This window comes from Chitinophaga solisilvae (assembly GCF_009928525.1).
GTDB classification, from domain to species: Bacteria; Bacteroidota; Bacteroidia; order Chitinophagales; family Chitinophagaceae; genus Chitinophaga; species Chitinophaga solisilvae.
In genome coordinates, this window is sequence record NZ_JAABOK010000010.1 from 115,343 (window position 1) to 173,013 (window position 57,671).

General features: G+C 46.7%; 55 protein-coding genes (1 of these 55 cut by a window edge). 38 read left to right on the forward strand and 17 right to left on the reverse strand.

Annotation, left to right across the window (positions count from 1 at the left end):
* A protein-coding gene (locus tag GWG06_RS20735; RefSeq protein ID WP_235938456.1) for a M23 family metallopeptidase crosses the window boundary here: on the forward strand, window positions 1-70 show its final stretch. It extends 839 nt beyond the left edge of the window; only the last 70 of its 909 coding nucleotides appear in the window; its start codon lies off the left edge, out of view; its stop codon occupies window positions 68-70.
* Here GWG06_RS20735 and GWG06_RS20740 read toward each other — a convergent pair whose 3' ends face one another.
* From GWG06_RS20740 to GWG06_RS20755, 4 genes are all read right to left on the reverse strand, one after another.
* Window positions 71-610, reverse strand: coding sequence for a DUF7935 family protein (locus GWG06_RS20740; protein ID WP_160715663.1), 540 nt, complete (start codon window positions 608-610; stop codon window positions 71-73).
* 219 nt (window positions 611-829) lie between these two features.
* Window positions 830-2,023 (reverse strand): pyridoxal phosphate-dependent aminotransferase, encoded by a 1,194-nt coding sequence (locus GWG06_RS20745; protein WP_127039275.1) that lies wholly within the window; start codon window positions 2,021-2,023, stop codon window positions 830-832.
* A 170-nt stretch (window positions 2,024-2,193) separates the two neighbouring features.
* Window positions 2,194-2,919, reverse strand: a complete 726-nt coding sequence (locus tag GWG06_RS20750) for a DUF4397 domain-containing protein (protein WP_127039272.1) — start codon at window positions 2,917-2,919, stop codon at window positions 2,194-2,196.
* A 32-nt stretch (window positions 2,920-2,951) separates the two neighbouring features.
* On the reverse strand, window positions 2,952-4,160 hold the full coding sequence (locus tag GWG06_RS20755) for a serine hydrolase (RefSeq protein ID WP_127039269.1): 1,209 nt from the start codon (window positions 4,158-4,160) through the stop codon (window positions 2,952-2,954).
* A 259-nt stretch (window positions 4,161-4,419) separates the two neighbouring features.
* Between GWG06_RS20755 and secDF the strand changes: the two genes are divergently transcribed.
* Window positions 4,420-7,587: a protein translocase subunit SecDF gene (secDF, locus tag GWG06_RS20760; RefSeq protein WP_160715665.1), complete on the forward strand. Its 3,168-nt coding sequence runs from the start codon at window positions 4,420-4,422 to the stop codon at window positions 7,585-7,587.
* 182 nt (window positions 7,588-7,769) lie between these two features.
* Here secDF and GWG06_RS20765 read toward each other — a convergent pair whose 3' ends face one another.
* Both GWG06_RS20765 and coaE read right to left on the reverse strand, forming a co-directional pair.
* The gene (locus tag GWG06_RS20765) at window positions 7,770-8,060 is read right to left on the reverse strand and encodes a HesB/IscA family protein (protein WP_127044233.1); all 291 of its coding nucleotides are present in this window, start codon (window positions 8,058-8,060) and stop codon (window positions 7,770-7,772) included.
* A 69-nt stretch (window positions 8,061-8,129) separates the two neighbouring features.
* On the reverse strand, window positions 8,130-8,726 hold the full coding sequence (gene coaE / locus GWG06_RS20770) for a dephospho-CoA kinase (protein WP_127044232.1): 597 nt from the start codon (window positions 8,724-8,726) through the stop codon (window positions 8,130-8,132).
* Window positions 8,727-9,135: 409 nt separating this feature from the next.
* Here coaE and GWG06_RS20775 point away from each other — a divergent pair, with 409 nt between their 5' ends.
* A complete protein-coding gene (locus GWG06_RS20775) occupies window positions 9,136-10,857 on the forward strand; it encodes an ATP-binding response regulator (RefSeq protein WP_160715667.1) in 1,722 nt (573 codons plus the stop codon).
* 136 nt (window positions 10,858-10,993) lie between these two features.
* Window positions 10,994-12,634 (forward strand): peptide MFS transporter, encoded by a 1,641-nt coding sequence (locus tag GWG06_RS20780; protein ID WP_160715669.1) that lies wholly within the window; start codon window positions 10,994-10,996, stop codon window positions 12,632-12,634.
* 55 nt (window positions 12,635-12,689) lie between these two features.
* Here the strand turns inward: GWG06_RS20780 and yajC are convergent, their stop codons facing one another.
* From yajC to nusB, 3 genes are read right to left on the reverse strand one after another with little or no spacing between them, the layout of a single operon-like run.
* Window positions 12,690-13,019, reverse strand: a complete 330-nt coding sequence (gene yajC, locus GWG06_RS20785; protein ID WP_127044229.1) for a preprotein translocase subunit YajC — start codon at window positions 13,017-13,019, stop codon at window positions 12,690-12,692.
* 30 nt (window positions 13,020-13,049) lie between these two features.
* Window positions 13,050-13,502 (reverse strand): DUF1573 domain-containing protein, encoded by a 453-nt coding sequence (locus GWG06_RS20790; protein ID WP_127044228.1) that lies wholly within the window; start codon window positions 13,500-13,502, stop codon window positions 13,050-13,052.
* Between the two features lie 36 nt (window positions 13,503-13,538).
* Window positions 13,539-14,435: a transcription antitermination factor NusB gene (gene nusB / locus GWG06_RS20795; RefSeq protein WP_235938458.1), complete on the reverse strand. Its 897-nt coding sequence runs from the start codon at window positions 14,433-14,435 to the stop codon at window positions 13,539-13,541.
* A gap of 441 nt (window positions 14,436-14,876) precedes the next feature.
* Here nusB and GWG06_RS20800 point away from each other — a divergent pair, with 441 nt between their 5' ends.
* The 6 genes from GWG06_RS20800 (at window position 14,877) to GWG06_RS20825 (ending at window position 22,549) form a co-directional block, all read left to right on the forward strand.
* A complete protein-coding gene (locus GWG06_RS20800; protein WP_127042951.1) occupies window positions 14,877-15,158 on the forward strand; it encodes a co-chaperone GroES in 282 nt (93 codons plus the stop codon).
* Window positions 15,159-15,211: 53 nt separating this feature from the next.
* On the forward strand, window positions 15,212-16,849 hold the full coding sequence (gene groL, locus GWG06_RS20805; protein WP_127042952.1) for a chaperonin GroEL: 1,638 nt from the start codon (window positions 15,212-15,214) through the stop codon (window positions 16,847-16,849).
* A 138-nt stretch (window positions 16,850-16,987) separates the two neighbouring features.
* Window positions 16,988-17,473: an FKBP-type peptidyl-prolyl cis-trans isomerase gene (locus GWG06_RS20810; protein WP_127042953.1), complete on the forward strand. Its 486-nt coding sequence runs from the start codon at window positions 16,988-16,990 to the stop codon at window positions 17,471-17,473.
* A gap of 37 nt (window positions 17,474-17,510) precedes the next feature.
* Complete coding sequence (locus tag GWG06_RS20815; protein WP_127042955.1) at window positions 17,511-17,990, forward strand: FKBP-type peptidyl-prolyl cis-trans isomerase; 480 nt, start codon at window positions 17,511-17,513, stop codon at window positions 17,988-17,990.
* A gap of 158 nt (window positions 17,991-18,148) precedes the next feature.
* Window positions 18,149-19,576, forward strand: coding sequence for an L-serine ammonia-lyase (locus GWG06_RS20820; RefSeq protein ID WP_127042957.1), 1,428 nt, complete (start codon window positions 18,149-18,151; stop codon window positions 19,574-19,576).
* 162 nt (window positions 19,577-19,738) lie between these two features.
* Window positions 19,739-22,549: a TolB-like translocation protein gene (locus GWG06_RS20825; RefSeq protein ID WP_160715673.1), complete on the forward strand. Its 2,811-nt coding sequence runs from the start codon at window positions 19,739-19,741 to the stop codon at window positions 22,547-22,549.
* A 1-nt stretch (window position 22,550) separates the two neighbouring features.
* Here the strand turns inward: GWG06_RS20825 and GWG06_RS20830 are convergent, their stop codons facing one another.
* The 3 genes from GWG06_RS20830 to GWG06_RS20840 form a co-directional block, all read right to left on the reverse strand.
* Complete coding sequence (locus GWG06_RS20830) at window positions 22,551-23,042, reverse strand: hypothetical protein (RefSeq protein WP_160715675.1); 492 nt, start codon at window positions 23,040-23,042, stop codon at window positions 22,551-22,553.
* A gap of 61 nt (window positions 23,043-23,103) precedes the next feature.
* Window positions 23,104-25,752, reverse strand: coding sequence for a valine--tRNA ligase (locus tag GWG06_RS20835; protein WP_160715677.1), 2,649 nt, complete (start codon window positions 25,750-25,752; stop codon window positions 23,104-23,106).
* A gap of 156 nt (window positions 25,753-25,908) precedes the next feature.
* Window positions 25,909-26,928, reverse strand: a complete 1,020-nt coding sequence (locus GWG06_RS20840; RefSeq protein ID WP_160715679.1) for a threonine aldolase family protein — start codon at window positions 26,926-26,928, stop codon at window positions 25,909-25,911.
* Window positions 26,929-27,257: 329 nt separating this feature from the next.
* On the opposite strand from GWG06_RS20840, the gene GWG06_RS20845 reads away from it, so the two are divergent.
* The 4 genes from GWG06_RS20845 (at window position 27,258) to GWG06_RS20860 (ending at window position 31,028) form a co-directional block, all read left to right on the forward strand.
* Window positions 27,258-28,115, forward strand: a complete 858-nt coding sequence (locus GWG06_RS20845) for a sigma-70 family RNA polymerase sigma factor (RefSeq protein WP_012793808.1) — start codon at window positions 27,258-27,260, stop codon at window positions 28,113-28,115.
* Between the two features lie 596 nt (window positions 28,116-28,711).
* The gene (gene trxB, locus GWG06_RS20850) at window positions 28,712-29,659 is read left to right on the forward strand and encodes a thioredoxin-disulfide reductase (RefSeq protein ID WP_160715681.1); all 948 of its coding nucleotides are present in this window, start codon (window positions 28,712-28,714) and stop codon (window positions 29,657-29,659) included.
* Between the two features lie 155 nt (window positions 29,660-29,814).
* On the forward strand, window positions 29,815-30,165 hold the full coding sequence (locus GWG06_RS20855; protein ID WP_160715683.1) for a dihydroneopterin aldolase: 351 nt from the start codon (window positions 29,815-29,817) through the stop codon (window positions 30,163-30,165).
* A gap of 107 nt (window positions 30,166-30,272) precedes the next feature.
* The gene (locus GWG06_RS20860) at window positions 30,273-31,028 is read left to right on the forward strand and encodes a hypothetical protein (protein WP_160715685.1); all 756 of its coding nucleotides are present in this window, start codon (window positions 30,273-30,275) and stop codon (window positions 31,026-31,028) included.
* Window positions 31,029-31,185: 157 nt separating this feature from the next.
* Here the strand turns inward: GWG06_RS20860 and GWG06_RS20865 are convergent, their stop codons facing one another.
* Entirely contained in the window at window positions 31,186-32,517 is a 1,332-nt protein-coding gene (locus tag GWG06_RS20865) for an MATE family efflux transporter (protein WP_127044244.1), read from the reverse strand.
* A gap of 141 nt (window positions 32,518-32,658) precedes the next feature.
* Between GWG06_RS20865 and GWG06_RS20870 the strand changes: the two genes are divergently transcribed.
* Genes GWG06_RS20870 through GWG06_RS20885 form a run of 4 tightly spaced genes read left to right on the forward strand, consistent with a single transcriptional unit; the run spans window position 32,659 to window position 35,027 of the window.
* Window positions 32,659-33,528, forward strand: coding sequence for a DUF3822 family protein (locus tag GWG06_RS20870; RefSeq protein WP_158631677.1), 870 nt, complete (start codon window positions 32,659-32,661; stop codon window positions 33,526-33,528).
* Between the two features lie 44 nt (window positions 33,529-33,572).
* Complete coding sequence (locus GWG06_RS20875; protein ID WP_235938460.1) at window positions 33,573-34,073, forward strand: RsmD family RNA methyltransferase; 501 nt, start codon at window positions 33,573-33,575, stop codon at window positions 34,071-34,073.
* Between the two features lie 28 nt (window positions 34,074-34,101).
* On the forward strand, window positions 34,102-34,578 hold the full coding sequence (gene coaD, locus GWG06_RS20880) for a pantetheine-phosphate adenylyltransferase (RefSeq protein WP_160715687.1): 477 nt from the start codon (window positions 34,102-34,104) through the stop codon (window positions 34,576-34,578).
* Window positions 34,579-34,595: 17 nt separating this feature from the next.
* Window positions 34,596-35,027: a hotdog fold thioesterase gene (locus tag GWG06_RS20885; RefSeq protein ID WP_127044248.1), complete on the forward strand. Its 432-nt coding sequence runs from the start codon at window positions 34,596-34,598 to the stop codon at window positions 35,025-35,027.
* Here GWG06_RS20885 and GWG06_RS20890 read toward each other — a convergent pair.
* The gene (locus GWG06_RS20890; protein WP_160715689.1) at window positions 35,008-35,643 is read right to left on the reverse strand and encodes an NUDIX hydrolase; all 636 of its coding nucleotides are present in this window, start codon (window positions 35,641-35,643) and stop codon (window positions 35,008-35,010) included. The genes GWG06_RS20885 and GWG06_RS20890 overlap by 20 nt on opposite strands.
* 80 nt (window positions 35,644-35,723) lie before the next feature.
* Between GWG06_RS20890 and pyrE the strand changes: the two genes are divergently transcribed.
* The 3 genes from pyrE (at window position 35,724) to GWG06_RS20905 (ending at window position 37,408) form a co-directional block, all read left to right on the forward strand.
* Entirely contained in the window at window positions 35,724-36,359 is a 636-nt protein-coding gene (gene pyrE / locus GWG06_RS20895) for an orotate phosphoribosyltransferase (RefSeq protein ID WP_127044250.1), read from the forward strand.
* A 50-nt stretch (window positions 36,360-36,409) separates the two neighbouring features.
* Window positions 36,410-36,787: a heavy-metal-associated domain-containing protein gene (locus tag GWG06_RS20900; RefSeq protein WP_160715691.1), complete on the forward strand. Its 378-nt coding sequence runs from the start codon at window positions 36,410-36,412 to the stop codon at window positions 36,785-36,787.
* Between the two features lie 141 nt (window positions 36,788-36,928).
* Window positions 36,929-37,408, forward strand: coding sequence for a hypothetical protein (locus tag GWG06_RS20905; RefSeq protein ID WP_160715693.1), 480 nt, complete (start codon window positions 36,929-36,931; stop codon window positions 37,406-37,408).
* Here GWG06_RS20905 and GWG06_RS20910 read toward each other — a convergent pair.
* On the reverse strand, window positions 37,394-37,849 hold the full coding sequence (locus tag GWG06_RS20910; RefSeq protein WP_160715695.1) for an LEA/WHy family protein: 456 nt from the start codon (window positions 37,847-37,849) through the stop codon (window positions 37,394-37,396). The genes GWG06_RS20905 and GWG06_RS20910 overlap by 15 nt on opposite strands.
* 397 nt (window positions 37,850-38,246) lie before the next feature.
* Between GWG06_RS20910 and GWG06_RS20915 the strand changes: the two genes are divergently transcribed.
* Together GWG06_RS20915 and GWG06_RS20920 are read left to right on the forward strand one after the other, a co-directional pair.
* On the forward strand, window positions 38,247-38,876 hold the full coding sequence (locus GWG06_RS20915) for a WbqC family protein (protein ID WP_160715697.1): 630 nt from the start codon (window positions 38,247-38,249) through the stop codon (window positions 38,874-38,876).
* Window positions 38,877-39,119: 243 nt separating this feature from the next.
* Complete coding sequence (locus GWG06_RS20920) at window positions 39,120-40,523, forward strand: type III PLP-dependent enzyme domain-containing protein (protein ID WP_160715699.1); 1,404 nt, start codon at window positions 39,120-39,122, stop codon at window positions 40,521-40,523.
* A 601-nt stretch (window positions 40,524-41,124) separates the two neighbouring features.
* Here the strand turns inward: GWG06_RS20920 and GWG06_RS20925 are convergent.
* Window positions 41,125-41,958, reverse strand: a complete 834-nt coding sequence (locus GWG06_RS20925; protein ID WP_127034529.1) for a hypothetical protein — start codon at window positions 41,956-41,958, stop codon at window positions 41,125-41,127.
* A gap of 150 nt (window positions 41,959-42,108) precedes the next feature.
* Window positions 42,109-42,561: an Hsp20/alpha crystallin family protein gene (locus GWG06_RS20930; protein WP_127034531.1), complete on the reverse strand. Its 453-nt coding sequence runs from the start codon at window positions 42,559-42,561 to the stop codon at window positions 42,109-42,111.
* Window positions 42,562-42,800: 239 nt separating this feature from the next.
* Here GWG06_RS20930 and GWG06_RS20935 point away from each other — a divergent pair, with 239 nt between their 5' ends.
* From GWG06_RS20935 to GWG06_RS21005, 15 genes are all read left to right on the forward strand, one after another.
* Window positions 42,801-43,214 (forward strand): BrxA/BrxB family bacilliredoxin, encoded by a 414-nt coding sequence (locus tag GWG06_RS20935; protein ID WP_160715701.1) that lies wholly within the window; start codon window positions 42,801-42,803, stop codon window positions 43,212-43,214.
* A gap of 128 nt (window positions 43,215-43,342) precedes the next feature.
* Window positions 43,343-44,635 carry a prolipoprotein diacylglyceryl transferase gene (locus GWG06_RS20940; RefSeq protein ID WP_160715703.1) on the forward strand — a complete coding sequence of 431 codons (1,293 nt, stop codon included), beginning with the start codon at window positions 43,343-43,345 and terminating at the stop codon, window positions 44,633-44,635.
* A 7-nt stretch (window positions 44,636-44,642) separates the two neighbouring features.
* Window positions 44,643-45,071, forward strand: a complete 429-nt coding sequence (locus GWG06_RS20945) for a hemerythrin domain-containing protein (RefSeq protein ID WP_127034536.1) — start codon at window positions 44,643-44,645, stop codon at window positions 45,069-45,071.
* A gap of 44 nt (window positions 45,072-45,115) precedes the next feature.
* A complete protein-coding gene (locus GWG06_RS20950) occupies window positions 45,116-46,636 on the forward strand; it encodes an arylsulfatase (RefSeq protein ID WP_235938461.1) in 1,521 nt (506 codons plus the stop codon).
* A gap of 158 nt (window positions 46,637-46,794) precedes the next feature.
* The gene (locus GWG06_RS20955) at window positions 46,795-47,712 is read left to right on the forward strand and encodes a DUF2167 domain-containing protein (RefSeq protein WP_160715705.1); all 918 of its coding nucleotides are present in this window, start codon (window positions 46,795-46,797) and stop codon (window positions 47,710-47,712) included.
* Between the two features lie 356 nt (window positions 47,713-48,068).
* The gene (locus GWG06_RS20960; RefSeq protein ID WP_160715707.1) at window positions 48,069-50,546 is read left to right on the forward strand and encodes a TonB-dependent receptor; all 2,478 of its coding nucleotides are present in this window, start codon (window positions 48,069-48,071) and stop codon (window positions 50,544-50,546) included.
* Between the two features lie 342 nt (window positions 50,547-50,888).
* Entirely contained in the window at window positions 50,889-51,455 is a 567-nt protein-coding gene (locus GWG06_RS20965) for an RNA polymerase sigma factor (protein WP_127034543.1), read from the forward strand.
* Window positions 51,455-52,009 (forward strand): hypothetical protein, encoded by a 555-nt coding sequence (locus GWG06_RS20970; RefSeq protein ID WP_127034545.1) that lies wholly within the window; start codon window positions 51,455-51,457, stop codon window positions 52,007-52,009. Before GWG06_RS20965 ends, GWG06_RS20970 begins: the two co-directional genes overlap by 1 nt.
* Window positions 51,993-53,078, forward strand: a complete 1,086-nt coding sequence (locus GWG06_RS20975) for a hypothetical protein (RefSeq protein ID WP_160715709.1) — start codon at window positions 51,993-51,995, stop codon at window positions 53,076-53,078. Before GWG06_RS20970 ends, GWG06_RS20975 begins: the two co-directional genes overlap by 17 nt.
* Before the next feature lie 51 nt (window positions 53,079-53,129).
* Entirely contained in the window at window positions 53,130-53,867 is a 738-nt protein-coding gene (locus GWG06_RS20980; protein ID WP_127034550.1) for a head GIN domain-containing protein, read from the forward strand.
* A 94-nt stretch (window positions 53,868-53,961) separates the two neighbouring features.
* Window positions 53,962-54,453 (forward strand): YajQ family cyclic di-GMP-binding protein, encoded by a 492-nt coding sequence (locus GWG06_RS20985; protein ID WP_160715711.1) that lies wholly within the window; start codon window positions 53,962-53,964, stop codon window positions 54,451-54,453.
* A 74-nt stretch (window positions 54,454-54,527) separates the two neighbouring features.
* Window positions 54,528-54,779: a type B 50S ribosomal protein L31 gene (locus tag GWG06_RS20990; RefSeq protein ID WP_127034554.1), complete on the forward strand. Its 252-nt coding sequence runs from the start codon at window positions 54,528-54,530 to the stop codon at window positions 54,777-54,779.
* 66 nt (window positions 54,780-54,845) lie between these two features.
* Window positions 54,846-56,027, forward strand: a complete 1,182-nt coding sequence (locus GWG06_RS20995) for a putative sugar nucleotidyl transferase (RefSeq protein WP_160715733.1) — start codon at window positions 54,846-54,848, stop codon at window positions 56,025-56,027.
* Between the two features lie 20 nt (window positions 56,028-56,047).
* Window positions 56,048-56,809: a triose-phosphate isomerase gene (gene tpiA / locus GWG06_RS21000; protein WP_160715735.1), complete on the forward strand. Its 762-nt coding sequence runs from the start codon at window positions 56,048-56,050 to the stop codon at window positions 56,807-56,809.
* A gap of 137 nt (window positions 56,810-56,946) precedes the next feature.
* Window positions 56,947-57,546: a 2'-5' RNA ligase family protein gene (locus GWG06_RS21005; RefSeq protein ID WP_127034560.1), complete on the forward strand. Its 600-nt coding sequence runs from the start codon at window positions 56,947-56,949 to the stop codon at window positions 57,544-57,546.
* Window positions 57,547-57,671: the final 125 nt, after the last annotated feature.

The following is a 57,671-nucleotide window of genomic DNA, read 5'->3' on the forward strand; positions in this document are numbered from 1 at the left end:
GGCAAAGCCGCTTTACATGCTGTTTAACGGTAAAGGCTATCTGTTGAATGAGGTGATTGATGCAAAATAATCAGCGCATCAGTCTTTTAGCTTCTGCGTTGATAATCTGAGCCGTCAGTTCTGCCGGCGATTCGCCCGCCTGCAGAAATACTTCCAGTATCTGTTTGTTCAGTTCCATTGCAGGAGCGTCCGGCGGGAGCTGAACTGCCACCTGGTTGATAACGGAGATCGTTTGTTCTTTCAATGTCTTCACAGCTTCCCAGGCCATGGAAGAAATATATATCTGCTGTGTGATGTTATGTTCAAATTCAGACTTAATACTCTGCACCATTGCTATCTGCATATCCACGGCAGTCAGTCCCGGCTGATAGATGCGCCCGATAAGGCTTTGCGGTGTAATCCTGTCAACATACAACGCCATTCTTTCGTATGCCTGCAACTGCAATGGTAAGATGGCCGGATTCACATTGCCGGCAGATTGCCCGTCATTACCACTGTTTGCCGGTGCGGCAGGCCTTTTCTTCAATACATCGCGGACAGTCATATACACCACTGCAATAGCTCCTATCGTTAACGCCAGATACAAAAGCTGTTGGGAATTGAAATTCATCTGATTGGAAAGGTTTAGAGCTACAAATATATAATAAAATAATTATGAATTAAGAGCTGTAAATAATCAATTACGAATTACTAATTGCGAATTACGAATGTAGAAGCGAAGATTAAACCGAAGATTTAAGGAGATAACTATGAAACATCTCCTTTAATCTTCTGTTTAATCTTCGCTTCTACATTCGTAATTCGCAATTAGTAATTCGTAATTGATTATTTATTTCAGCTTCCCCAACCATTCCTTCAGCCTCGCCGCGCCTTTTTCCAGGTTAGCCATACTGGTAGCGTATGACAGGCGGATGCAGTTGGGTTGGGCGAAGGCAGTGCCGGTAACTGCGGATACATGTGCTTTGTGAAGCAGGTACATGCAGAGGTCGTCGGCATTTTTGATGTGGGAGTCTTCGTATGATTTGTTGAAGAAGGCGCTGATGTCCGGGAACATATAGAAGGCGCCTTCCGGGTTGTTTACTTTGAGGCCGGGAATATCTTTCAGGGCGGCATGAATAAAGGCGCGACGTTTTTTGAATTCGGCTACCATTTCCTGGGCGGTGGTCAGTTCGCCGGTAAGGGCGGTGATGGCGGCGCGCTGGGTGATGGAGCAGGTGGCGGAGGTGAACTGCGCCTGGATTTTATCGCATGCTTTTGCCAGTTCCAGCGGGGCGGCCAGGTAACCCAGGCGCCAGCCGGTCATGGCGAAACCTTTACTCAGACCGTTGATAATGATGGTGCGGTTAATGAGGTCACCAAACTGCGCGATGCTTTCATGCTTTCCTTCGTAGTTAATGTATTCGTAAATCTCATCGGAGATAATAAATATCTGCGGATGTCTGGCGAATACGGCAGCAAGGGCTTCCAGCTCAGCTTTGGAATATACAGAGCCGGTAGGGTTGCAGGGAGAAGAGAACATGAACAGCCTGGTTTTGGGCGTGATGGCAGCTTCCAGCTGTTCGGGCGTAATTTTATAGTTACTTTCAATGGTGCTGGGAACAAATACCACTTCACCCTGGCAAAGGCTTACCTGTTCTGAATAGGTAACCCAGTAGGGAGTAGGGATAATGACTTCATCGCCGGGGTTGACGATACTCAGTACAGCGTTGGCCAGGCTTTGTTTGGCGCCGGTTGATACCACAATCTGTTCTGGCGTGTAGTCCAGACCGTTATCTCTTTTCAGTTTGTGCACAACGGCTTGTCTGACGTCGGCATAGCCGGCCACTGGGGTGTAGTGGGTAAAACCTTCGTCTATGGCCTTTTTGGCAGCTTCGCGGATATGCTCCGGCGTATCAAAATCAGGCTCTCCAATACTCAGGTCTACAATGTCTATTCCCTGTGCTTTCAGTTCACGGCCCAGTTTGGCCATTTTAATTGTTTGCGGCTCGGATATCCTTGACAGCCTATCTGCTAATTGATTCATATCTAATGTTGGGTTGACCGGAACAAACCTAAGAAAAAAAATTACGAATTACGAATTGCGAATTACGAATGAAAAGCGAAGACCGAAGCAAATATCCGCTTCAGTCTTCGCTTTTCATTCGTAATTCGTAATTCGTAATTCGTAATTACTATAAGTTATGCGCCTCTCTCCTAGTATCCTGACGTATGTGACAGGTAGTAGAGTTTCAGTTTATTATCACCGGTGCTGTCTTTGCGGCCGGAGAGGTAAATGGTGTAGGCGTAGCCCGTGTTGAACATTACTTCTGTATCGCTGGAGGAAACGCGGGAGGTGCCTTTGGCGATGATGGAGTCTTTACCGGCGAATGTTACGTGGTAATCAACCATATTATTGTAGGGCGCCAGGCTGAGCCAGTCGTTTACAGGGCTGAATGTCACGCTGGAAGCCACTTTCTTTTTATTGATGTAGAGATCTACTGCGCCTACGTTGGTGCTGAGGTTGAGGAAGCGCACGTTCACCTTGGCGTTGCTCAGCTGGGAGAAGTCTTCCTGCTGGTAGCGTACTGCAAAAGCGCCCGACAGATCGTTATAGCCGATCATGGTGTAGAACTTGGTAGAGTCGAACTGTCTGGAAACGGAGTCCAGGCCGATACCTTTGGTTGTTCTGAAGGAGAAGGTATACTTACCGGAATAATCCTGGAAAGGGGAAGATGCGCTCATCTGGTAAGGGTTGCTGTTCATCTTGCTGCCATTTTTGAAAATATCCAGGCTGGAGGGGTTCCAGGCGGCGTTGATGATGGCAGCAGTGTAAGGAATACGCGGAGGACCATAGTCTTTCTGTTTCAGACATGCTGAGAATCCGATTACTCCACCCAGGAGGGCTGCTATTGCCCAGACACGATTTTTCTTAGTTAGCATTTTGCACTCAGTTTTTAGTATATGTGTGTAATTTATTCAGTTGCTATCTGCGTAAAGAGGCTGCCCAGGTTGGGGGGATAGCGTTTTACGCGGTTACGTTCTTCTTCATAAATAATTTCGCCCAGCGTTTTGAGAAAGGGTTTCCCGGTTTCTTCAAAAGCTTGTTTGTCATCTCCCAGAATACCGTCAGTATTCACAAATATGCTGGCTGAAAGCAGGAATTCTGTATTGCTGGCCATGTCCGCTATGTAGGCGGTATCTGTCAAAAAACCGTAAGCCCATCCGGGCTTATTGAATATTCTGATATGGTCTGGTATCTGTGCTTCTGGCATTGAGCCGAAAAGCAAAAATTTCACATATGATTGATAATATTGTTGTTCATTGTATACCGGGTTGGTAGATTCTCCGGGATATTGTGACATGCAACGATACAAAAAATTATAATCCTTGCCAGTTAAACGGAAACGTTTCGCTTTTGTTACAGCTTCCGGAAAAAATAAGGCGCGCATCATATTATGGAGATCGGCCAGCGGCAGGCGGTTACGATGGGAGAAGTCCATCGGGTTGTTTTCCAGGACGCCGCGGTGGTTGTAGTGCATGCTGCCGGCGAAGTCGTGCCGTTCGCTGAAACGGAGCCGGCTGAGGCAATCCGGCTGCTCATACAGTATTTTACCGTTGTCCCTGAAATATACCCCGTTGGTATGCATATTGGCGGCAGCATGCAGGGGGAGGCCCACCCGGTGCCTGATTTCAGTGCCGGTATATCCCAGCTCCCACAGGCGCCGGTTCAGCGGCTCCTGGCCAATGAATTCATAGAGGCGGTTGAAGGCGTCGTTATCGCTGACCAGAAATATTTTTTTGATATAATGAGAGATAGATGGTAGCTTGCCAGCCGCAGAATGATCATGAAGCACTCCCGGGTTGATGCCGGGCAGGGGGCGGGTAAGCAGGGGAGTATCCCGGTGAATGCCGTCCGGCTGCAGGTTGTTGAGCTTTTCCAGTGCCAGGATGGCCGTAGGGAGCTTCACGGTGGAAGCAGGGTAGAAGTAGTAATTATTTCCCGTACCGTAATGAAAATCGGTGAAATGCGGCCGCTGCCGGGCGTCCCGGTCTATCCGGGTATAGATGATCTGCAGCCGGTGCGCAGCAGCATCCCGGAATACCTTACCCAGACTGGCTTTACGGCTTTTCAGCAAAGCCGCAGGGAAATTATCTGTTGCCTGATAATATTGGGTTTGCATATATTTGCCGGTATTACTGACTGTAAAGCAATGAAAATATAATCAAAACCAGGAAAAAGCCAGAATCGCAGATTTAATTATTTTGCCGGAACAGTACTGAATGAGTATCGCGGATTTAGAAAAAATGGATGCTGATAAGCCCTGAAAGTCAATCGTATATTGATTTTTAGCCACTTTTAAGTTGGGCTTTAATATATCAATTTAAATTCTATCTTTGCAACTCTTAAAATTTTTTTATTATAAACCCGAAACAAACAACATGCAACTTAAAGGACTGGTAAGATTTTTTGCCATCGCACTGATCCTTATCTCTTTGTACCAATTGTCCTTCACGTTTTTGGTAAGGAACTATGAGAAGAAGATAGAGCAGCAGGCTGAGAATGATGTAGCCAAGCAATTCCCTACCGCAGCACAGAAATATCCTGGTAGCACCGAGCAGCAGGCTTTCTACTCTGACACGCTGAAAGGATTCGTTAAACAAAGAAGACAAGCGATTGTGGACAGCACCAGCAATAAGCAGATTGCAGGTTTCCCATGGTACGTTACCTATAACAAGGCAAAGGAAAAAGAGTTGAATCTCGGTCTTGACCTCGTTGGTGGTATGAACGTAGTACTGGAAGTAAGCGTAGAAGACGTTATCCGCGCTTTATCCGGTCAATCCAAGGATCCTGCCTTTAACAAAGCGCTGGATCTGGCTGAAGAACGCAAAAAAACAAACCAGACTGACTTTGTTACGCTGTTCGGGCAAACATATGCGGAAGTGGCTCCCCAGGGTCGCCTGGCTACCATCTTCGCCAATGCTTATCAGAAAGACATCACTTTCAACTCCTCCAACGCGCAGGTACTGGACATGATCCGCAAGGAATCACGTGCAGCTATCAAAAACACCTACATCGTACTGCAGAAACGTATCGATAAATTCGGTGTGGCCCAGCCCAACATCAGCCTGGATGAAAATAAAGGTCTGATCTCCGTGGAACTGGCCGGCGTGGATAATGCTGAACGTGTACGCAAATACCTGCAGGCTACCGCCAACCTGGAATTCAGGGAAGTTTACAAAAACAGCCCGGAATTTTTCCAGAATGTGCTGACGCCAATGAACGAAGCCATCAAAAATTCCATCGGTGGTTCCAATACCGCAAAACCAGCTGCCGATACTGCAAAAGCTGCTGTAGCTGCTGCTGAAACAGCTGCCGATACCAGCAAAACCGGTAAACTGAGCGACTATCTGTCTAAAGACAGCGGTAAAGCTGCCAAGGCGGATACCGGTAAAAAAGCCCAGGAACTGCAGATCAAGGAAATGCAGAAACAGAACCCGCTGTTCACCATCATGTTCCCCATGATCGATCAGCAGTCCGGTTCCCTGATACCAAGCCCTTCTATCGGTCGTATCTTACCTAAAGACACTGCTACTTTCCGTTCCTATCTCAATTTACCTGCTGTACAGGCTATCCTGCCTAAAGATGCGGTATTTGCTTTCGGTCCGGAAAATAAAGAAGATAAATATGGCCCGCTGCCTGTTTACGTGCTGAAAGTAAATCCTGCCAACCCTGCGCCACGCGTAGGCGGCGAAAGGATCGTAGACGCCCGTCAGGATATGGACCAGAACAACCAGCCGGAAATCAGCATGACGATGGATAACATCGGTGCGCACGAGTGGAAAAAACTCACCGGCGAACTGGCTCCTGCCAACCCGAAAGATCCGTCTACCCTCAACTTTGTGGCAGTAGTACTGGATAACATCGTTTATTCCGCTCCTTCCATCCAGGGTGAAATTGCCGGCGGCCGTTCCTCTATCAGCGGTAGCTTTACCATCGAAGAAGCGAATGACCTGGCCAACATCCTGAAATCCGGTAAAATGCCTGCTCCTGCACGCATCGTACAGGAACAGATTGTAGGACCTACCCTCGGTGCTGAATCCATCGCCGCGGGCGCCAAATCCTTCATGATCTCCTTTGTGATCATCTTCGTACTCATGCTGGTGTATTACAACTCCGCCGGCTGGGTAGCCAATATCGCACTGGTTCTGAACCTGCTGTTTACCTTCGGTATCCTGGCATCACTCGGGGCCACCTTAACCATGGCTGGTATCGCTGGTCTGGTGCTGACCATCGGTATGGCGGTAGATACAAACGTAATCATCTTCGAAAGGATCAAGGATGAACTGACCCATGGCAACTCCTACCCGGATGCTATCTCCAAAGGTTACAGACGCTCCTATGCTCCTGTACTCGATGGTCACGTAACATCCCTGCTCACGGCCATCATCCTGTTCTACTTCGGTCTGGGTCCTGTACTGGGCTTCGCTACCACACAGATCATAGGTTTGCTCCTGTCCCTGTTCTGCGGTATCATGATCTCCCGTATGGTAACTGACTGGTGGACTAACAAGAAAAGACACTTCGAATACTTTACGCCTGTATCCCGCAGCATATTCAAACACGCCGCATTTGATTTCGTAGGTAAACGTAAATATGCCTACATCATCTCTGCCATCGTAATGGTAGCCGGTGTATCTTCCTTCTTCAACGGATTCGATCACGGTATCGACTTCTCCGGTGGCCGCAGCTTCACTGTTCGTTTCGAAAAACCAATGAACAGACAGGAAGTGGCCGACGTACTGAGGAAAGAATACGGTTCTGAAGTTTTCGTTAAAACTATCGGTAACACCAACCAGCTGAACATCACTACTGCCTATAAAATTGAACAGCAAAGCCTGGCAGTAGATAAAGAAGTAACAGATAAACTGTATAATGGTCTGAAGAAATACTATGACGCCAGCGTAACACCTGACGCATTTATGACCCGCTTTATTGTAGGTTCACAGACAGTTTCCCCGACCATTTCCGATGATCTCCGCGCAGGTGCGGTGAAGGCTACCATCCTGTCACTGGTGGTGATCTTCCTCTACATCCTGTTACGATTCAACAAATGGCAGTATTCTATCGGTACTATCTTCTCCCTGCTGCACGACGTACTGGTTACACTGGCAGTATTCTCCTGGTGCAGAAACATCGTTCCGTTCACACTGGAAATTGACCAGCACTTCATCGCTGCGATCCTGACAGTAATTGGTTTCTCCATGAACGATACGGTGATCGTATTCGACAGAATCCGTGAATACTTCAGAACAGGCGTACACGGCAAAAACAGGGATGTAGTGATCAACAAAGCGATCAACGATACCCTGAGCCGTACTATCATGACGTCTCTCACTGTATTCCTGACCATCCTGGTACTGTTCATCTTCGGTGGTGAAGTTACCCGCGGTTTCGCCTTCGCGATGCTGGTGGGTGTAATCACCGGTACTTACTCCTCTATCTTCGTTGCGGCGCCGGTACTGGTTGACTTCGACAAGAAAAACCAGCTTTCCAACGAAAGCGAGGCTGTAGCAGTAACTGAAAAGAAAGCAACTGCAGCAAAATAATTGAAGTGAGATAACTGAAATTATGTTTGATATAAAAAAGGGCTGACCACTGGTCAGCCCTTTTTATTTTATTATTTTGTTATTTGAGATGTTGAAGCCCATCCGGATTTTCTTTTGCACCTATAGGTACAAGGAAAGTCCGGATGGGCTTCAACATCTCAAATAACAAAATAATAAAATAACTACATAAAAGTGAAGCCTGCAGCCTCTTCGTTCTCCTGGTAATCTACTTTTTTTCCGGAGAGGTACATGCTGTGGGCTTTTTTGATGATGACGGGGATGCCATCTATTTCGAAAAGGTCGTCGTCTTCCAGGCGGGCATCGAAACCCAGCATAAAGGCCATACCGGAGCAACCGCCGCCTTTAACGCCTACACGAAGGAACGGTGTTTCACTTTCTGGCTGCAATAATTGTTTTACTACTGCTACAGCCCTGGATGTCAGGGTGATGGGAGCAGGGAGTGTTGTATCCATTTCCGGTGCTTTTGTGCAAAGTTAGCAAAATAGCAACGGAAGAATGACGCCGGTAACCGGGAGGTAACCTCAGGAGGCAGTGGCCATCTTCATAAAGGTTTCATGGAGGGCGAGCACCTGCGGAATAACCATTTGCTGTTCATCGTTCTGGATAACATAATCGCACAGGCGCATCTTTATTTTTTCATCTATCTGTTTATACATGCGTGCCAGCACCTCATCGCGGGTAACGTTATCGCGCTTCATGACCCGATGAATACGCAAAGGCTGCGGCGCATACACCCCGATGATTTTATCGAGATAGTGGAAGGATTCTGTTTCAAATAACAACGCGGCTTCCTTCAATACATAGGGAGTCGTCTGTTGATGTGCCCACTGGTCTGAATCCCTGATGGTAGCGGGATGCACGAGAGAATTAAGCAATGCCAGCTTATCTTTATCGTTGAATACGATATTACCTAAGTATTTGCGGTTGAGGGCGCCGCTTTCATCATACACTTCCGGTCCGAAATGTTCCCTGACAGCTGCTGCCAGGGCTTTATCCCTGACAAGAATATCTTTGGCGCGGTCATCTGCATAATATACAGGAACGCCCAGTAATTCAAATATCTTGCTGACGGTACTTTTGCCGGAGCCGATGCCTCCGGTGATTCCAATCTTTAACATACCCCAAGTTAAGGGTTTACCGTAAAACGGAGAAGAAATAAGATGACTATCTTAGTTGAGCATATTTGTGCCGGTGCAGTACTGCTTAACATGTATTTAACGGCAACTTTATCCGGGGATGCTGATGTTTGTGAATTGAAAAACCTGCATGCTGAATCTGACCGGAATCTGTTGCCTGCAAATTTTTGCAGATAATGATCCGTGCAACCGGCGTGAACTTTTAAATTACCTGAACGGGTGGCAGCATCAAAGGCAAAGCTCGTATATATCCTGAGCGGGACAATAAGCTGTAATTATCAGAAACCCTCATCAACAATTAACCAACCCCCGAGATTAAATGAAGCGCTTCATCAACATTATTTTACGGATCTGTGAGGGAACGAAAGATAGCATCAATACCCTTTTACGGATGGGGATTGATAAAGAAGATAGTTCAGAACTGCAGAAGGCCGTGTGCCTTATCAATACCCTGGCTTTCTGGACAGCGGTGCTGGTGATGACCGTCGGGTATTTTCTGTTCCTGCTCACGGGGGCCGTCCTGGTCCTGTCTGCGGTTCTGCTGGAAGTACTGGCCTTCAGCGGCGTAATTATGCTGAACCGCTACCGGAAACACCGGCTGGCAGCCCGTTTTATCCTGCTGATTCACTGTGCGCTGGCCATTTACTTTGGCACCATCCTGGGAAATGTAATGCAGCCGGAACTGCTGACGGTTGTCTGGATGGCCATTTTCCTGCTGGCCTTTTTTATCGGGGGAGGTTATTTCTTTTATGGCAGCCGTAATGTAAAATACCTGGGTCTGTTGTTATCCATGATTGTCTTTGTAGTGCTGCAGCTGAATGATTATTACAGGATGATAACGCCGGTGTATATACGCCCTGAATATCTGAACATCGGAAAAATCAGCTGCTGCATCGGGATGATGGCGCTGATGTATTTCGTCAGCATTTGTATCATCAATCAGAATGATGCCTTTAAGGCGGAGAACAGGCAGCTGCTGGCCCGGCTGGAGGCGGCCAATGAAGCCAAAACCGTATGGGTGAATGAATACAGCCATGAAATCCGGATTCCGTTAAATACCCTGATCGGTATGGCACAGATCATTCATTCCAATATTGATAAAATTGCCGATAAGGAAATTATCAGGGATATTGAAGAATTGAATAAAGCCGGACTGCTGGCCAGGGAGATCATCAACAATATCCTGGATATGGCCAAGATAGAAGCCGGTAAAGACGATCCCCGGATGGAAGCCGTGCAGCTGAAAGATATCCTGAACAGAAGCATGTCCATGAACCGGTATATGACCCAGGTTAAAGGCATTACCATCGGGATAGACTACGATCATCATATTCCCCGGTACATCCTGACAGACCAGATCTTTCTGCAGAAGATCATCAACAACCTGGTGTCCAATGCCCTGAAATTCTCACCGGATGGAACCGGCGTGCTGATTACCGTAGCCATTTTAAAAGGTTGTATTCACTTTACCATCAGGAATACAGGCAGCATATCTCCCGAAAAAGTTACCTGTATGATAGAAGCCTTTGAATCGGAACGGAATAAAACCTTTTCCGGTACCGGCCTGGGGTTATCTATCGCCCGGAAGCTGGTGGAAAAACTGGGTGGTAGTTTAAAAATCCAGTCGAGAGACAACTTTGTGTTCGTCTCCTTCGATATCCCCCTGCAGGCCGGCATCAGAACAGCAGAGGAGAAGGAGATAGGGCTGATCCGCGACCGGCTTTTTGAAGGGTTGAAGGTACTGATTATGGAAGATGATGCTATTTTTCAGCGGGTATATCAGCGTTGGTGCGACCGCGTAGGACTTGCCTGTCTTATTGTTAACAATGGCATAGAAGGGATAGAAGCGCTGCAGACATTTACGCCTGATTTTATTATCTGTGATGATCATATGCCCCGCATGATGGGAACAGATGTGCTGAAGGCTATCAGGAACATGCCCGATAAGGCCGGCATACCGGTTTTTATGGTTACTGCCGATGCATTTGGTATCGGGGGCGACCGCTTTATGAAGGAGGGCGCCGCTATTCAGCTGGCGAAGCCATTAAGGATTGATGATTTAAATGCCATGGTATTGCAGTATGTGCCCGTTAATCCCCTGAAAGAGAGCTGACCGGCAGGAGTCAGAATGGCCTCTCATCATTTTTCCTGTTGCAAATGCCTCCGATTCACAATGTTTAGCATATTTTAGCAGTTTGGCTGTAGCCTTCGGAGCGTAACCTGTACCACAAACTGACGATTAATTTAATATGCAAACACCACGTAAACATCCGGCAGCATTGCCTTTCCTGTTCCTTTCCGAAATGTGGGAGCGATTCGGGTTTTATCTGATTCTGGGAATTTTCCAGTTATACCTGACTGATACCGCGAAAGGGGGCTGGGGAATGGACCGCGCCACAGCGGCCGATATCTTCGGTACCTTCATCGCTTTTGTGTACCTGACTCCCTTCCTGGGCGGCCTGCTGGCGGACCGTAAGCTGGGCTACAGCAAATCCATTATCATCGGGGGAATCCTGATGGGAATAGGGTATATAGGACTGGCCGTACATAACCTGACCGTATTTTACCTGTCGCTGGCACTGATCTGTATCGGTAACGGCTTTTTCAAACCGAACATATCCACCTTGCTGGGCAATGTTTATAATGATGATAACTATCGCAGCCGGAAAGATACCGGGTACAATATCTTCTACATGGGTATCAACATTGGTGCATTTATCTGTAATTTCTTTGCGGCCTTCCTGCGCAATACCATAGGATGGGGAGCAGCCTTTATTGCCGCAGGAATTGGCATGTTCCTGGGGGTGTTGATTTTTGTTATCGGGATGAAGCATTACCGCCATGCCGATGTACGCAAGCCCGAACAGCCTGGAGATATGCCGCTGAGCAGAATATTCTCCGTGGTGTTCCTGCCGGCCATTGTGGTAGGGCTGGGCGCCTGGTTTATTCCGGGTAATATCTTCGGTTCTGATTCCACAGATGCCTTCATCTTCGCCTGTATACCTATTCTGTTCTTCTTTGTATCATTGCTGGTAAAGGCGGACTCCAAGGATCGCAAGCCCATAGCGGCACTGCTGGCAATCTTTGCGGTATCTATCGTATTCTGGGCAGTATTCAAACAGAATGGTACAGCATTGACTACCTGGGCGCAGTATTATACGGACAGGGAGATACCCGCCGTCATAGAGCAGCCTGCGCAGCAGCTGTACCTGGTGGAAACAATACAGAACAGGCCGGACTCCGTAACCGCCTTTGACAGCGAATTCCGCGTTATCCGGGATGATGCGGGCAAGCCGGTGAAGGTTTGGGATAAAGTGCCTTATTTTAAGAACATAGCGCCGGAGAAGATGCCGGCAGAAGGAAGCACCATTCATCTGTATAATACCGAGTTATTCCAGTCCATCAATCCGTTTTTCGTTATTACGCTGACACCGCTGATAGTGGCGTTCTTTGCGTTGCTGCGCCGCCGCAACCGGGAACCGTCTACCCCGTCAAAGATAGCCTGGGGGCTGTTAATATCCGCGTTGTCCACCCTGATGATGGTAGGAGCGGTGTATGTGAGTACCAATGGAGCTGTGAAGGCATCGCCCTGGTGGCTGATCGGTTGTTACGGCGTCATCACGGTAGGAGAGCTGTTCCTGAGCCCGATGGGCCTTTCCCTGGTATCCAAGCTGAGTCCGGCCCGTATCACCTCGCTGATGATGGGAGGCTGGTTTCTGGCTACTTCTATTGGGAATAAGCTGTCCGGTATACTGGCTACGTTATGGGATACCTACGATAACAAGGCCAACTATTTTCTGGTAAACTGCTTACTGCTGGGAAGTGCGGCGGCGCTGATCTTCCTGATGCTGCGGTGGCTGAACCGGATATTTAAGGAGTATGCGAAGTAACTGACATAAAAAAAGGAGGCCATTGGCCTCCTTTTCTATATAAGATCAATAAAGTCTAGGCTTTATTCTGTGCTGTTGTATATTCCATGCTGATAGCAGAACGTTCGATAGTGAAGTTGGTGCCTGGGCTTACTTCCATCAGAACGGTATTGTTATCATTCATTTTTTTCACTTTACCGTGAATACCGGCAATAGTAACAATTTTATCGCCTTCTTTCAGGTTGTCAATAAACTGTTTCTGCAGTTTGGCTTTTTTAGTCTGGGGGCGGATCATAAAGAGCCACATTACCAGGATCATACCGCCAAAAAACAGGATGGAAACCACAGGACTACCGCCTTGACCACCTTGCGGGGCCCCCATCAATAAAATGTTCAGAATGTTCATTTATACTTGATTTAAGAGTTTAAGTAAAAGTTATTTAGTGATAATATTACACTGGATTTTAGGACCTACCACATATCCGTTGCCATCGTTAACTTTGATGGATATTTCCTTTTCTGTGTAACCGGATTTCCCGTTACTGTCGAAAATCACTTTCATGAATCCGGATTCTCCTGGTTTTATCGGTGCTTTCGGCCATTCCGGTACAGTGCATCCGCAGCTGGAGATGGCGTCTTCAATCAATAATTCCTTGTTGCCGGTATTCGTGAATTTGAAGGAATATTCCACTTTTTCGCCCTGTGTAATTTCTCCGAAGTTATGCACCTTTTCTTCAAAAGAGAGCACGCCTTTTTTACCGGGATCGTTATTGCCAGCGGGCTGCTGGTTGTTAACGGTGTTGTTACTGGTTTCCTGCGCCGGCTTGTTATTATTGCAGGCAGCGAGGAAGAGGGAAGCACAGGTAAGGAAACAAAGGAATCTTTTCATATGTTTAGCATTTTGCCATAAAAATAATCCTTTCCGTTATTTTTTCGGACGGTCCTGTTTTTGTACCAGCTCTTCCTTTTCCAGGTCTTTCAGGATATTATCCAGGATACCGTTGATGAACTGGCCGCTTTGCGGTGTGCTGTAGGCTTTGGCCAGGTCGATGTATTCGTTGATGGTTACTTTGGTCGGAATGGTCGGGAAATAAAGGAATTCGCAGACACCCATTTCCATCAGTAACATATCCACGGCGGCGATGCGCTCCGGATCCCAGTTCTGCAGTTTAGGCTTGATGAGTTCCAGGCAGTATTCTTTTTTGTCGATTACTGTCAGCATCAGTTCTTTGGCATAATCCAGCTTCTCCTTGCTGATGAGCTGGAGGAAGTTGAACAGCTGCGGTTTGTTGAAGTAGTTGCTGATGAGGATGGTCATCATCTCTTCATCATCGCTCCAGTGCAGGAAGGTATCTTCCATATGCTGCAGGAACAGCTCACTTTTAGCCAGTATCTCTTTATAGATGTACTCCAGTATTTCCTTTTCACCTGCTTTGGAGCGGCCTTGCTCCGCGATATAGGCTTTATAGACATCGGTGGCCACCAGTTGGTTATACAGCTTCCGGGTCAGATCTGTATCAACCAGCTGACGCATTTTCCACTGTTCCAGGTTAACCTGAAAACCCTTGTCATTTTTAATCTGATAAATGAATTCGTTTCCTGCGATTTTTGTGTTCACCGACAGGTCCTCGGCGGAGGGTAAATGTTTGGAAGCACGGGATTGAGCATCAATTTCCGCGTACTGAGCTACCTGAACTACCGAATAAAGTAAGTAGGTAAAGATCTGGCAGGTCTGATCCAGCTTTTCATTTAAAAGCCTGGTAGCCGTGCCCGGCTTAATATTGCTTTGCTCCATCGTTTCCAGGGCATACAGTGTTTGCATCACTTTAACCCGGATATTTCTTCTACTGATCATCGTATAAAAAAGAACTGGTATAAGTGCGCAAAACTAGACAAAAAATCTGAGAATCCGGTTATTTGAGATTTGGTTATTTGAGATTTGTTTTTCATGTATAGCCCTGACAAGACCGCCCCCGGCCTTTTGAGCAGGCCGGTCGCAATGCGTAAAGTCTGTAATCCGGCATTTCTTCAGGAACCTCCGACAGAAAGGCAAATCTCAAATAACCAAATAACCAAATAACCAAATAAACCCCGTCTTAAAATGGAATCTGTCATTTTTTCCTGTACCTTGTCATGATTTGTCAGTGATAATGGCCTGCAGTACATTTACAATCTGCAAATTTGACCATAAAAGCCCGTTGGCACAATTCTCGTGGGCAAGATGCAAATTTGAAATCAACTACTTCTTTAAATAAAAACTACTATGGCTAAGAAATTAAGTATTAAACCTTTAGCTGACAGGGTAATCGTGAAACCTGCAGCAGCAGAAGAGAAAACAGCTGGTGGTATCATTATCCCCGATACTGCAAAAGAAAAACCCGTTAGAGGCACCGTGGTGGCCGCCGGTCCTGGTAAAAAAGATGAGCCTGTCACCGTTAAAGTTGGCGATACCGTGCTGTATGGCAAATACTCCGGTCAGGAACTGCCTATCGATGGCGAAGATTTTCTGATCATGAGAGAGTCTGATATCCTGGCTATCGTATAATGATAACGGAAGTATTGTATTAAACTAACTTGTAAATATTCAACTGAGAAATCATGGCGAAACAATTATTCTTCAATATAGAAGCCCGCAACAGAATGAAAAAGGGTGTAGATACCCTGGCAGATGCGGTTAAAGTTACCCTCGGTCCTAAAGGCCGTAACGTAGTGATCGAGAAAAAATTCGGCGCTCCCGGTGTAACTAAAGACGGTGTTACTGTTGCAAAAGAAATCGAACTGGAAGACGCTATCGAAAATATGGGCGCACAGATGGTGAAAGAAGTAGCATCCAAAACTGCTGACCTGGCAGGTGACGGTACTACCACTGCAACCGTACTGGCACAGGCTATCATCGGCGAAGGCCTGAAAAACGTAGCTGCAGGCGCTAACCCGATGGATCTGAAACGTGGTATCGACAAAGCTGTTAAAGCAATCGTTGAAAACCTGAGAAAACAATCCGAAAAAGTTGGTAACGATAACAAGAAAATCGAACAGGTTGCTTCTATCTCCGCCAACAACGACTCCGAAATTGGTAAACTGATCGCTGAAGCGATGAAAAAAGTAACCAAAGATGGCGTTATCACTGTAGAAGAAGCTAAAGGTACCGACACTACTGTAGAAGTAGTAGAAGGTATGCAGTTCGACCGCGGTTACCTGTCTCCCTACTTCATCACCAACAGCGAAAAAATGCAGGCTGAACTGCAGAATCCCTACATCCTGATCTACGATAAAAAGATCAGCACCATGAAGGATATCCTGCACATCCTGGAAAAAGTAGCTCAGCAGGGCGCTCCGCTGGTAATCATCTCCGAAGATCTGGAAGGTGAAGCACTGGCTACCCTCGTGGTTAACAAACTGCGCGGTACCCTGAAAGTTGCTGCTGTAAAAGCTCCTGGCTTCGGCGACAGAAGAAAGGATATGCTGCAGGACATCGCTACCCTCACCGGTGGTATCGTTATCAGCGAAGAACAAGGTTACAAACTGGAAAATGCTGACCTGACCTACCTCGGTAAAGCTGAATCCATCACTATCGATAAAGACAATACCACCATCGTTGGCGGTAAAGGTCAGAAAAAAGATATCCAGGGCCGTATCGGTCAGATCAAAGCCCAGATCGAAGTAACTACTTCCGATTACGACCGCGAAAAATTACAGGAACGCCTGGCTAAATTAAGCGGTGGTGTGGCTGTACTGTACGTTGGTGCTGCTACTGAAGTGGAAATGAAAGAGAAGAAAGATCGCGTTGACGATGCTTTACACGCTACCCGCGCTGCCGTTGAAGAAGGTATCGTTCCTGGTGGTGGTGTGGCTTACATCCGCGCTATCGAATCCCTGGATAAACTGAAAGGTGAAAACGAAGACGAACAAACCGGTATCGCTATCGTTAAACGCGCTATCGAAGAACCTCTCCGCCAGATCACTGCCAACGCAGGTATCGAAGGTTCCATCGTAGTACAGAAAGTGAAAGAAGGTAAAGGCGACTTCGGTTTCAACGCCCGCACTGAAGTTTACGAAAAAATGCTGGCTGCCGGTGTAATCGATCCTACCAAAGTTAGCCGCGTAGCACTGGAAAATGCTGCATCCATCGCTGGTATGCTGCTGACCACAGAATGCGTTATCGCTGACAAACCAGAACCTAAATCTGCTGCTCCTGCTATGCCAGGCGGTGGTCATGGTATGGGTATGGACTACTAAGATGTTCCGCATCAATATAAAAAAAACTCCTGCAGGTCCGCCTGTCAGGAGTTTTTTTATAGGGAACCAGCTTCCTGCTGTAACTTTACGCAGCACAAACCCGTTAAACAACCGGAAATGTGACATAAATTACTGCAGATGAAATTAATGCTAAAAATACCGGTTGCCTGCCTGCTCCTGTTCATGTTTGCCTGCACCAAAACGAATGATTCCCTGGAATTACTCTCCAGACAGGCCGGCGGACCCAACTCAGAGATTGAAAGCTATCTCTTCGCCCACAACGAAGCAGCGCTCCGCGACCCCTCCGGCATATACTACAGAATACTGACACCAGGCGACAGCCTGCATTTCGTCAAATCCAACTCCGTGGTATATGTCAACTATCTCAACAAACTTACCAACGGACAAATTGTTTCCTCCTCCTTCGATGTTACCAACTTCGACGGCAGAGAACTGAAAGATCATATTCCCGGCTGGCAGATCGGGCTGACCAAAATCTCCAAAGGCGGTAAAATAAGACTGTTCATCCCTCCCGTACTCGCATACGGATCCATGGGAGTACCCGACATTATTCCGCCCAACGCCGTCCTCATCTCTGATGTGGAACTGGTAGATTTCAAGTAACTTTTAATCTTAAAATAAAAACAACCATCATTTACGTATGAAGAAAGTTCTTTTACTGGGAGGAATGATTATAGCTGTACTGGCTGCCTGTTCTAAAAAAGAATCCACGCAGGAAAATTTTGACCACGTGGCGCAATATGATAAAGACAGCGTATCCATTACCAGCTACCTGAAAGCTAAAAATATCACTGCTTCCCACGACCCACGCGGTATATTCTGGAACATTATTGACAGCGGCGACCAGAAAAACAAGCCGAACCAGAATGCCAACGTTACCGTAGAGTACAAAGGAACTTTCCTGAACGGCACCGGCTTCGACAGCAGCAAAAGCGTCTCCTTCGATCTGAACAGGGTGATCCCGGGATGGACCATCGGCATGCAGAAAATCGGCAAAGGCGGCCGTATCCAGCTGTTCATACCTTCCTACTACGCATACATGCAATACGGTCAGGGCTCCGTTCCTCCAAATACCCCACTGGTATTCGACGTGAAGCTGATCAACCTGCAGGTTAAATAGCGAACCATTTGGTTATTTGAGATTTGATTATTTGAGATTTGTTGCTAATCAGTATGCTGACTGAAGTACAGCGTGCCTACTGATTAAAAACAAATCTCAAATAACTAAATCTCAAATGACCAAATAATCCCTACTTTTACAGGCAAATCAATTAAGTAGTGGCACACGAATGTATTTCTGTATTCGATATTTTTAAGATTGGCGTTGGTCCTTCCAGCTCTCATACATTAGGCCCATGGCGGGCAGCACTCCGTTTCCTGGATGAGCTGGACACAGCCGGAAAGCTATCCTCCGTTACCAATGTACAGGTGCTGCTGTATGGCTCCCTTGCCAAAACCGGCCATGGCCACGGTACTGATATTGCCGTACTGCTGGGACTTTGCGGCGATGACCCTGTCACCTTTGATGTAAACCAGATCAACAGCAAGATAGATACCCTCCGCCGCACCCGTAAAATGATGCTGGCAGGTAAATATGAAATTGACTTTGATCCTGTAGAAGATATTGAATTCCTCTTCGAGGAATCCCTCCCTTTCCATCCCAATGCACTGGTATTCCTGGTTACCTTCGCCGACGGCGACAAACGCGCAGCTACCTATTATTCTATCGGTGGCGGCTTCGTTGTACAGGAAGGCGATAACGGCGGCGGTGGCATGCAGGTAGACCTGCCGTTCCCCATCGATACCGCCCGTCAGTTGCTGCAATGGTGCATCAAAACCGGTTACAGCATCTCTGAACTGGTGATGGAAAATGAACACGCCTGGCGTCCGGAAGCCGAAACCCGTGCCGGCGTACTCAACATCTGGCGCGTCATGCAGGAATGCACGTACCGCGGATGCCACACCACCGGCGAACTCCCCGGTGGCCTGAAAGTAGCCCGCCGCGCTTTTGCCCTCAACAAAAAACTGCTGAAAGGCCGTACCTATACAGATTATAACTCCTGGATCGAAGCTATCCGCGCAGGCGGAGAACATTTTACCTATACGCTGGACTGGGTAAGCTGCTTCGCACTCGCCGTAAATGAGGAAAATGCCTCCTTCGGCCGCGTTGTCACCGCACCCACCAACGGCGCAGCAGGCGTAATACCCGCCGTACTGCAATATTACATCGCCTTCTGCGATGGCCTCCACGATGACAAAATCCTGCAGTTCCTGCTCACCGCCTCTGAAATCGGCAGCATCTTCAAGAAAAGATCTACCATTTCCGCAGCTATGGGGGGCTGTCAGGCTGAAATAGGCGTGTCTTCCGCTATGGCGGCAGCTGCACTCACCGAATGCCTCGGCGGTTCGCAAAGACAGGTACTCATGGCCGCGGAAATAGCCATGGAACACCATCTTGGACTTACCTGCGACCCCATCGGCGGACTGGTACAGATTCCCTGCATTGAAAGAAATACTATGGGCGCCATCAAAGCCATTACCGCCTCCCAGCTGGCCCTGCAAAGCAACCCGGAACTGGCAAAAGTATCCCTGGACGCTGTTGTAAAAACCATGTGGGACACCGCCCTGGACATGAATTCCAAATACAAGGAAACCTCCGACGGCGGCCTCGCTGTAAACATACCTATCAGTCTCTCTGAATGCTAGACTGCACATAAGTAATTACGAATTACAAATTACCAATTACGAATGAAAGCGAAGATTTAAGCGAAGATTAAAATATGTTATCGTTTAATGATGTATCTTAATCTCCACTTAAATCTTCGCTTTCATTCGTAATTGGTAATTTGTAATTCGTAATTGAAACATATGTATCGTTCCCTTTGCTGGCTGCTCCTGTTATTGCCTTTGTCCCTGTCCGCCCAACGTTTTGGCGGTAACCCGCCTTCCCTTAAATGGCAGCAGATTAATACAGATACTGTTCGTGTAATTTTTCCCAAAGGCCTGTCGGCACAAGGGGAGCGTGTAGCCAATATCGTTACCTGGCTGAACCGCTATACCCGTTCCTCTATCGGTAACCTGGAACGTAAGGTGGATATAGTATTACAGAACCAGACCATGCAATCCAACGGGTATGTGCAGCTGGGACCTTTCCGGTCCGAGTTTTACCTGTCACCTTCTCCGTCGGCATTTGACCTCGGCTCCCTGAACTGGGTGGAGCAGCTGTCCCTGCACGAATACCGCCACGTACTGCAGAATATGAACTTCCGCCAGGGCGTGTCTAAAGTGTTCTCCTGGCTGGGCGGCGATCTCGGACAGGCAGCTGTTACCAATATTGCTGTGCCTAACTGGTTCTGGGAAGGCGATGCCGTGATTAATGAAACCGTTTTCAGTCCGCAGGGACGCGGCCGGCTTCCCGCTTTCTTCGATGGTTTCCGCGGACTATCCCTCGCAGGTAAACGTTACAGCTATATGAAAATCAGGAATGGGTCCTTCCGTGACTTCATCCCGGATCATTACCCGCTGGGCTATCTGATGACAGCCTACGGCCGTGAGCATTATGGCAATGACTTCTGGAAAGGTGTTACCAGTGATGCGGTGCGTTACCGCGGCGTGTTTTACCCCTTCTCCCGCAGCCTGAAGAAGCGCACCGGCAAAAATGTTACAGGCTTCTATGCTGCCATGCTGGAGGAATATCAGACACAATGGAATCAGTACGCCTCCCGGCCCGATACCACGCCGGCAGTACCATTGAAGGCAACTGCCAGAACGGTGACTGACTATAAATATGTATACGCTGCCGGCAATAATGAATGGATTGTATTGAAAGAATCCTACGATAAAATTCCCGGTATATACTTCCTGCAGGCCGGCGGCAGAGAAAAACTGCTGCTCAGACCCGGTATGGTATACGATGAATACTTCAGCTACCGCAATGGCCGCATTGTATGGGCCGCCGCACGTTTTGACGTACGCTGGGGCTGGAAGAATTTTTCCGTTATTCGGGTATACAATAATGCAAACGGCTGTACGAAAACAGTTTCTGCCCGCGGTAAATTCTTCTCACCGGATATCAGCAATAATGGCGACAAGGTAATAGCAGCTGCCATTACGCCGGAACAAACCTATAACCTGCAGCTGATCGATGTGCAGACCGGTACCGTAGAAAAGATATTGCCTAACCCGGACAACTGGTACTATACCTATCCTAAGTTTACGGCAGATGATAAGTCCGTTATCAGCGCCGTTCGTAACCAGGAAGGGGCGATGGCCCTGGTACAACAGTCGCTTGTTACCGGCGAAACCGAACCCCTCACGCCCTTCGGATATAATGCGCTCGGCGCTCCGGTGATAAATGGAGATACCATTTATTTTACATCCGGCTATAAAGATGTAAATAACGTATATGCATTGACGTTATCGGATAAAAAAACCTTTGCGGTCACAGACAGGGGACGCAGTGCGCTGCATGCAGCAGTAGATCCGCAGCAGGACAGCCTGGTGTTCAGCGAATTTACCGCCGGGGGATATAAGCTGTATCATGCCGCAATGCCTGCCGGCAGCTGGAAAGAGGTCAGCATTGACCAGACAGCTCACAGCAAATGGCTGCAACCACCGGCAGCAGAAGAGGATAATATCCTCCGTAAAGTGCCGCACGATTCTTTCCCTGTAAAAAAATACGCACAGCTCTCCCGGCCATTCAACTTCCACAGCTGGACACCCTTTTTCATTGACCCTGATTATGGTATTTCCCTGTCCGGAGAAAATATACTGAATACAACTTCTACCAGGCTGGCGTATACCTACAACCGTAATGAAGGGAACTCCAAACTGAGTGCGGACTTTACTTTCAGCGGCCTGTTCCCGTATCTTACTACCGGTGTCGACTATACGATAAATAGGAATACACTGGCGCCCAGGATAGGCCGCCTTTACTGGAATGAACTTTCATGGCATGCGGGCTATTCCGTTCCGCTGAATTTTTCATCCGGCCTCTATAGCCGTAACATGCTCCTGGCGGGTAATTACAACATATTACAGCGGTATGAACAGGGTAATTTTAAGTTCAAAACAAACAGCCTGCAATACCTCAGCAACCAGCTGGTGTTTAGTAATATGCGTATAAAGGCGAAGCAAAATCTCTTTTCACATTTCGGACAATACCTGGCGCTGCAGTATAACCATTCCCTGGGAACTCCTTACGCAGAGCAGTTCTATGGCCGGTTTGACCTGTATTTACCCGGCTTGTGGCAGAACCACAGCCTGGTACTGCAATCAGCCTTTCAGCAACGCGATCAGCAGTTCAATTACACCTTTTCTGACAATTTCGTATATGCGAGAGGGTATAACACACCGTTTTATGACCGCGTTTATAAGCTGGGCGCCAATTATCACCTGCCGCTGGCATATCCTGACTGGGGCTTTGCACAACTGATCTATTTTAACCGTATCAGGGCAAACCTGTTCTATGATTACAGCGTAGCGCGTGATTTTACCGTTAACCGCAATAACCGCTTTACATCTGCAGGTACAGAGGTTTTCCTGGATACCAGGTTGGGAAATGCACTGCCATTCTCTTTTGGCGCACGTTTCAGCCATCTGTTTGATCGCAATCCGGGAGAAGATATTCAGAACAGGTTTGAATTTATCATCCCTATTCAGCAGTTGTTCAGTAATTGATTTATTTCACATGGATGCGCAGGGCAGGAGCCATATAGTACTTCTCCTCTGCGTATCTGATGATAATATTGTCGAAATACAATACATCACCTGATTGCAGGGTTTCTTTCAGGCGGTTGCTCCATAGCGGAGGGAGAGCGGAGGAACGGAAATTATCTCCCGTAAAATCCTTGTATATGGCCGGCATACCGGTAGTATCGTTCAGGTAGGGAGTATGTTGTTCGTAGGTAAATGCGAAGGAAATCACCGCATATTTGTTATTCTTCTCATCCCGCACTGTCAGCGCGGAATCCAGCAGTTTAACCACTTCATTTTTAGGTAAGGTATCACTGAGAAATATACCCCAGCTGCTGCGCAGCTTCGCGGGCTTTTTGCCGGTATTGGCGGCAGGTTTTGGTTTTGCGGCGGTGGCCGACTTCCTGACAGATTGTGCCAGCACTGGCTTTACAGCCGTTGCCAGTAAAAAAACAGCAATGAACAGGTGTTTCTGCATGATAGTTAAAAGGGATAGAAAAAAATCGCCCGGTATAGTAACGACCGGGCGATTGCAAAAATTATAGAGACTTTAAACTTTCCGTTATCGCCTGTATCTTGGCTTCGGCATCCGCCTGCTTGCGGCGTTCAGCTTCCACTACTTCAGGTTTTGCATTTTGTACAAAGCGCTCATTGGCCAGTTTGCTTTCCACGGATTTGAGGAAGCCTTGCTGGTAAGCCAGATCCTTCAGCAGTGCCTCTTTCTGTGCGGTAGTATCCAGTTCAGTTTCAGTACCGAGGTAGAATTTATCTTTCTGGATGACGAGGTTGATACAGTTCGGAACCGGTTCCTGTACATAATGAACAGCTTTGGCGTTCACCTGTTTGGCCACCATACCTTCAATCTGTTTGAATGCAAGGTCATGTTTGGTTTCGATATGCAGTACAATCGGATCCTTGGGTTTGATCTGGTTTTTATTGCGTGCATCGCGGATGCTGCTGATGACCTCTTTTGCCAGCGCGCCTTCAACGAGCGTAGCATGCACAGGAGCAGGTGTATCTGCGAATTGTTTCATCATGAGTACATCCGCTTCATCGCGTGTTTTCAGCTGCTGGTAAATTTCTTCCGTGATGAAAGGCATATACGGGTGCAGCAGTTGCATCAGCTGTTCGAAGAACTCCACGGTTTTATTGAAGACAGAAGCCGCGATTGGTTGCTCAAAGCCAGGTTTTACCCACTCCAGGTACCAGCTGCAGAAATCGTCCCAGATCAGGCTGTAGATGGCTTTCAGCCCTTCGCTCAGGCGGAAGTCTTTGTGCAGTGCTGCTACTTCAGCCTGAACTTCATGTAACCTGCTTTCAAACCAGTTTACGGCAAAGTCGCTGGCAGCAATGTTGTCGCTGTCATTTTCCTGGCGGGCTTCCCACATCTTCACGAGTTTGAGCGCGTTCCAGATTTTATTGTTGAAGTTACGTCCCTGGTCACAGCTGGCGTCATCAAACAGGAGGTCGTTACCGGCAGGGGAGCTGATCATGATACCGAAGCGAACGGCATCAGCGCCGTAGCTGTGGATCAGTTCCAGCAGGTCCGGCGAGTTGCCGAGTTGCTTACTCATTTTACGTCCCTGTTTGTCGCGTACCATTCCGGTGAAGTATACATCGCTGAAAGGCTTTACCTGTTTAAATTCCAGGCCGGCCATAATCATACGGGCTACCCAGAAGAAGATAATATCCTGACCGGTTACCAGTACAGAAGTAGGGTAGTAGTAGCTGATATCGGCATTATCCGGCTGGGAAACGCCGTTGAATACTTCCATGGGCCAGAGCCAGGAGGAGAACCAGGTATCCAGGCAGTCTTCATCCTGTATCAGTTCTGCGGCAGTGATGGTTACGTTTCTTTTGGCGAATTGTGCTACTGCTTCCGCGGCGGTGGCAGCTACCTCAAAAGTGCCGTCCGGAGCGTACCAGGCGGGGATCTGTTGTCCCCACCAGAGCTGACGGGAGATGCACCAGTCCTTCACATTTTCCATCCAGTATTTGTAGGTAGCAAGGAAGCGGTCGCCCGGATGAATTTTTACATCACCGTTAACAACTGCGTCCAGTGCGGGTTTGGCCATGTCGGCCATCTTTACGAACCACTGGGTAGAGATGCGGGGTTCCACTACGGTATCGGGGTTACGTTGGCTGTAACCCAGGCGGGTAGTGTATTCCTGCTCTTTTATCATCAGGCCTTCCTCTGTGAGGGCAGCGATTACTTTCTTACGGGCAACGAAGCGGTCTTCCCCTACAAATACCACTGCGGCAGTGCTGAGGGTACCGTCATCGTTGAGGGTGTCTACTACTTCGAGGTTGTGCTTCAGTCCCAGGTTGTAGTCATTGATATCATGTGCCGGCGTTACTTTCAGCGCACCGGTACCGAATTCCTTATCTACATAGGTGTCAAAGATGATGGGAACACGGCGGTTTACCAGCGGTACGGTAGCGAAATGCCCTTTCAGGTGTGCATACCTTTCATCTTCAGGGTTTACGCAGATAGCGGTATCGCCCATGATGGTTTCAGGGCGTTGTGTAGCGATGGTGATGAATTCGCCGGTAGGCTGGCCATCTCCGTTGGTGATCGCATATTTTACATGATACAGTTTACCCTGCAGGTCTTTGTATTCCACTTCCTCATCGCTGAGTGCAGTTTTGGCTTTAGGGTCCCAGTTAATCATGCGGGCGCCGCGATAGATCAGGCCTTTATTATACAACTCTACAAATACCTTTATGACAGCTTTGTAGTAATGGTCGTCCATAGTAAAGGTGACACGGTCCCAGTCGCAGGAGCAACCCAGTTTTTTTATCTGGTGGTAGATGATACCACCATATTTATCTTTCCACTCAAAGGCGTATTTCAGGAATTCTTCTCTGGAGAGCTGGGATTTTTCGATGCCCTTTTCTCTTTTGAGCATATCCACTACTTTCGCTTCTGTAGCGATGGATGCATGGTCGGATCCCGGTACCCAGCATGCATTGAAGCCGCTCATACGGGCACGGCGCACTAAAATGTCCTGGACGGTTTCATTGAGGGTATGGCCAAGATGCAAGACCCCTGTCACATTTGGCGGGGGGATGACTACAGTAAAGGGCTGGCGGTTATCCGGTGTAGAGCGGAAATAACCTTTGTCCATCCAGTGTTGGTACCATTTTTCTTCAACCGTTGCAGGCAGATAGTTTTTCGAAAGTTCCATGCTATAAATAATATAAGGCTGCAAAAATAAAGGGATTTAGTCATTTGAGATTTGGTTATTTGAGATTTGTCGTAAATAATGGTGTCCATCGGAAAGCCGGATGCCACCATTATTTACGACAAATCTCAAATAACCAAATCTCAAATGACCAAATATCTATGCCATTTCGGCAATAACCTGACAGGTTTTTTCAACCATTTCAGGGGTGATATCGAGGTGGGTGACCATTCTTACCTGGGTAGGGGAGATGGCCATGGCAAGTATGCCTTCTTTTTTGAGGTAGCTGGTAAAGGTGCCGGGATTCCAGGCGCCGCCGCTGACTTCAAAGATGAGAATGTTGGTTTCTACGGGCAGCATATGTCCGGTGAAGTCTTTTTCCAGCAGAGCCTGTGCAATTTGTTTGGCGTGCTGGTGATCTTCCTGCAGGCGCTGGATATTATTTTCCATGGCGTAGATGCCGGTAGCCGCCATGAAGCCTGCCTGCCGGAGGCCGCCGCCCAGTTTTTTACGGATGCGTCTTGCCTGGTAGATAAATTCCCGGCTGCCCATCACCACTGATCCCATGGGGCATCCCATGCCTTTGTTGAGGCATACGCTGATGCTGTCAAATACCTGTCCGTAGGTGCGGGGCTCCTGTCCGGTGGCTACCAGTGCATTAAAGAGGCGGGCGCCATCCAGGTGGAGGGCCAGCTGATGACGGCGGCACACTTCTTTTATTTTCAGTACTTCTTCCCAGTCGTAGCAGCATCCACCGCCGCGGTTGGAGGTGTTTTCGAGGCAAACGAGGCTCGTGCGGGCCTTGTGAACATCGTCGGGATTGATGGCAGCTTCCACCTGTGCGGCCGTAATCATGCCGCGGTCGCCCTCCAGGGCACGTACCTGCGCACCGGCGTTGAAGGCGATTCCGCCTCCTTCATAAATGTATACATGTGCGAGGTTGCTGCAAACCACTTCATCGCCTGGTAACGTATGTACTTTGATGGCAATCTGGTTACTCATTGTGCCGGAAGGGCAGTAAAGGGCTGCCTCTTTGCCAAAGTAATCTGCCATCATGGCTTCCAGTTTATTTACGCTGGGGTCTTCAGTAAATACATCATCTCCGGTTTCTGCCTGTAACATAGCCTGTAGCATGCCCGGCCCGGGGCGGGTAAAAGTATCGCTGCGAAAGTCAATCATAGTATTGAAAAATTTGCAAAGGCTTGAACTATAAATTAGTTAAGATGCTAATTTAATAATGATTATTTATCAATTGTTAAAATTTACCTAATGTAGGTGATTACAGGAACTAAAGCACTATAAAATTTCGTTATAAAACTGTACTTTGGTATATGGTTGTGCAGCAAAAGAAAGGATTTGGTAGAGTGGTTGGTTAGCACGATCTTTGCAGGCTAATTAAAACAAACGAATAAAAGCGCGGGAAATTTTGTAAGTTATAAAATTTTCAAATTTCAAACAAAATTATTCTTTCGCTGTTATTTAATTTATAAACCAATACAATTTTTCATATGAGGCAACTTAAAATTGCCACCCAGATCACCAATCGTGATTCGCAGGCGGTAGAAAAGTACCTGCAGGAAATCTCGAAGATCCCTTTGTTAACACCTGAGGAGGAGACCGTTTTGGCGCAGCGCATTAAAATGGGCGATCAGAAGGCTCTTGAAAGATTGACTACAGGAAACTTACGTTTCGTTGTTTCCGTTGCAAAGCAATATCAGCACCAGGGGCTTAGCCTCAGCGACCTTATCAATGAAGGTAATTTAGGCTTGATCAAAGCTGCGCAGCGTTTCGATGAAACAAAAGGTTTCAAATTCATTTCTTATGCTGTATGGTGGATCCGCCAGTCCATTTTACAGGCGTTGGCAGAACAAGGTCGTCTTGTGCGTCTGCCACAAAATAAAATCGGCACGTACAACAAAGCGAACAAAGCTTACATGGCATTTGAACAGGAAAACGAGCGTGAACCGTCTACCGAGGAACTCGCAGAAATCCTGGAAATGTCTGAGTCGGAAATCAACAATATTTTCCAAAGCAATACCCGCCACATGTCTCTGGATGCACCTGTGCACGAAGCAGAAGACGTAGCAATGGGCGACTTACTGGAAGGTGGTGATATTACCGATGACGATGTTATGAGAGATTCTCTTCGCGAAGAAATCCGCAGGGTGTTAAAATCCCTCAGTCCCCGTGAAGCAGAAATTGTGAATGCTTATTTTGGTCTGGATGGTGAAAACGGAGCAACTATCGAACAAATCGGACAGAAGTATGATCTGACCAAGGAAAGAATCAGGCAAATCAAAGAACGCGCTATCAAAAGGCTGCAGAAAGCCCGCTATAGCGGTGCCTTGAAATCCTACCTGGGATAATACCATTTATTTATCTGGTTATTTGGTTGTTTAGTTATTTATGATGTGACAGACCAGATAGACAAATCTATAAATCCTCTTTATTCTATAAGAACACCGGCCTTGTAAATACATGGCCGGTGTTTTTATATTGTGAACTCCCCTTATTTTTGCAGGCCGACGCAATCCGCTGATTATAAAAGGTATTATCACCCTCCGGTGCTTGATCCGTATATCACGGGAGCTGTATCAGCTGCGGCTGCCATTACGTCCATGAAGAGTTGGCACCCTGCCGTGTCAGTATTGCATACAGGTACCGCCGGCAGATATACAGGTAATTGCAACGTTGTTGCGATCCGGCCTGTGGCAGCGGATTACAGGCGGGAACAGCATTTGCAGCAACGGCTGCTGCAAAGCGTCAGGCACGGAACGGCATAACATTTGAATTTTCTCCGGACACTGGCGTATCTTTAAAGCATCCGCCGGGGGTAAAAAAGACCGGTTACGGTCTCTTTTAAGAAGAAATACGGAAACAGGCAGTTTCAGCAGGCCACCGGCAGATGCCGGAAACCTGCCACACAATTATTAGAGGAAAATAATTATACAGCAAACAAAGTATGGAAAACAAACAAGAACATGTGCATTTATTGATCATCGGTTCCGGTCCTGCCGGTTACACCGCTGCAATATATGCGTCAAGAGCCAACCTGAAACCAGTATTGTACCAGGGCATTCAACCTGGCGGACAACTTACCATCACTACCGAAGTTGAAAACTATCCCGGCTATCCGGAAGGTGTTCAGGGTCCAGAAATGATGGTGGACTTCGAAAAACAGGCTACCCGCATGGGCGCCGACATCCGCTACGGTCTTGCCACTTCCGTGGATTTCAGTAAACAACCATATAAAGTAATTATCGACGAAGAGAAGGAAATCACTGCCGATGCTATCATCATCGCTACCGGCGCCTCCGCCAAATGGCTGGGACTTCCTTCCGAACAACGTCTGAACGGCAGCGGCGTTTCCGCCTGCGCCGTATGTGACGGATTTTTCTTCCGCGGCAAGGAAGTAGCAATCGTAGGCGCCGGCGATACCGCTGCCGAAGAAGCACTCTACCTCTCCAAAATGTGCAGCACCGTGCATATGCTGGTACGCAAACACGAAATGCGCGCCTCTAAAGTAATGCAGGACCGCGTACTGAAAACTTCCAACATCATCGTTTACTGGAACAGCGAAACGGAAGAAGTACTGGGCGATAAAAAAGTGGAAGCCGTAAGAATCGTTAACAATAAAACACAGGAGAAAAAAGATATCCCTGTAAGCGCCTTCTTTGTAGCCATCGGCCACCAGCCAAACTCAGCTATCTTCAAAGATTACCTGAAGCTGGATGAACAGGACTACATCGTTACCGAACCAGGCACCACCCGTACCAGCGTTGAAGGTGTCTTCGCCTGCGGCGACGTACAGGATAAGATTTACCGCCAGGCTGTAACTGCCGCCGGCAGCGGATGTATGGCTGCACTGGACGCAGAGAGATACTTATCTGCGAAAGAACACCAATCATAATAATTACGAATTACGAATTGCGAATTACGAATGAAGCGAAGATAAGAGCGCAGATGTACGAAGATCCTGAATAGTTAATCTTCCTGCATCTTCGTTTTTATCTTCGCTTCATTCGTAATTCGCAATTCGTAATTTGTAATTCAAGTTTAATAATTATGTTAACTATTGCATTAGAACAAGTTGCTTTCCGTGCCTATCATGGGTATTATCCGGAAGAAACCATTATAGGGAATGACTTTATGCTGGATATTACTGTTCGTATACCCGGTACCGTAGTGGTGGATGATCTGGCAGAAACGGTTAATTACCAGGGGCTTTACGATATTGCCAAAGTGGTGATGGCAACGCCTAAACCGCTGCTGGAAGAGGTGGTATATGAAATAACTGCCGTACTGAAGGAGCGCTATCCGGCTATTCAGCATAGCATTGTAACGCTGCGTAAGCTGAATCCTCCTATGGGTGCGAGTATCCGTAATTCCCTGGTTTCGCTGGCAAAGGATTACTGAGCCACGGAAAACTTTTGACCCCGCCTGCGTGTTTACAATGTGTAATTTTTCGTAGATTTATATCTATCAATTAATCAACAATTCTTACGCTGTAAAATACCAGTCCTATGATAAAACGGATCATGGCAATAGCATCCCTGATGTTCTCTGTTCTTTTGGCAAACGCACAATCTGTGGATGAAATGGTGGAACAGGCCAGGCAACTGGAGTTGCAGATGAAAGAATCAGATGCTTTTGAGAAAGACAAGGAAATCCTCAAGATAAAACCGGATGATATCCGGGCGCTGACACAGGCCAGCCAGCTATGCTCCCGCATCGGCAACCGTCAGAAAGACAAAAGCAGCAAAACAGATTATTTCAATCAGGCCAAAACCTACGCACAGGCCGCCTTGAAAGTAAATCCCAATAGTCCGGATGCCAACCTCGCCATGGCCATCGCCATGGGACGAATGGCACTCATCTCCGGTGCTAAAGAAAAAGTAGCCGCCTCCAAAGACGTAAAGAAGTATGCGGAACTGGCTATCAAATTCAATCCTAACCTGGCACAGGCCTATCACGTACTGGGTAAATGGAACTACGAAGTTGCCAACCTCAACGTTTTTGAAAGAGGCGCCGCCAAAATGCTCTTCGGCGGCCTCCCTGACGGCTCCCTGAAAAATGCTATCGCCAACTACGAAAAATGCCGCCAGCTCGATCCCGCTTTCATCCTCAACTATTACGAACTGGCCCGCGCCTATAAATCAAATGATGAACAGGATAAAGCCATCGAAGTGCTGAAAAAAGCACTTACACTCCGCAACATCTCCCAGGATGACGCGAGTATTAAAGCTGATTGTAAAAGAATGCTTGATGATCTTCAGTAGATAATAATTACGAATTACGAATTGCGAATTACGAATTACGAATGTAGAAGCGAAGATCAAAGCGTATATTTAAAAGGATGTTTTATTGATTATCCTTTTAAATATACGCTTTGATCTTCGCTTCTACATTCGTAATTCGCAATTCGTAATTCGCAATTTAAATAACCTTCCCCTTCCACCTTCCGCTCCTCAAATACCAGAAGCTCAGCCCGAAAATAATAATCCAGTATATGAAATCGGCTCCCCAGGCGAGGTGCAGCGGGCTTTTCATTCTTTCTATCACAATGTCGCAATAGATCATGTAGCCGGCTACGGCAGTGAACTCCGTGAGGAGGTTCATCCGGGTATTGCCGGTGCCGGTAACGCCGCTTAACACAACGGCAGCTACTGCCATCAGGATGGTGCTCAGCGTAATGATGCGGATGGAAGGGATGGCCGCGGTAATCAGGCTGGCATCGTTGGTATAAATGTGCAGCAGTGTGTAGGGGAAGAGATTCACCAGTATACATACGGTGACGGCGCAGCCCAGGCTGATCAGTACTATTTTACGGATGGCCGGAAATACCAGCTCCTCCCGGCCCTGCCCGATCACGTTGCTTACCATGGTGTTGCACGTGGCGGCCAGTGCCCAGGTAAATATGCCGAAGAAACCGAAAATGCTGCGCAACATATTGGAAATGGCCAGCGGACGCTCTCCCAGATGCTCAATGAAGATGAAGAAGATGAACCAGCTGCCGATGCTGAAGAGGAACTGCACTATCAGCGGCGCCGATACATTCAGAATACTTTTGATAACTGCCCAGTCTGGCCGCCAGTACCGGAACAGCGAATACTGAATATGATACCTGCGGATAAACAGTATGCTGAACGCCACGGCCGCCCCGGTACATTCCGCAATGATAGAGGCGGTAGCAGCCCCGTTCAGGCCCATGGGCGCAAACCCCAGCTTGCCGAAAATCAGCGTATAGTCGAAGAAGATATTCACCAGCTCCTGACACAGTGAAATGATGACCAGCACTTTGGAATGGCCGCTGCCGATATAGAAGGCGTCTACCATATTCAGGGCCATCAGGAAGGGCAGGCCCCAGATACGGATACGGATAAACGAAACCGCCGCCTCCAGGATGGCGTGGTTATGCAGGCTTTTAGAGAAAAACCAGGGCGCCACCAGCAGGGTGATGAGGATGCCCAGTAGCGCGAAAACCGTACCCATGCCAAGGCCGTTGCCAAACAGCCGGCCAATGCCGGTATACTGCTGCTGGCCCGCCCTGCGCGCAATCAGTACCTGCAGGCCATTGTTAAGACCATAAGCTATCATGTACATGACCAGGTAGTAAATTCCCGCAATGCCGTTGGCCGCCAGCTCCAGCTCCCCCAGCCGGCCCAGGAAGGCGGTGTTGGTCATATGGTTCAATTGTGGAATAATGAGCGCCAGGCATATAGGTGTCGCTATCCTGAGAATCTGCCGGTTATTGACTTCCAGTTGCATAATTCGTAACGTTTATCTGATGGGCTTGGGCAGCAAAGATAATTCTCCCGCTATCATCTCCCTATTTAATATGACAAAACTCCCTCAGCAATTAACTAAAAAGATTATTATTGTGTTTCATTTGAAATGTAAAACATGCCCGTGGCTTACAACATCCATCCTGCGTTTACAGTAGATGATGAAACTTTACTGGAGACTGACCTCACGGCCTGCCATCTGTTGGTGCTGGTGGGGAGCGGAACCTTCAGTTATGTGGTGTTTGAACCGGTCTCCAAAAAATTCCTCGCGCTGAAATCATACCACTTTCAGCCACAGAAGCTGGCGCTGGCCGATCTGGAAATGATCGAGGAAGTATTTGATATCGACAAACTGCTGTTTACCGCCTTTAAATCCGTACTGCTGGCCTTTGACACGGGGGCGGGAGTACTGGTGCCCCAGATGTATTATATGTCCTCCATCAAAAAGGAATACCTGCATCTGTCACAGCCGGAAAAAATGCAGGAAGCCATATTAGCCGATCAGCTGCCAGGATTGCCTATGGTCAATGTTTACAGCGTGGATAAGGACCTGCTGGGCTTTTTGCGGAAAGAATTTTCCTCGGACCAGGTAATACATATCCATTCGGCCTTATTGCAATCCTATCCGCTGGACTTTGATTTCCGGCACACCGCCGGTATTGCATTCGTAGAAGTGCAACGCAGCACTTTTACCATTACCATTTATAAAGAAGGTAAACTGCTGATTCAGCAGGAAAATGAATACCAGAACGGGCTTGACGTGGTATACCTCCTGGTGAACACCCTCCGTCAGCTGCAACTGAATGAACAGCAGGTAAAAGTTAAACTGGGCGGCGCCGTAGCAAATGATACCGCCGTGTACCAGGAGATGTATAAGTTTATTCCCCACCTGGAGTGGGTACAAAGACTGCCGGGTTTCAACTACATCACGAAGATGCAGGAAATCCCCGGATATTATTTTCATAACCTGTATGCGTTAGCATTATGCGTATAATCGGAGGAGAGAGTGGGGGCAGAAAAATTCAACCGCCTGCAAAAATGCCTAATACAAGGCCTACTACAGATATTGCCAAAGGCGGACTGTTTAATATTATAGAGAATAACCTGGAAATACCTTCCTTAAAAACACTGGATATTTTTGGCGGCACCGGCAGTATCAGCTACGAACTGGCCTCCAGGGGGGCTACAGATATGACCATCGTGGAAAAAGATCCGGCCATGGCGGAGTTTATTACCAAAACGGCAAAGCTGCTGGATATCAGTACGCTGAAGGTGATTAAAGCAGACGTGTTCAAATACCTGCAGCAATGCACGGAACAGTTTGACTTCATCTTTGCGGATCCGCCCTATGCCATGGATACCCTTTCCAAACTGCCGGGAATTATTTTTGAACGGCAGCTGCTTAACCCGGAAGGCTGGCTGGTAATAGAGCACACCAGGATACAGGATTTCAGTAACTATTCCTATTATCGCTCGGAAAGAAGTTACGGTGGAACCATCTTCTCCATATTCATCAACAGAGAAGAACTGAAACGATGACCTTAACATACTAAATCATTACATTTTCATGAGGACTTGTTTATTTCCCGGTACGTTCGATCCTATTACACTGGGGCATACCGATATCATCAACCGCGGACTGGACCTGTTCGACCGCCTGGTGATAGGCATCGGTGTGAACAGCAGTAAAACACCCATGTTCAAACCGGAGGAACGGATACAATGGATCAGGAATATTTATAAAGAGGATGCCCGTGTGGAAGTAACCTTTTATGAAGGACTGACGGTAGACTTCTGTAAAAAGATAGGCGCCCGGTACATTCTCCGCGGTATCCGTTATGTAAGCGATTTTGAATATGAAAAAGCGATTGCAGATGTGAACCGCACCGTTGCTCCTGAGATAGAAACCATTTTGTTGTCTACCTCCCCGCAATATTCCAGTATTGCCTCCACACTGGTACGTGACATTTACCGCTATGGCGGCGATGTAACGCCTTTCCTCCCGGCAGCCGTGCTGGAGGGTATGCAAAACCGGAAGCAATAAACCTAAAAGCAGCAATTATGAAAACGATATGGCATTCAACAAACGTGTCCCTGGATGATCTGAATGAAATGAGCAGCAAGACCATGGGCGAATACCTCGGGATGGAGTTCACGGAAATTGGTCCGGATTACCTGAAAATCATGATGCCGGTAGATCACAGAACCGTGCAGCCGTACGGGTTACTGCACGGCGGCGCCTCCGCTGCACTGGCGGAAACGGTTGGCAGTGTTGCCTCCGCACTGATTATTGACCAGGAGAAATATATCTGCGTAGGGATGGAAATCAATGCCAACCATATCCGTGGTGTGAAAAGCGGGTATGTACACGCCGTCGCAAAACCTTTGCACATCGGCGCTACCAGCCATGTGTGGGACATACGTATCACCGACGATCAGCATAAACTGGTATGCGTGAGCCGGCTTACCGTAGCTATATTAGCGAAGCGATAATCTTTTCTTCCCGGAATACCTCTCTGATATTTTCATAAGAATACTTCAGGTACTTTTCAATGTTTTCCGGCTTTACCCACTGGATATCCTGGATATCCTCCTCGATCTGCGGAACAGTCAGTTCCGTACCGGTGAACTGCATACGGTACCAGTGGGTATGCTTCAGCACCTTTTTCGATTTCATGGGATAATAGTGGAAAGTTTCCGTGATTTTATGCTGCAACGTGATGGAATGCAGCCCGGTTTCCTCTGCAACCTCCCTGATGGCGCATGTTTCCAGATCTTCCCCCGGATCCTGTTTCCCTTTGGGCAGATCCCATTTACCTCTGCGGAACATCAGCAATACTTCGCCTGCAGTGTTGGTAATCAGTCCGCCGCCAGCTACCAGCACCGTAAAATGCAGGGCTACCTTTTTAAAAAGTTGTCTGACATCATCTGTAAGAAATATGGCTGCTTCTCTTTTGCCTGTTTCCATTTTCTCCAGTACCTTTTCAATCTTCTGTGTATCCGGATTGGTGTAAATCTTAGCCCCTGCTACATTTGAGGGAATGGCATCTATGTTTTCGCTGATAATGAGCGGGTGCTCATTCAGGTAGATCGTCTTGTTTGCTTGCATGATGCAAATTTAATGCGTGTAACATTATTTTGAAAAGGTATGATTAATTCAGGGGAATAGATATTAATTTTGATGCCTGTATGAGTATAGTAAGAGAAAAACAAGTTGCAGAGAAATTACTGCAGGTGCAGGCGGTTAAATTAAGTCCTGCCCAGCCTTTTACATGGGCTTCCGGATGGAAATCTCCCATCTATTGCGATAACAGGAAGATTTTATCTTATCCTTATGTGCGCGATTATGTGAAATCAGAATTGTGCAATGTGGTATTTGAAACCTTCCCGGATGCCGCTGTTATTGCGGGTGTAGCTACTGCGGGTATACCTCATGGGGCCCTCGTAGCGGATCAGCTGAAACTGCCTTTTATCTATGTACGTTCCAAGCCGAAAGAGCATGGTATGGGCAATCAGATAGAAGGGGTGTTGCAGCCTGGTCAGCCGGTAGTGGTAGTGGAAGACCTGATTTCAACCGGTAAAAGCAGCCTGGAAGCCGTACAGGCTATCCGTGCGGCCGGTGGTGAAGTAATCGGCATGGTGTCTATCTTCAATTATGGTTTTGATGTGGCCGTAAAAGCATTTGAAGCAGCAGGCGTACCTTTCCATTCCCTGAGCAATTACAGTGCAATGATAACACTGGCAGAAGAGAAAGGAATTGTGTCTGCTGATGAAATCGCTACCCTGCAGGCCTGGAGAAGCGCTCCGGATCAATGGGGGAAATAGCGTTATTGAATATTACTTTTTTTGTATATTCGGATGTTAAATTCTAAACTATGCGAATCATAAAATTAGTGGTGCTGTTACTGGTAGCGGCTGTGGGCATGGCTACCGCGCAGCAGAAAAAGAAATCGCTGCTGACAGCCAAAATCAGCACGCCAACTGTACAATGTGAATCCTGTAAGAACCGTATCGAAAGATATATGTCACAGGAAGAAGGGGTGGAATCCGTGAAGGTGGATATTAAAAAACATATCACCACCATTAAGTACTGGGACGACCGCACCAACATTGAAAATGTAAAGACCGGCATCGCCAATGCAGGTTATGATGCAGACAATATAACTGCCAACCCGGAATCTTACAGCAAGTTACCTACCTGCTGCAAGAAGCCTGAAGATGGCGGTGGCATGGACAAAGGAAAGAAACACTAACATAATACACAGGGCCGGTTCATCACCGGCCCTGCCTGTTTTTAAAATATTCTCCCTATTCACCCGCTCTCCACTTCCGGTATCCTTTTTAATCCGCTGAAACATCACCTGGCAACCCTGGATGAGCTGTTACAGCAGGCTATGCCAGCAACGCTGCAGGAAGCGCTGCTGAAAACCGGTGGCTCCCAGATGGATATGTACACCGGACATTTAACGCCCGAAACTATTTTTGAAGAAATCATTGCTGCACTGCAGCAACAGGGGATTGATACGGCAGAAAGCTATGCCGCGCACCTGGCTGCCGGCAACGGGTTTATGACGGTTGTGCTGACCGATGGCTCCCGCTGGATACTGCGGTTGTCCGACAAGCCGGCACAACCGGTTCATCTGCATCCCGGCAGATATAGCCCGCATTCGCTGCGGATTAAAGCCGCAGCCCTGAAAACAGCAATGGCCTATAAGTCGGCTATGTTGCAGGGAGTGTTAACCGGACAGCTGCTGACCGATATTAATGAAGTACGCAGGTCAGCCGGATTGTCACCTGTCCGCAGACTGGATGAAATCCGTCATATTATCCGCATTTTGCAGCTGATCGGGTGTCCTGTATCAGAAGAAATTTAAAGCCTGTTTGGTTTCACATTTGATGGGGAAGGGAAGATATACCCCGCCTTTACCCACCTTGCATTTGCCGGTGGCTTTGATGGTCACCTCCTTGTTGGAGAATGCACTGAAAGCATTTTTGAATACGTTGGCCATATTCACTTCCAGTTTCACCGGAAAGTAGAAAGTATCCTTAGAGGGAATGTTAATGATGGTATCCTGGATAGAATGACCTACTTCCGTATCATCAAAAAACAGATCGAAGTTGGCATCTTTCAGCTGAAGGCGGTAATTGTTGGGATTGTAATATGCCAAGGTCAGCCGTACGATACTTTTGCTCATACCCAGCTCTTCCATTTGCATATTGGCAACTCTGACAAACTCCAGGTCCTTCATCTTTTCGCAAGAGCTCGCCATGCCCCAGATGGCAAAAATGATCAATATAAAACGGATTGCTTTCAACTTTGAAATTTTCCTCAAACCTACAGTAAAGGATTTATTTCTCAAATAATGCCGGTTGAATTAGGAAACATTTAACGGGGGAATAGGGGAGAGCCCGGTTTTTGAATAGACGATTTCATACATATAAAAAAATTGTTTCTTTATAAAATGTTGTTATCTTGGATTCCCTTCCTGTGTTCGTTTAAAATGAACGCTAAATCAACTAATATCTTTAGTATTTTTGCACTTGCCTGATATTTCGCTTCAACCGGCTATTTACTAATTTCATTAGCATATGAATAACTTTTCTATGAATTGTTCATCAAATGCTTGAAGTTAATTGTTAAGTAGTTAACTATAAGTGAATCAGCAGGTGAAAGAATTGATTTTTACAGACGCAGGTTAAAATTTTGACATTATGACAGAGAATGCAAAAAGTGACGTATTACTTATTGAATCTCAATATTTTCCCCCAATTGATTTTTATAAAACTTTAATTGAACACGACAAATTAAAGATTGAAAAATATGAACACTATCAGAAGGTAAGTTTCCGCAACCGTTGTTATGTAGCCGGGCCAAACGGCCGCATGATCCTGAGTGTTCCGCTGACAAAAGGCAAGAACCAGCGCACTGTTATGAAGGATGTAAAAATCAGTAATGAGGAAAAATGGCAGGCGCTGCACTGGAAAACACTGGTGTCTGCTTACCGCCGCTCCCCCTGGTTCGAATATTATGAAGCGGATCTGGAAGGACTGTTCGAACAGCCGTTTAATTTTCTGCTCGACTGGAACATCGCGTGCTTTGAATGGGTGAACAGCAGGCTCAGCATTCAGCCGGTGGTAACCTTTACCGAGAGCTATGAAAAGGTAGTGCCCGGTATTACCGATGCCCGTGATACCATATTACCCGGTATCATTCGCGCAGATGCCCCGCAGTATACCCAGGTATTTCAGGAAAGAACCGGTTTTATTCCCGGATTGAGCATTTTGGACCTGCTTTTTTGTGAAGGAAAACAGGCATTGGCGGTGATCAAAGGTGAGAAATAAAATATTAAATAAATTTATTCAATCAGCTGATTTATAATTGTTTGTATATTTGCAATGGTATTTGCTTATTTTAAATTAACACCTCTGGAAAAAAATTACTGCAGCAATCGACAAAATATTTAGATTTGCAACCAATTTTGCTGGGTTCGAACTGACGTAGGTGTGTAAACCAGGAGTTTCCAGCGAGGAAAAGGAGCATTTATCCTGTAGTTTATTTTATTACTAATTCATTTGCAGATTTAAATGAACAACACCTACACAGACCTCGTTAAACAAACTTTTGAATTCCCCCAGGAGGGCTTTGAAGTTAAAGACAACTACCTGGAGTTTAACGGTTTGGACATTAAGGCGCTGATTGACAAGTATGGAACGCCATTTAAGTTGACCTACCTTCCCAAGATCGGAATGCAGATCAATAAGGCAAAGAAAATGTTCCATGATGCGATTAAAAAGAACAGGTACGACGCAAACTATTTCTATTGCTACTGCACCAAAAGTTCGCACTTCTCCTTTATTATGGAGGAAACCCTGAAACATGGAGTGCATATAGAAACGTCTTTTGCCTACGATATCGACATCGTCAACAAATTGTACGAAAGAAAGAAGATCAGCAAGGACACCTTTGTTATCTGCAATGGTTTTAAAACCAAAGCATACACCAGATCCATCGCCAGACTGATTAACAGCGGCTTTAAGAATGTGATCCCGGTGCTGGACAACAAAGAGGAACTGGAAGATTACAAAAGGAACATCCGGAAGGACAAGGAAAAGGTGAAACTGGGTATCCGCGTTGCCGCGGAAGAAGAGCCCAGCTTCGACTTCTACACCTCCCGCCTGGGTATTCCTCCACGCGATATTCTCGAATATTACGTGGATAAAATCAAGGGAAATGAGAAGTTTGAGCTGAAAATGCTGCACTTCTTCATGAACAAGGGGATCAAAGATGATATCTACTACTGGAGCCAGTTCAACAGGGTTATCAACCTGTACTGCCAGCTGAAGAAAATCTGCCCTGAACTCGATAGTATCAATATAGGTGGTGGATTCCCGATCAAACACTCCTTAGGGTTTGATTATGACTACAACTATATTGTCAACGAAATTGTAGCGAACATCAAGAGCACCTGTAAAAAGAACAAAGTACCCGTACCTGATATCTATACGGAATTTGGTTCCTTCACCGTGGGCGAAAGCGGCGCCGTGATCTACAGCGTGGTGGGCGAAAAAATGCAGAACGACAGAGAGTCCTGGTATATGATAGACAGCTCTTTCATTACCACTTTACCGGATACCTGGGGAATCGGGGAGAAATTCCTGATGCTGCCTATCAACAAGTGGGACCAGGAATACCAGGAAGTGCACCTGGGTGGTCTTACCTGCGATGGATACGACTTTTACACATCTGAAGAGCATATAAACGCTGTATTCCTGCCTAAGCAGCAGTCAACCGGCGAACCCCTCTACATCGGGTTCTTCCATACCGGCGCTTACCAGGACCAGCTCAGTGGCTACGGCGGTATCAAACACTGTCTGATACCTTCCCCGAAACACGTGATTGTAGGATACGACAAAAACGGTCAGCTGAAAGACTGGTTGTATGCCAAAGAACAATCTGCTCAAAGCATGCTTAAAATATTGGGTTATTAAAAAAATGGGTTAGTAATCCTACTGAAAGCCCCCCGATTATTCGGGGGGCTTATTTTTTTATTTTATTATTTAGTTATTTGAGATTTGTTTCAATAATTGGAGCCCCCGGGGGGATTTTCGGATTTTCGGATTTTTTGATTTTGAAATTTTAAAATGCAGCAAAGATCTCCGCGAATATGCTCGCTGCATTTTAAAATTTCAAAATCAAAAAATCCGAAAATCCGAAAATCCCCCCGGGGGCTCCAATTATTGAAACAAATCTCAAATAATCAAATAATAAAATAAAAAAAAGGCTTTCATTGCTGAAAGCCCAATCCATGGCATAGGTTAGATGATATCCAATAGCATAAGGACAATAGGAGGATAAATTGCTGAGACAAATATACAGTGGGCTGATTTTATGGATAAGACCAAAAAGTTGTAATTTTTTTTAACCTTATTTTAACAGTTTTGATTGGTTTAGCAATAATTTATTATTACTGCGTTTACAAATCATTAACAAAGTTAAGGCAGGGAGTGAAAAGGTATTTTTTACTGTTCCAATGGTAGGGAAAGTGATATACGGGTAAAAAACATAATATCTCACACAGACGTGTAGGGTCTATTCGTCCTGTGATTCGTTCAGGTAATTGATGGCAGTACCGCATTGCTTTTCAATTTCGGTAAAACAGGCATCCAGCAGTTCCATTTCTCCTTTGACAAAAGCGGATTTGCCGGAGCGGGAAAAGCCCTTTACCAGCAGGAACTGTTTGGTGAGGTTCTGGTTAATCAGGGACAGATGCTGTTTTTGTTTTTCCTGGGTGCGCTGCTGTTCCATCGAGATAATGTTCCGGTAGTAGCGGCCCAGGGCTCTGATCAGGAATAACATATACAGGCCGACGATAACCGGATTGGAAACGTACTGGAAGGCAGCGGAATAGCCTGGTGTGACATAGGTCTGCACGTTATTGGTTTTGATATAGGCCACCAGGCAAAGATAGGAGCAGAGCACCAGGCAGAACGCCAGCGCCGTTCGCAGGTTTGCCGTAATGTAGCTGAGCAGGATACTCATCATCCATATGGTAGCGTATTTGGGTGAGAGGTCCTGGTTATTGAAAAAGGAGGATAGTATAGGCATTACCATCGTGCTGAACGAGGTTAGCATACCTACAGATCCGGCCGCCACGCCCTTTTTCAGCAGAAACAGGCAGATGAGCAGCATGGCTGCCAGGAAGGGAATAAGTATCATATTCACTTCATTCTGACTGATCATAGCCAGTAACATAATAGGGATGAGCAGCAGGAGATAGAAAAAGATATAATCGAAGATGAGTCTGATCTTTGCCTGTTCATAAGTATCATCCGTACGTATCAGCACCTTGCCGATAACCGCCTTTTCTGAGCCGCGGTAAATGCTCCTGGTAAATAACCAGGCTTCCTTAATTTGCTTTGCCATGGGAGCTCGCTTGAATGAGCAAATTATCGTATTAATAGACTTCGCGGGATTAAACGTTTGTGTGAATTATACACATAAAAAAAGAGACGCCGGATGGCGCCTCTTTTAACCCCCATGTTTTGCAGCTTCCGGGTGGAAGCTGACTATCCCTTATTCCACTACTATTTCTTTAGGTGTTTCCTGCTTGTTTTCCTTTTTAGGTAAGGTCACTTTCAGGATACCATTATCGTATCTGGCCTGAATTTTACCTGCATCTACCGCATCAGAGATGCTGAAAGAACGTTTGAAAGATTTGAAATTAAATTCACGGCGCACCTGTTTGTCGCCCTCAACCTTATTTTCAGCCTTCTTCTCCGCACTGATGGTGATAGCCTTTTCATCTGCACTGATCTTGAAATCTTCTTTAGAGAAGCCCGGAGCTACTACATCCAGTACAAAGGCTTCTTTAGTCTCAACGATGTTTACCGGAGGATGTGTGGTAAAAAAGTCGTTGGTCAGAAAATCATCTTTGATATACTTGTTCCATCCACCATTGAAAATGTCTTCAACGATTCCGTTAAATGTTCTTGGGAGCGGGCTGTGGTTGAATTTTACGTGTGTCATAGTTTCTATAATTTTTTTAGTGTGAAATCAATTTTTGTTTGATACCGGATACAGATCAAATCGGATACCATGCCACTAAAACTGCTATTTTGTTAGTAAAAACGTTACAGATTATGACATTGTGTCTGTTTGATTGTATATGTTGTGTCAAAAAGTCTTTTTTGTAGGGCATTTTTTTACTTTTTCACCCGATATCTTTAACTTTGTCGAAAATTCTAACAGAAAAAAACTTAAATAATATGTATCCAGCGGAATTAGTAATGCCAATGAAGGCTGAGTTAACAGATAATGGCTTTGAAGAAATGGTAACGGTAGACAGCGTGGAAGATACCCTGAAGAAAGAAGGTACTACCCTGGTAGTAATTAACTCTGTATGTGGTTGCTCGGCAGGTACTGCCCGCCCGGGTGTATTGATGGCGGTAGCAAACAGCGAAAAGAAGCCGGACAGACTCACCACCAGCTTCGCCGGTTTTGATGTGGAAGCAGTGAAACAGATCCGTACTCACCTGCTGCCTTATCCTCCGTCTTCTCCTGCTATTGCACTGTTTAAAGATGGGCAGTTAGTACATTTCATTGAACGTCACATGATCGAAGGCCGTCCTGCCCAGATGATTGCAGCGAACCTCGCCGACGCGTTCAATCAATATTGCTAATACATTATTTTATTTCGGATTCAAATTTCGAATCTCGATTTTGCATCGTACTTTGGTGGTTTGATTTTCCTTTTGATTAAATTCGGCTTTGTTCATAGGAAAACTCAGATCACCAATTTTTTTTGGCTATGTATCCTAATTTATATTACGCTTTCAGAGATCTGTTTGGCTTAGAGATCCCCGTCCTGAAAATTTTTCAAACATTTGGTTTTTTTGTAGCTGTAGCCTTTCTGGCCGGCGCCTATGTGCTTACCCTGGAGCTGAAACGCCGGGAGAAGCTGGGCTGGCTGAAACCCGTAACAGAAAAGCAACGCGTAAACGGTCCCGCTACCAACGGTGAACTCATCAGTAACGGTATCATGGGTTTCCTGCTCGGCTGGAAAGGCGTAGGCCTGATCCTGAACTGGGATACTGCTTCGCAGGATTTTCAGGGATTCATTCTCTCGGGCCAGGGGAACTTCATTGCCGGACTGCTACTGGCTGCACTGCTGGTTTATCTGAAATACAGCAAATCCAGAAAAAATAAAGATGCACAACCTGTCACAGAAACCGTGAATATATGGCCGCACCAGCGCGTACCGGATATTATTGTGATGGCGGCCGTTGCCGGACTGCTCGGTGCAAAAGTGTTCCATAACCTGGAAAACTGGAATGATTTCGTACAGGACCCCATAGGCGCACTGCTTTCATTCAGTGGCCTTACTTTCTACGGTGGCCTTATCGTAGCTGCAACTATCATTATTATATATGCGCGGAAAAAACAGATCAGTGTAAAACACCTGATTGACAGTGCTGCGCCTGCCCTGATGCTGGCCTATGCCATCGGCAGAATGGGCTGCCAGTTCTCCGGAGACGGGGACTGGGGGATTTATAACAGCGCCTACATCACGGATACTACCGGTCATATGGCACAGGTAGCGCCTGCCGAATTCAATAAGGCAGTACAGCAGAACCTGGCTTACTTTCAGCAACAGTACCCGGATGTCGCGCACATACCTCATGCGCCTTTCGCAAAACCTGCATCACTGGGCTTTCTGCCTGACTGGTTCTTTGCCTATGGTTATCCCCACAACGTTATCCGCGAAGGGGTGACACTGCCAGGCTGCGATGGTCAGTACTGTAAGGTGCTGCCGGTGGGCGTATATCCTACACCGTTATATGAAATAATCGCCTGTCTTCTCTTAACCGGCATCCTCTGGGCTATCCGCAAAAGAATTACCATCCCGGGCGTTATCTTCGGGATCTACCTGGTGTTTAATGGGGTAGAAAGATTTTTTATCGAGAAAATAAGAGTGAATACGAAATACAGCATTTTCGGTTTTCATCCGACACAGGCGGAAATTATATCTGCCCTCATGGTGATAGGTGGATTGGTGCTGATATGGTATTGCCGTAAAAACAAAGCGGTAGCCGCTTCCTGATAGCATTATGCAACGTCATCCTACTTTGATTCCTTTGTCGCACGAGCATAACCGGCTTTTATTTGTGTGCCGCTACCTGAAGAAAAATGCGGCTCCCTATGAGGGTTATCCGCTGGAAACACAGGCCAGATTTGAATATATGGTCAAAGTATTCCAGGAGCTGATGGTGCCGCACATACAGAAAGAAGAATACCTGTTTGAGAAATGCGCCGGCAAACATGCAGCCATTGATGCCATGATGCTGGAACTGCAACAGGAACACCGTTATATCTCCGGGTTATACAGCGCTATCACAGAAAGCGTGAACCTGGAAGAAGATATGGACAGAATTGCCACTCACCTGGAAGCGCATATACGAAAAGAAGAAAGAGAATTCTTTACGCTGCTGCAGGAGCAACTGCCGGACCTGCTGGAAAATCTTCGGCTGGAGAAATAAACGCTTTTTTCTATCTTGGGGGATCACCCGAAAAATACTGAACAATGAAAACAGCTCTATTGCCGGCAGGCATCATGGGGTGGCTGTTAGCAGCGCTCCCGCTATTATGCTTCTCCCAGTCTGCAGTGAAAAAGAAAACAGGAAAAAAGCCCAACATCATTTATATCTACGCAGATGATTTAGGTTATGGCGAGCTGGGGTGCTATGGCCAGACTAAAATCCGTACTCCGCATCTGGATCAGATGGCAGCAGAGGGGGTGAAGTTTACGCAGCATTACGCCAGTACGCCGGTCTGCGCCCCTTCCCGCTGTATGCTGATGACAGGCCGTCATGGCGGTCATTCCTATATCCGGGGAAATTATGAGTTCGGCGGATTTGCCGACAGTACAGAAGGGGGCCAGATGCCGCTCCCGGAAAATACGCTGACAATTGCCCGTATGCTGAAGGGGGCAGGGTATGCAACAGGCGCTGTGGGCAAGTGGGGTCTTGGTATGCCGGACAATACCGGCTCGCCGCGGTTGCAGGGATTTGATTATTTCTATGGTTTCCTGGATCAGAAGCAGGCCCACAATTTTTATCCGACCCATTTATGGGAAAACGAGCAATGGGATACCCTGCGTAACCCGGTTATCAATGTACATCAGCGTTTGCGGGATGATGAAACAGGGGATGCCGCGTATAACAAGTTCAAGGGAAAGGATTATGCCATGGACAAGATGGGGGAGAAGGCGGCCGCCTTTATCAAAGCCCATCAGCATGAACCTTTCTTCCTCTACCTTCCGTTCACAGGACCACACGTGTCTTTGCAGGCGCCGGATTCGGCCGTGAAGGCTTATGCCGGCCAATTTCCGGAGCAACCGTACCGGGGAGAAAAAGGGTATGCGTCCACGTTATATCCCCGGTCTACCTATGCGGCTATGATTACTTACCTGGATTCCCAGGTGGGCAAGGTTTTACAGCTGATAAAGGATCTGGGACTGGATGATAATACCATTATTATGTTCTCCAGCGATAATGGCGCTACTTTCCCGGCAGGAGGCGCCGATACGGAATTTTTCAACAGCAACGGCGGTTTGCGTGGTGCAAAACAGGATCTGTATGAAGGTGGTATCCGTGAGCCGTTCATAGCCCGCTGGCCAGGCAGGATACCTGCTGGCAGTATCAGTGACCTGATCAGTGCGCAGTTTGATATGATGGCCACCTTTGCGGATATCAGCGGTATTGCTGCTCCGCCCTCTGATGGTATTTCCCTGTTACCGGCTATGAAAGGTAATGCAGCCGGACAGCAGCAGCATCCTTATCTGTATTTCGAATTTCCCGAAAAAGGAGGGCAGGTAGCAGTACGTATCGGCGACTGGAAAGGGGTGAAAAGTAATATGAAGAAAAATAAAAATGCTATTTGGGAATTATTTAATTTGCGGGAAGATGTAGCAGAAACAAAAAATGTAGCAGCTGCTCATCCTGAATTGGTGCAGCAATTGGAAGATATTCTGAAAAAAGAGCACCAGACTTCCCACCTGTTGGAATGGGAATTTGTAAATCCTAAGCTTATAAAAAATAAATAGAGAAAATCCGGCCTGCCGGCCAAAACAGCCGGCAGGCAAGAATGCCCTGTTACTGCAGTAGCTTTTATTAATTTTATCCAGATCCCTTGATAGCCTTTTACCTGTTTTCAGATCCATATTTGTTAAGCTGATCACTAACCTATACCCCTTTGGTATTTATGCGTAGGTTTTATTATACCTTATTGTATGTGTGCATACTGTTTATTTCTGCCGGCGCTTCCGCAACGGTGAGGGAAGACAGTCTTAATAAATATGACCGCCTGGATACAGCCGATCTAATTCAGGCTTCCTTTAAATACCAGTATGGAGAAATACCGTTAAGTAATGGGGCGGTGCTGTCTGTACCTGCCGGATACCGTTTCCTGGATGCGGCGCAAGGGCGTGTACTCGTGGAAACCCTGTGGGGGAATGCCTCTAATCCGGATTGCCTGGGGGTATTGCTGCCGGTACAATCCGGCCGGGAGGTGTCTGGTATCGTCATCTCCAATGATACTACCGGTTATCTGAGTGAGCAGGAAGCGTTACATATTAATTACACCCTGCTGATGCACCGCATGAATCAGCAGCTATACCAGGAAAATATCTGGAGAAGGCTGCATGGTTATAGTGTAGCCACCGAAATGAAGTGGGCTTTTCTGCCTTATTATAACAGGCAGGATAATACCCTTCACCTGGCCCGGCTGCTGCATTTCAGTGATGCACCGCGTGAAGTTGTCAATTATGAAATGAGGATACTGAGCAGAAAGGGAGCCTTATGTTTTAACGCCATTGCCCCTCCGGCGCAACTGAATCATATCCGGGAGGTGTTACCGATGCTGGCTAAACAGGTGCATTTTACTGCCGGTAATGCTTATCTGGATTTTAACCCCCGTACGGATCAGCTTGCCTGGTGGACCTCAGAAATCCTGATGGCCGGACATTTTTCTATCCACAATTTTATTAACTATGTCATTAATACATGGTTATTTATTGTAGTTTTCTTCATATTAGTACTGTTTGTATATGTCATGCAATTCTTCCATCGCAGGAAGGATGATCATCATCATGTATTCCGGATTGATGAAAGCCTGAATTAATCAGCTTCTTCTTTTTCCACCCACCGTTTGTTTTTGCCGCTCATACCTGCAAAATGTCTTGTAATACAAGGTTTTAACCACCCGACACAATCAGGGTAACCTTTCCTGTGCCTGATCGTCTTCCTGTTACTTTTATTTCTTTTTACCAATCATCCCTATCTACAGACCGCTTATGTAAAGTTATGTACTATGTAATGCAAGATACCTATTTTTGCAATGTAGTAGTTAAGGTAATGTAGTGGACTAACTACTGTAGTAGATAAAGTAAGGTTCTTTAAAAATGAACAGAACCTCCGGGAAGCCGGAAATATTTCAAAGCCATTTTACCTAAAAAGCAATATCTAAATCGCCCTTATATGAAAGCAATTTTTAAAGCGTTTACGTTGACAATGAGTGTGTTAAGCGCTGCGTTATCCTCACAGGCCCAGAGTGGTCCGAAAGTAAACGGACAAATCACGCAGGCGGGTAACAAACCGGTTGAGTTTGCAACCGTAACCTTATTAAAGGCTAAAGACTCCTCCCTGGTGAAAGGAGCTGTAGCCGACATCAGCGGTAAATATGAATTTGATAACATTAAACAAGGCCAGTACCTGGTAGCAGCAGCTGCCATGGGCATGAACAAAGCATACAGTAAACCTTTCAGTGTTAACGGCGTCGCCTATACGGTACCGGCATTGTCACTGGAAGCGGCTTCCAAAAACCTGAAAGGAGTAGATGTAACTGCCCGCAAACCTTTTGTGGAACAGAAAGCAGATAAAATGATCGTGAATGTGGAGAACAGTATTACCGCAGCCGGTGGTACCGCCATGGAAGTCCTGGAAAAATCTCCGACCATTAATGTGGACAAAGACGGTAACATCTCCATGAAGGGAAAAAATGGAGTGGTTATCATGATCGATGGTAAACCCACCAATATGTCTTCCCAGGATGTGGTGGAACTGCTCAGAAGTATGCCCAGCTCCAATGTGGAGCAGATTGAGCTGATCGCCAACCCGTCTGCCAAATACGATGCGGCCGGTAATGCCGGGATCATCAACCTGAAACTGAAAAAGAACAAGAACTACGGTACTAACGGTAACGTTACCGTGAGCGCTTCCCAGGGGCACAGAACCCGCTACAACGGAGGGCTTAACCTGAACCACCGCAATGAGAAATTCAACCTGTTTGGTTCCTATAACTATTATCACAGAGAACAGGTAAATCCGTTGACTGTTTACCGTTCCTTTAATGACAACAAGGGCGACCGGAGAGTGTACGATCAGCAGAATGATATCAGCCAGCGTTCCGATTACCACGCTGCCAAAGCAGGACTGGACTACTTCATTGCCAAAGGCCATACTATTGGCGTGATGGCTGATCTGGCCTTCCGCGACCGTTCCAACCCGGCCCACGCAGTTACGACCATCGGAAACGGTGCTATCATTGACTCTATTCTGAACACCCGGACAGAAAATCCCAGCAGCTGGAAAAGAGGCGCCTATAACCTGAACTACCGCGGTATCCTGGATTCTACCGGTAAAGAACTGAACATTGACCTGGATTATGCCAGGAACTCCGACAGGCAGTCTTCCGGCATCAATGCCTTCACCACCGACGCGCTCGGAAAACGTTTTCTCAGCAGTGATACTTCCCGCAGCAATCAGCCGGCTACCGTGGAAATCAAAACCGCTAAAATTGATTACACGCATCCGCTGAAAAATAATGCCAGACTGGAAGCCGGCGCCAAGGTGAGTTTTGTAACCACCGACAATGACGCCCGTTTCGATTCTCTGCGCAGCAACAACTGGATACCGGATGAAAACCGTTCCAACCACTTCATCTATAAAGAAAATATCAATGCGGCTTATGTGAACTACAACAAGCAGTACAAAAAATGGAATGTGCAACTGGGTCTGCGTGGCGAGTATACACACATCACCGGTACTTCTGAATCACAGAAAGGAGGTAAAACAAATGTCATTAAGAACGATTCCAGTTATTTCAACCTGTTCCCCAGTGCTGCCGTTACGTATGAGCTGAACAAGAACAATACCCTGGGAGTGACCTACAGCCGCAGAATCCAGCGTCCAAGCTATGAAGATCTGAATCCGTTTGAGTTTTACCTGGACAGATATACCAAACAGTCTGGTAACCCCGGTCTGAAGCCACAGTACTCCAACAACTTTGAGCTCACACATACTTTCAAGCAGTTCCTGATTACCTCCATTGGCTATTCCCATACCAAGGATATGATGACCAGGCTGCTGGAAGCTGATGTGGACAAGGCTACCGGTGATACTTCCCTGATCCGGTACAAATACATGAACGTGGCCAAGTCCGATAACTTCAACCTGAATGTGTCCATGCCGATACCGGTTACCAAATGGTGGAACACCTTTAATACCATCTCCGTATCGCACAACATCTTTGAAACAATGGTTAACAATAACCTGGTGCAGCTGTCTGCCACCGGCTTCTTTGGCCGCACGCAGCACACTTTTACCCTTACAAAGGACCTGACGGCAGAAGCGGTCTTCTTCTATGTATCTCCGCAGATCGCCGAAGAAGGATTATTCAGGATGAAGTCTATGTGCGGACTGGACCTGGGCGCACAGTACAAGGTGATGAAAGGCAAGGGATCCGTGAAGCTGAACATAACAGATGTGTTTAATACCAATTACTTCCGTGGTTCCTTTGATAATGCCGGCAGATACACTGCTATCAGCAGCAGATGGGATGCCCGCCAGGTACGCCTCACGTTTAACTACCGTTTCGGTAATACCAATGTGAAGGCAGCACGCAGCCGCAAAACCGGCCTGGAAGCAGAGCAGGACCGCGTGAAACAGAGCCAGTAAGCTCCTTATATGCGAAGGTTTTTTAGGTATATATAAGGATGGAGATACGCGGCCCTTTCGCAGGGCTGCGTATACTTTTCCACCGCTTTTTGGTTAAAAGGAAACTTCCGCTGTTTCGTCACATAAAAGAGGCGTTTCGCAGCATTTGCAACAGGCAGAAGACAGGGATCGGTTAATTTTGAAAAAAAAATCAACTGGAATTAATAAATTTTTATTCTGTATAACATATTGATATTGTTTTAATAAGAAAGTAATCGAGCAGGATTACGATTCAAAAGACCAAAAAAACAGCACCATCAGCCTCCCAGGGATGCAACCTTTTTTACAATCATTGTCTTTATAATGAAAGCATCAGTAAACAACTTGAATCAGACGCAATTAGCCGGGAATGTAATAGACCGCTGCAAAAAAGGGGACGTCCGCGCATTCCGCGAACTGTACGACGCCTACTCAGCAGCCATGTACAATATTTGTTTGCGTATGACCGGTAACGTTAGTGATGCGGAAGACACCTTACAGGAAGCATTTATTCAGGTACACCGTAACATCGGCAAACTGGAGCGCGATACCAGCATAAGTGCATGGATCAAGCGGATAGTAGTGAATCACTGCCTGAATACATTGCGTAAGAAGAAAGTGTATTTTGAAGAAGTGGAAGAAGTAGAAGTGGCGGAAGAAACGGCGATAGATGAGAACAGCTTCACCATGACAGTCGCAGCTGTGAAAACAGCTATACATGGTCTTCCACATGGCTACCGTACTGTATTGAATCTCTATCTTTTTGAGGAGTATTCACACCGTGAGATCGCAGAAATGATGGGTATTACGGAGTCTACTGCCAAAACACAGTACATGCGGGCAAAGGAAAAAGTAAGACAGATTGTAAAACAGCAAAATTTAATTCATTAATGCCGGACAATTTAGAAAGTTTTATCCAGCAACACCGGGAGGAATTTGAGGGGCCGGGGCCATCACCCAGGGTTTGGGACGCTTTGGAGAAAGAACTGGGGGAGCGCCGCAAAGGTAAGGTAGTACAGCTGCTGGGCAGAACCTGGTTTAAGGCTGCCGTGATAGCAGTGCTGCTGGCAAATGCAGGCGTATTGTATTACATGGCTAAAACCAGGCATCAGCAACAGGATCTGGCAGTAGTAGTACCGGAACTGCAGGATGCAAAAGTGTACTATACCTCACGGATAAACGAAAAGCTGGAATTGATCAACACTTACCCTGCCAGTGAACTGGGGCTGGACAGTGCCGCCCTGCAGGAATTGCAGCTCCGCAATGATACCTATAAGACACTGGAAAAAGAATTGAATAATAATCCTGGTAATCAGCGCATCAGGGGCGCCATGATCCGCTATTACCAGATGAAACTTGACCTGCTCGATAAAATCCTGGAAGCATTACATGAAAAACATGCTGCTCCCTCACAACAAAAGAAACAATATGAAGCTGAAATTTAGTTTTTTCTTATGCTTGTTACTACCGCTGTTCACATTTGCGCGAATCGGAGATGTCACCTATAAAAGAACAATCACCAAAGAGTTTACCGTTAGCGCCGGCGCAGTTTTTAATGTAAGTAATAAATACGGGAAGGTTATCTTCCATACCTGGAATAAGAATGAGATAAAAGCCGTGATTGCTGTCACCGGTTTTGGTAAAACAGACACAGAAGCGCAGGGCATAGCAGAGATGGTGGAAATTGATGCAGAGCAGAATGGCGGAGAGGTGGCATTGCGTACCCGTTACAATCCTACCAAATCAGGATCTTCCTGGTTTTCCTGGAGTAACGGCAGGAGGGATTCAAAGGAATATGTGAATATTGATTACGATGTGTATATCCCACAGAGCCTGGCCCGGCTGAAAGTATCCAATCAGTTCGGGGATGTGCTGGCCGACAGGCTGAATTTTCCGGCAGAAATGGCACTGAGCTACTGCACCTTTGATATTCGTGAAGCGGAAGACCTGAACCTCCGTATCAGCTACTGCGATAAGGGAAAAATCGGGAAAGCCGGAAAGGTGAATATTCAAAGCAGCTACTCTAAAGTACGTGCCGACCAGGTGAGCGCCTGGATCACCAGCTCCAGCTACAGTGATTTTGAAATAGGCAATGCTACTGACGTGCAGTTTGATGTGACCTATGGCGACGCGAAGTTTGAAAAAGTGGGAAATCTTAGCGGTAAAGTAACCTTCACGGATATTAAAATCCTGGAACTGCTGGAGTCTATCAATTATAAAGGTACTTATGCCGACATCAAGGTGAATAAAGTAGCGACATCCCTTAAAAATGCCGAATTTGTTCTGACCTATAGCGACCTCCGTATGAATGTGGCGCGCAGACAGCCGCTGCAGCTGCAGGCGAAAATGGTGAACGGGGATTTGAAAACCGGTGGCCTCGACCTGAAGAATGTGGTGAGCAACAAATCCACGTCCTCCCTCAGTTATACAGCACAGGCCGGCGGAGGTTCAGAACAGTCGCCCCGCATTATTATTAAAGGCGTGCAGTCAGATGCAAAGCTGGATGTTTATTAATCAGCTCCATTCTAAAATCTATACCATAAAAAATCATCCAAACTAAACCTTATGAACAAGATCGTAAAGTATGTATTAACGGCACTGCCTGTAGCCATGGTAGCAGGATTATTAATGTCCTTTGTGTGGGCGGGCGACTTTGAAAGGGTAAAAGGCAATGGTAAGGTAGTTTCAGAAAACCGTACTGCAGGTAACTTTAAGGATATCAGCACCTCCGCTGTATATAACCTGGTAGTACAGCAGGGAAGCACCAACAGCATCAGGGTAGAGGCAGAAGAAAACCTGCAGCAGTATATAGAAACAGTGGTAAAGGGAAATGGGCTGGAAATCCGTACCAAAAGAGGATATAACCTGAATCCTACCAAAGATGTAACGGTATATGTTACCACAAAAGAGGTAGGTAATCTTTCTGCCAGCGGGGCCTGCAATATTACCGGCCAGGGGCAGCTGAAAGGCGATAATATGAGTCTGGATCTGAGCGGCGCTACCAGAGCGGATTTGCATATTACTGCGAAGAAACTGGATGTGGGTATGTCCGGCGCCAGTAAGGTAAACCTTAAAGGCGTTATCGGAGAAGTGAAATACGAGGCTTCCGGTTCTTCTCAGATTTATGCAGATGAGCTGCAGTCGCAGCAGGTAGTTGTGGAAATGTCCGGAGCTGGCGATGCCAGGGTGTTTGCAGAGAAAAAGCTGGATGTACAGGTATCCGGCGTAGCCAAGGTGAAGTATAAAGGAGAGCCCAGCATTACCAAATCTGTATCCGGAATGGGCCGGATCAGCAAGCTGTAATTTTTTTAGATTTAGATTTATATATTCCGGCAGGTAGCTCACTACCTGCTTTTTCTTTTTATATTTGTCCCTCTAATATAAAATTTTTTAAGTTATGCCGTCCTTTGATATTGTTAGTAAAGTTGATTTACAGACTTTGGATAATGCCGTTAACACTGTGAAGAAAGAGATCACCAACCGGTTTGATTTTAAGGGGTCGCATGTGGTGATGGAGCTGAATAAGAAAGAAATGATCCTGGATGTGGAGGTAGACAGTGATATGAAGCTGGGCCAGCTGCTGGATGTGCTGATCAGCCGTTCCATGCGTCAGGGGCTGGAGGCTTCCATATATGATCAGAGCAAGGAACCTTACCAGAGCGGAAAGGTGTATAAGAAGCAGATACCTGTCAGAAATGGTATCAAACAGGAGGATGCCAAAAAGATTGTAAAGCTGATAAAAGATGCAGGATTAAAGGTACAGGCAGCCATTATGGACGATATTGTACGGGTAACCGGCAAGAAAATTGATGATTTACAGGATGTTATACAATTGTGCAGAAATGCTGATTTAGGTATACCTTTGCAGTATATCAATATGAAATCCTGATTTTTTTAGAATATTCTTTGGGTGTAAAATAATTTTTGTTACCTTTGCACCCTGTATTTACAATAATTTTTGATATGAAACAGGGAATCCATCCGGAAAATTACAGATTCGTGATATTTAAAGATATGTCAAACGGACACAGCTTTTTAAGCCGTTCCACTGCTCCTTCCAAAGAAACTGCGAAGTGGGAAGATGGTAATGAGTATCCGTTGATTAAGTTGGAAATTTCCAATACTTCTCACCCTTTCTATACTGGTAAGAACGTATTGGTGGATACTGCAGGACGTATCGATAAATTCAACAAACGCTACGCTAAAAAAGGCTAGTCGCTTTGTAAAGATATTTTTAAATCCCATCGGCTTTCTCGATGGGATTTTTTATTTTTAGACCCTATGGAGCGTAACTACATTCTTTTTGACACGCCCGTACGTGACTTGTTATACCCCTTTACACATACAAGACCCATCGCCGCCTGCAGAGTAGGTATACTTACCATTCAGGAAAAGTGGGAGCATTGGGTGGGTACAGGAGTAAGTCATTTCACTGTACCACATTTACAGGAAAAATTTCCTTTACATAAATCAGGAGAATCAGTTGAGCAGGTGTTGATCAGCGGGCATATATTGCCTGATGCGGAACTGGTGGCGGCTATAAAAGCCCTGCAGCCGGATCAGGAGCTGTACAAGGATAATCACCTGCTGGCCAAAGTGGTGGTGGGTAAGGAAGCGCACCTGATAGCTGCCGGAAACCGTAAGAACTATGACGGGCCGGTAACCGCTGTTTATTATCCCTGGGATATATTTATGCTGAATGACAAAGCTATCCGCGCGGATTATGCATTGCTGACAGAGGGCCGGGTATCAGCCGGTATTTCTCCGGCCAACCAGGTGGTCAATGCAGCAGATATTTTTCTGGAACCAGGCGCCAACGTAGCATGCAGTGTGCTGAATGCGTCCACAGGACCCATATATATAGGTAAAGGCGCTCAGGTTATGGAAGGGTGCCTGATCCGCGGGCCGTTTGCCCTGGGGGAAGGCGGTGTGCTGAAAATGGGGACCAAAGTATATGGCGCCACCACGCTGGGCCCTTACTGTACCGGCGGGGGAGAAATCAAGAACAGTGTTTTTTTCGGATATTCCAATAAAGGGCATGACGGATATATCGGGGATGCTGTGATCGGAGAGTGGTGCAACCTGGGCGCAAATACGTCCTGCTCCAATGTGAAGAACAATGCTGCGCCCGTAAAAGTATGGATGGAAGCTAAGCGGCAGGCTATGGCTGCCGGGCAGAAATGCGGCGTGCTGATGGGAGATTATACCCGTTGCGGCATTAATACCATGTTGAATACAGGCACAGTTGCCGGTGTTTCCTGCAATATTTTCGGGGATGGGTTTCCGCCATCCTTCGTGCCTTCCTTTACCTGGGGGCTGCACGAAGGCAGCGTAACCTACCGGTTGCAGGAAGCGTTGCGGGATGCAGGCGCCTGGATGCGGATGAAAGGCCGGGAGATGAGCGCTGCAGAGGAAAAGTTACTGGAGGCCGTGTATGAACAAACAAGTGCAAACAGACCTTAAACTAATATCACAGAATTTATATGAGAAAGAAAATTGTTGCAGGTAACTGGAAAATGAACCTTACGCTGGCACAGGGTGAGCAGCTGATTAACGACATTTTACAGGCCGGACTGAAGCTCGCGGAAGGGCAGGAAGTAGTGGTAGCCACTCCGTTTCCTTATCTGGCCAAGGCCAAGTCGCTGCTGAAGAACTATCCCGGTTATTTTGTAGCAGCACAGAACTGCGCCAGTGAGAAAGCAGGGGCATTTACCGGCGAAGTATCAGCAGAAATGCTGCAGTCTGTAGGGGTAGACTATGTCATCATCGGTCACTCTGAAAGAAGGGAATATTTTAATGAAACCAATGCGATACTGGCGAAGAAAGTAGATCTGGCGCTGGCTAACGGGTTGAAGCCTATTTTCTGCTGTGGCGAGCCGCTGGCAGTAAGACAGGCGGAAACGCAGAATGAATATGTGGCAAAGCAGCTGGAGGAAAGTCTGTATCACCTGACTGCAGAGCAGTTAAAGCAGGTAGTGATTGCGTATGAACCTATCTGGGCGATTGGTACCGGATTAACGGCGAGTGCTGGTCAGGCGCAGGATATGCACGCATTTATCCGCGGGCAGATTGCTAATAAATTTGGCAGGGAGGCAGCGTTGCACCTGACGATCCTTTACGGAGGCAGCGCGAAGCCGGGTAATGCGGCAGAACTGTTTGCCAATCCGGATGTAGATGGTGGTCTGATTGGCGGCGCTTCCCTGGTAGCGGCCGATTTTGCCGCTATTATTTCCAGCCTGTCCTAAAAAATAAATCGCTGAAATACGCAGCAGTAAAGCGCTGCGTATTTTTTTAGTATAAAATGCTAAAAAAATTAGTATTTCCGGAAAAAGATTGTATATTTGTATTGTCATTCTAACAGGAAGAATTAAAATATCAGGTTATGAATACGAATTATGAAATTTCGGAAGTGTTATTTGATTATCTGCTGGTAGTTAATCCCGATGTGGTGGTAACGAAAGATGTGGCCCGGATACGCCAGTATATTGCTGCAACACTGAATGATGGTGTGGCGGTAGCTGCACCGGTACATGTTGCATTGTTCAGGTCTGAATTTCCGGAGCGTTTCGAAGAAGATTTCATTGCTATGATTGAAGAGGTGGCAAAGAGGCAGTCAGGTTTTGCGATTTATACTTCCCGGCTGGAGGCAGCCAGGAATGCTGATGGCAGACACAGTATACTGATTAATGTCGCTAATCCAAAACCGTTGACAGAACTGCACAAGAGTGTGATGCAGGCTTTTGAACTGAAGCCGCAGACATATTTCAAACCGCATATGGTGGTGTCCCGCGGCCTGGAAGATGCTGCTATAGAAAAGATATTGCCGGCACTGACGAAACAATTGTTTGTGCGTAGCTTCAACTGCCATTGTTTTACTTTGTTGAAGCGGCCTGCCGGCGGAGGAAAATATGAAAAAGTAAGAGATATCGTGTTCGGAGATATCGAACATCTGACAGGATCATTATTCAACTATGCTGCTTAACAGCAGCTTCATTGTCTGGATCGGGAAGAGCGGATCAGAGGATGCATCGGTTTGATGGAAATTGAACGAATCACCTGGTATGATACCTGCGAGGTAAGCATATCATTACTGTAACCCCAGTTTCA

Coding starts and splice junctions, on each gene's coding strand:
- GWG06_RS20925 (WP_127034529.1), bottom strand. CDS start 41,958: ATGGCAAAGCAAATTAAGGAAGCCTGGTTATTTACCAGGAGCATTTAC.
- GWG06_RS20930 (WP_127034531.1), bottom strand. CDS start 42,561: ATGACACACGTAAAATTCAACCACAGCCCGCTCCCAAGAACATTTAAC.
- GWG06_RS20965 (WP_127034543.1), top strand. CDS start 50,889: ATGAAAGCATCAGTAAACAACTTGAATCAGACGCAATTAGCCGGGAAT.
- GWG06_RS20810 (WP_127042953.1), top strand. CDS start 16,988: ATGAAATTAATGCTAAAAATACCGGTTGCCTGCCTGCTCCTGTTCATG.
- GWG06_RS20815 (WP_127042955.1), top strand. CDS start 17,511: ATGAAGAAAGTTCTTTTACTGGGAGGAATGATTATAGCTGTACTGGCT.
- GWG06_RS20740 (WP_160715663.1), bottom strand. CDS start 610: ATGAATTTCAATTCCCAACAGCTTTTGTATCTGGCGTTAACGATAGGA.
- GWG06_RS20970 (WP_127034545.1), top strand. CDS start 51,455: ATGCCGGACAATTTAGAAAGTTTTATCCAGCAACACCGGGAGGAATTT.
- GWG06_RS20945 (WP_127034536.1), top strand. CDS start 44,643: ATGCAACGTCATCCTACTTTGATTCCTTTGTCGCACGAGCATAACCGG.
- GWG06_RS20755 (WP_127039269.1), bottom strand. CDS start 4,160: ATGCAAACCCAATATTATCAGGCAACAGATAATTTCCCTGCGGCTTTG.
- GWG06_RS20960 (WP_160715707.1), top strand. CDS start 48,069: ATGAAAGCAATTTTTAAAGCGTTTACGTTGACAATGAGTGTGTTAAGC.
- pyrE (WP_127044250.1), top strand. CDS start 35,724: ATGAGTATAGTAAGAGAAAAACAAGTTGCAGAGAAATTACTGCAGGTG.
- GWG06_RS20995 (WP_160715733.1), top strand. CDS start 54,846: ATGGAGCGTAACTACATTCTTTTTGACACGCCCGTACGTGACTTGTTA.
- coaE (WP_127044232.1), bottom strand. CDS start 8,726: ATGTTAAAGATTGGAATCACCGGAGGCATCGGCTCCGGCAAAAGTACC.
- tpiA (WP_160715735.1), top strand. CDS start 56,048: ATGAGAAAGAAAATTGTTGCAGGTAACTGGAAAATGAACCTTACGCTG.
- GWG06_RS20950 (WP_235938461.1), top strand. CDS start 45,116: ATGAAAACAGCTCTATTGCCGGCAGGCATCATGGGGTGGCTGTTAGCA.
- GWG06_RS20775 (WP_160715667.1), top strand. CDS start 9,136: ATGGGGATTGATAAAGAAGATAGTTCAGAACTGCAGAAGGCCGTGTGC.
- GWG06_RS20745 (WP_127039275.1), bottom strand. CDS start 2,023: ATGAATCAATTAGCAGATAGGCTGTCAAGGATATCCGAGCCGCAAACA.
- GWG06_RS20990 (WP_127034554.1), top strand. CDS start 54,528: ATGAAACAGGGAATCCATCCGGAAAATTACAGATTCGTGATATTTAAA.
- GWG06_RS20835 (WP_160715677.1), bottom strand. CDS start 25,752: ATGGAACTTTCGAAAAACTATCTGCCTGCAACGGTTGAAGAAAAATGG.
- GWG06_RS20790 (WP_127044228.1), bottom strand. CDS start 13,502: ATGAAAAGATTCCTTTGTTTCCTTACCTGTGCTTCCCTCTTCCTCGCT.
- GWG06_RS20905 (WP_160715693.1), top strand. CDS start 36,929: ATGCCAGCAACGCTGCAGGAAGCGCTGCTGAAAACCGGTGGCTCCCAG.
- GWG06_RS20975 (WP_160715709.1), top strand. CDS start 51,993: ATGAAGCTGAAATTTAGTTTTTTCTTATGCTTGTTACTACCGCTGTTC.
- GWG06_RS20985 (WP_160715711.1), top strand. CDS start 53,962: ATGCCGTCCTTTGATATTGTTAGTAAAGTTGATTTACAGACTTTGGAT.
- GWG06_RS20830 (WP_160715675.1), bottom strand. CDS start 23,042: ATGCAGAAACACCTGTTCATTGCTGTTTTTTTACTGGCAACGGCTGTA.
- GWG06_RS20955 (WP_160715705.1), top strand. CDS start 46,795: ATGCGTAGGTTTTATTATACCTTATTGTATGTGTGCATACTGTTTATT.
- GWG06_RS20825 (WP_160715673.1), top strand. CDS start 19,739: ATGTATCGTTCCCTTTGCTGGCTGCTCCTGTTATTGCCTTTGTCCCTG.
- GWG06_RS20890 (WP_160715689.1), bottom strand. CDS start 35,643: ATGCAAGCAAACAAGACGATCTACCTGAATGAGCACCCGCTCATTATC.
- GWG06_RS21005 (WP_127034560.1), top strand. CDS start 56,947: ATGAATACGAATTATGAAATTTCGGAAGTGTTATTTGATTATCTGCTG.
- yajC (WP_127044229.1), bottom strand. CDS start 13,019: ATGAACATTCTGAACATTTTATTGATGGGGGCCCCGCAAGGTGGTCAA.
- GWG06_RS20765 (WP_127044233.1), bottom strand. CDS start 8,060: ATGGATACAACACTCCCTGCTCCCATCACCCTGACATCCAGGGCTGTA.
- GWG06_RS20885 (WP_127044248.1), top strand. CDS start 34,596: ATGAAAACGATATGGCATTCAACAAACGTGTCCCTGGATGATCTGAAT.
- GWG06_RS20940 (WP_160715703.1), top strand. CDS start 43,343: ATGTATCCTAATTTATATTACGCTTTCAGAGATCTGTTTGGCTTAGAG.
- GWG06_RS20980 (WP_127034550.1), top strand. CDS start 53,130: ATGAACAAGATCGTAAAGTATGTATTAACGGCACTGCCTGTAGCCATG.
- coaD (WP_160715687.1), top strand. CDS start 34,102: ATGAGGACTTGTTTATTTCCCGGTACGTTCGATCCTATTACACTGGGG.
- GWG06_RS20920 (WP_160715699.1), top strand. CDS start 39,120: ATGAACAACACCTACACAGACCTCGTTAAACAAACTTTTGAATTCCCC.
- groL (WP_127042952.1), top strand. CDS start 15,212: ATGGCGAAACAATTATTCTTCAATATAGAAGCCCGCAACAGAATGAAA.
- GWG06_RS20860 (WP_160715685.1), top strand. CDS start 30,273: ATGATAAAACGGATCATGGCAATAGCATCCCTGATGTTCTCTGTTCTT.
- GWG06_RS20865 (WP_127044244.1), bottom strand. CDS start 32,517: ATGCAACTGGAAGTCAATAACCGGCAGATTCTCAGGATAGCGACACCT.
- secDF (WP_160715665.1), top strand. CDS start 4,420: ATGCAACTTAAAGGACTGGTAAGATTTTTTGCCATCGCACTGATCCTT.
- GWG06_RS20800 (WP_127042951.1), top strand. CDS start 14,877: ATGGCTAAGAAATTAAGTATTAAACCTTTAGCTGACAGGGTAATCGTG.
- GWG06_RS20900 (WP_160715691.1), top strand. CDS start 36,410: ATGCGAATCATAAAATTAGTGGTGCTGTTACTGGTAGCGGCTGTGGGC.
- GWG06_RS20915 (WP_160715697.1), top strand. CDS start 38,247: ATGACAGAGAATGCAAAAAGTGACGTATTACTTATTGAATCTCAATAT.
- GWG06_RS20935 (WP_160715701.1), top strand. CDS start 42,801: ATGTATCCAGCGGAATTAGTAATGCCAATGAAGGCTGAGTTAACAGAT.
- GWG06_RS20750 (WP_127039272.1), bottom strand. CDS start 2,919: ATGCTAACTAAGAAAAATCGTGTCTGGGCAATAGCAGCCCTCCTGGGT.
- trxB (WP_160715681.1), top strand. CDS start 28,712: ATGGAAAACAAACAAGAACATGTGCATTTATTGATCATCGGTTCCGGT.
- GWG06_RS20845 (WP_012793808.1), top strand. CDS start 27,258: ATGAGGCAACTTAAAATTGCCACCCAGATCACCAATCGTGATTCGCAG.
- GWG06_RS20875 (WP_235938460.1), top strand. CDS start 33,573: ATGCCTAATACAAGGCCTACTACAGATATTGCCAAAGGCGGACTGTTT.
- GWG06_RS20780 (WP_160715669.1), top strand. CDS start 10,994: ATGCAAACACCACGTAAACATCCGGCAGCATTGCCTTTCCTGTTCCTT.
- GWG06_RS20840 (WP_160715679.1), bottom strand. CDS start 26,928: ATGATTGACTTTCGCAGCGATACTTTTACCCGCCCCGGGCCGGGCATG.
- nusB (WP_235938458.1), bottom strand. CDS start 14,435: ATGCAAACACTGTATGCCCTGGAAACGATGGAGCAAAGCAATATTAAG.
- GWG06_RS20855 (WP_160715683.1), top strand. CDS start 29,815: ATGTTAACTATTGCATTAGAACAAGTTGCTTTCCGTGCCTATCATGGG.